Genomic DNA, 55,986 nt, shown 5'->3' with positions numbered 1-55,986 from the left:
GACGAAACCGGTCGATAGTGACTGGAAATCCTTCGGGAATGGGCCGATCGGCCGGTTCTGCAGGATGAGGTAGGTCAGTCCGCGGAAGACAAGCATGCCAGCCAGCGTCACGATGAAGGCCGGGATCTTCTGGTAGGCGACCCAATACCCCTGTGCCGCGCCGACGAGACCGCCGAGGATGAGGCAAACCGGCACCACGATGGAGTAATGAATACCCCACTTCACCAGCATGATCGCCGACAGGCCACCGGTAAAGGCAACAATCGATCCGACCGACAGATCAATGTGGCCGGCAACGATGATCAAAAGCATGCCCAGCGCCATGATGACGATGAAGGAGTTCTGCAGGATCAGGTTGGTGATGTTGACGGGACGGAACAAAACGCCGCCGGTCATGAACTGGAAGAACAGCATGATGACAACGAGGGCGATGAGCAGGCCGTATTCGCGGATATTGCTTTTGAAGTAATCGCCAAGGGATGGTGTGGTTTTCTGAGCGCTTTTGTCGGCGGCCATTAGTGTTTCTCCCCGGAGCGCATGATGGCGCGCATGATGGATTCTTGGCTTGCTTCCGCTTTCGAAAGCTCGGCGACGATGCGTCCATCGTTCATGACGTAGACGCGGTCGCAGGTTCCGAGCAGTTCCGGCATTTCCGACGAGATCATCAGAATGCCTTTCCCTTCGGCCGCAAGCTGGTTGATGATGGAGTAGATTTCATATTTCGCCCCGACGTCGATGCCGCGCGTCGGTTCGTCGAGGATCAGGACCTCCGGGTTGGTGAACAGCCATTTCGACAGGACGACCTTCTGCTGGTTGCCACCGGAAAGATTGACGGCCTCCTGATAGATCGAATGGGAACGGATGCGCAGCTTGGTCCGGTAATCGGTGGCGACCTTGGCTTCCCGGTGCCCATCGATGACGCCGCCGCTGGCCACCGCATTGAGGTTGGCGAGCGTCGTGTTGTGCATGATGTTGTTGTTGAGCACCAGGCCGAGATGTTTGCGGTCCTCGGTCACATAGGCAAGCCCGGCATCGATGGCGCGCGGAATGGTGCTGACGTCGACAGGCTTGCCGTGCATCAACACCTCGCCGGTGATCTTGTGACCCCAGGACTTGCCGAAGACGCTCATCGCCGTTTCCGTGCGGCCGGCGCCCATCAGGCCGGCAATGCCGACGACTTCGCCGGCTCGCACATTGAAATTGATATCGTGAAGGAACTGGCGGTCGCGATGGTGCTGGTGGAAGACGTTCCAGTTTTTCACTTCCAGCAGCGTCTCGCCGATCTTGGGCTCGCGCGCCGGGTAGCGGTCTTCCATATCGCGGCCGACCATGCCCTTGATGATCCGGTCTTCGCTGATATCTTCGTTATGACAGTCGAGCGTTTCGACCGTTCCGCCGTCGCGGATGATGGTAATCTTGTCGGCGACCTTCTTGATCTCGTTCAGCTTGTGCGAAATGATGATCGAGGTCATGCCCTGCTTGCGGAACTCCATCAGGAGCTTCAACAGCGCGTCGGAATCGGTTTCGTTGAGCGATGCGGTCGGCTCGTCGAGGATCAGCAGCCTAACCTTCTTGGACAGTGCCTTGGCGATTTCGACCAACTGCTGCTTGCCGATGCCGATATCGGTAATGCGTGCCGTCGGCGGCTCCCGCAAGCCCACCTTATCGAGCAGTTCCTGGGTGCGCGAAAACGTCTGCTTCCAGTCGATGACGCCTTTGGTGGCGAGTTCGTTGCCAAGGAAGATGTTTTCGGCAATCGACAGAAGCGGAACAAGTGCCAGCTCCTGGTGAATGATGATGATGCCGAGATGCTCGCTGTCGGAGATCGTCGAGAAGTTGCGAACTTCATTGTCGTAGTGGATCTCGCCGTCATAGGTTCCGGCGGGATAGACGCCGCTCAGCACCTTCATCAGGGTTGATTTTCCCGCGCCGTTTTCGCCGACAAGTGCGTGAATTTCACCTTCGCGGACCTTGAGGTTGACATTGTCCAGAGCCTTTACACCCGGAAACGTCTTGGTGATGCCCCGCATTTCGAGAATGATGTTGTCCATGTTCAGGTATTCCTGCGGCAGTCCGTGGATGATGAGGCCAGACACAGCGACAATACAAGTCTCTCATCAAGATAAAAGGGCCCGCAAGTGATCGCGGGCCCCGGATGAAAAAGACGGGATCAGTTGTTGATCTGGTCTTCCGTGTAGTAACCGGCGCCGACCAGGACTTCCTTGACGTTGGTCTTGTCAACAGCGACCGGCTTCAGGAGGTAGGACGGGATAACCTTGACGCCGTTGTCGTAGGTCTTGGTGTCGTTGATTTCCGGCTCCTTGCCGCCAATGATGGCGTCCGTCATCGAGACGGCAACCTTGGCAAGCTCGCGGGTATCCTTGAAGATCGAGGAATACTGTTCGCCAGCGAGGATCGACTTGACCGACGGCAGCTCAGCGTCCTGGCCGGTAACGATCGGCATCGGCATATCGCCGGAACCGTAGCCAACACCCTTCAGAGCCGAGATGATGCCGATGGAGAGACCATCGTAAGGCGACAGAACGCCGTCAACCTTGGCATCGGTGTAGGTCGAGGAGAGCAGGTTTTCCATGCGGGCCTGTGCAACAGCACCGTCCCAACGCAGCGTACCGACCTTTTCCATGCCTGTCTGGCCGGACTTGACGACGATCTTCTTGGCGTCGATCAAAGGCTGCAGAACCGACATTGCGCCATCGTAGAAGAAGAAGGCGTTGTTATCGTCCGGCGAACCACCGAACAGTTCAACATTCTTCGGCTCAGTCGCGGCGTCGAGCTTGAGGCCCTGGACGAGCGTCGTTGCCTGCAGAACGCCAACCTGGAAGTTGTCGAACGTTGCGTAATAGTCGACATTGCCGGAATCGCGGATCAGACGGTCGTAAGCGATGACCTTGACGCCAGCTTCGTGAGCCTTTGCCAGGATGTCGGAGAGCGTCGTGCCGTCGATGGCGCCGATGATCAGAACCTTGGCACCCTTGGTGACCATGTTCTCGATCTGGGCGAGCTGGTTCGGAATGTCGTCGTCAGCAAACTGCAGGTCCGCCGTGTAGCCGGCTTCCTTGAACAGCTTTTCCATGGTCTCGCCGTCGGAAATCCAACGGGTCGAGGTCTTGGTGGGCATCGAGATACCAACGGTGCCCTTGTCCTGGGCGATCGCCGGAACGACGAACGACGCCACGCTGAGCGCTGCGGCGGCGAGAAGCGAAGTAACTAATCTCATGTATCTCTCCCTGAGTGTTGATCCAGGCGGCGATCGGCCGGCCTCGATATGTGCAGCGCTTCGCGCGGCCGAGAGATCCAAATCTCTTGGCGGAGGTTTAAGGGGTGAAAGAAAGCCCTCCCAGGCCTTACACGCTCCCGAGCACACTGGCGCACATGGCTGCAAACTGGAATCAAACGTCATAACTGTCAAATACAATATAGGTGTATCCTTATAACAATATGGGTATACTAAGCTGTAACAGTGTGATTTTTCGCATGTGCGAAGGCATTTTTCTCGGAAGGTGGGTAAAATATGGACGATCCGGCGCCACTCTCGTCCACAGCTTTGGATTATTCGGAACGCGGAATTTTTCGCTTAGGCTTAAAAATGAGTCATTTGCAGCTGATTCTGGCCATCGAAGAGCATGGCCAGATCAGTGCGGCCGCCGATTCCCTCAATATTTCGCAGCCAGCCGCTTCACGCATGCTGGGCGAGATCGAGACCATTCTGAAGGCGCCGCTCTGTGCCCGGGTCGCCCGTGGCGTCGAGTTGACGCAATATGGCCGGGCACTGGCACGGCGCGCCCGCACCATTTTCCTGGAACTGCGGGAGACGACGCGCGAGATCAACGAACTGAAGACAGGAAGCGGCGGCTCGGTCTCGCTGGGTTCCGTCACAGGCCCGGCCCTCAATCTTGCCGTTCCTGCCATCCGGCAGGTTTCGACCGCCTATCCCGGCATCGAAATCAATATCCAGATCGAAAACAGCAATGTGTTGGTGCGAGAACTGTTGGCAGCCCGACACGACTTCGTCATTGGCCGGATACCAGACGACATGGACCCGCGACAGTTCAATCTGATTGAACTCGGAGAGGAAGACGTCTGCCTGATCGTCCGGGCGGGTCATCCGCTGCTCGACAAGGACATCGTTAGCTCAGCTGATCTGCCCGGGTACGACTGGGTCTTCCAGCCATCAGGAACGCTGCTGCGGCGTGCGGTCGAGGACAGCTTTCTGTCGGCCGGTACGCCCCTGCCCGCGACCATCATCAACACGTCGTCCACAATATTGACGGTTTCCATCGTCCGCCACACCAATGCCGTGGCTCCCGTTGCCCGCGACGTGGCCACGTTGATCGCCGGAAGTGGCAGCCAGGCCGCCGAAATCCGCGTTCTTCCGACAGACTTCGACATCAAGATCAGGCCCTACAGCCTGATCACTGCGCGCGGCCGGGCGCTACCGCCGAGCGCCAAGCTTCTCTACGACCTGATCCTGAAGCAGAGCTCCGCCTGATCAGGTCCGCAAAACCCTGGCATGCTCTAAAGCCGGCGAAACGGGGCGAAACGCATGTTTGGAATGTCGGTGTTCCAGTCGGTTCTGGAGCGGTTGAAGGCAGAGGAAGACGGGGAAGGCGCGTCTGAGGATGAGCGGGTGGCGCACGCCAATATCCGCGGGCTTAACGGCGGTTTCGTCGGCAATCTTGCTGCATCCCGCATTGCCGACAGCGGCGCGGTTCAGCGCGCTTATTTCGACACGGCCAGCGACGAGATGCTGGCACCGCCGAAACCCCAGCCAAAACCCGTCATGCCAAAGCACCTTGCCCGTATCCTCCCCGAGCAGATCGCCGCCGATCTGGCGCTGACGGAGATCGAAACCCTGAAGACACTGACAGACAAACGCCGCCGCTTTGCCGCCGAAAACCATCCTGACTTGCATCACCCGGAGTTTCGCAGCAACGCGACCATCCGTATGAAGATCGCCAACATGTTGATCGACGAGGCACAACGGCGGTTGCGCCTGATGCAGCGGCGATGATGATGATCAGGCCGGGTCGTCGGTCTTTGCCTCTTCGGCAACCTCGGTCTTCGGCTTGAAGAAGATGATCAAGACGCAGGCGGTATAGGCAGACACAGCAAGGAAGATCATCCCCCAGGTATTCGCTCCGTTCCAGAACTCGACGGCAGTCCACGCAGAACACAGAAGCACGATCAGAAGCCGAACCCAAAGCGGCCTGTAGAACGGATGATCCGGATCGATGAGCTTTATCATGCAAACTGTCCTTGGGGATTTGCCCGGCGATGCGGGCCTCGCAACAAAGACCACAGCTTTATGTCCAAAAGGACATTTGCCGCAAGGGGCTGAAGGCTTTAACAGCTTGACGGCACGGCTCGAAATAGAATAAATATTCTGAAAATTAATGTTGTTACGTTTTTATTCCGATTTTCACATGTGCCGGAGGAGATATACGGCACGCTTATCGGCATGAAAGCAAACAGGGAGAGAGATTGCGCCTGCCCGCAACGTGCGACCGGCAGACGCCTGAAACCAATCTTGATAGCATCAGCGCGGACCTGTCTTCCGCAACGCCTGTCCGGAGTGAGCGTCATCACCCCGTCCCTTCGCGGCGCTTTGCCGCTCGTCAAAAAGAGATGAACATGACCGTCAGATTTGGTCTTCTTGGTGCCGGCCGTATCGGCAAGGTTCACGCAAAAGCTGTCAGCGCCAACCCGGATGCCGTCTTGGTCGCCGTCGCAGACGCCTTTCCCGAGGCAGCCAACGCGATCGCCAAGCAATATGGCTGCGCTGTGCGCACGATCGAAGAGATCGAAAAATCAGCGGATATCGACGCCATCGTCATCTGCACCCCGACGGATACCCATGCCGACCTGATCGAGCGTTTTGCGCGCGCCGGCAAGGCCATCTTCTGCGAAAAGCCGATCGATCTCGACGTCGGCCGTGTGCGCGAATGCATGAAAGTTGTCGAAGAGACCAAGGGCAAGCTGATGGTCGGCTTCAACCGCCGTTTCGACCCGCATTTCATGGCTGTCCGCAAGGCGATCGACGACTGCAAGATCGGCGATGTCGAAATGGTGACGATCATTTCGCGCGACCCCGGCGCCCCGCCGGTGGACTATATCAAGCGTTCCGGCGGCATCTTCCGCGACATGACCATCCATGATTTCGACATGGCCCGCTTCCTGCTCGGCGAAGAGCCGGTTGTCGTCACGGCTCATGCCGCCGTTCTCGTCGATCCGGAAATCGGCAAGGCTGGCGACTATGACAGCGTCTCGGTCATTCTGGAGACCGCATCCGGCAAGCAGGCGATCATCTCCAACTCGCGCCGCGCCACCTATGGCTATGACCAGCGCATCGAAGTGCACGGCTCGAAGGGCGTGGTCTCGGCCGAAAACCAGCGCGCCGTCTCAATCGAGATCGCCAATGGCGATGGCTATACCCGTCCGCCGCTGCATGATTTCTTCATGACCCGCTACACCGAAGCCTATGCCAACGAAATCGCCGGCTTCATTTCCGCGATCGAAAAGGGCACGAAGATCACCCCTTCAGGCGCCGACGGTCTCGCAGCGCTGGCCCTGGCCGACGCGGCAGTCAAATCCGTCGCTGAAAAGCGCCAAATCCGCGTCTGATGCTTAACCGATAAGCACAACGAAGAAAGGCCGGGTTCGCCCGGCCTTCTCTTACATCAGGCTTGGTCTACCGACGGCGGCAGCGGCCGGAAGGCAGCGATGTCATGATCCATATCGGTCAAGGCCCGATCCAGATGACCATCAAAAACCAGTCTCTGTTCATCGAAGATCACCGAAATCTCCGGCCGCCCCTGCAGACGGACCTCATGCGATTGCTCCAGCCCTTCGTCGATACCGCGCTGCAAAAGATCGAAGTAACGCGTTCCCGGCCCGGTGATGGAGATGGGCATACGGTCGTAGAGGCTGAGCAGCCGGGAAAGGCCGTTGCCGAGCGCAATGCCGGCCTGACGGAAAGCATAACCCGCCATGCGGTTTCCCTGACGCGCACTTGCGGCGATCTTGTCCATTTCCGCCAGCGGCACGAACTTGGCCGGGATCGTATCGGGCGGCACTTCAAAGGCGGTGCGCAGAATTCCATAGAACCCCGCCGATGCCTCGATGCAGCCGAAGGAGCCGCACCGGCACAGGCAGCCATTGGCAGCATGCAGCATATGGCCGAAATTGGGAGCCGTCACCTCCAGCTCGCCGAACCTATCTTTGCGGGCAACGCCAAGCCCGATGCTGTGGCCAAGCGACAGAGCGGCAAGCGCGCGGAAAGAACCGGGATGGCTTGCATCCGCCTTCATGCCCAGCGCCTGCGCGACCAGCAAGGTCTCGTTGTTCAGCGTGACTTTAGCCCGCCAGTCCGGCTGCAGCAATGCGACGAAATCGATCTGCTCACCGCCAAAGACCGGCGACCACAACAGCCGCTTGCCATCGGCATCGACGGTGCCCTTGCTGGAGATCGAGACGGCAAGGATCTGCGCCTTGTCCAGCTGCGAGCGGTGAATGAGGCGGGCCAGCGCATCCAGGAACCCCTCGGCAAATGGCTGCGTTCCCACGACCTTGTGATGGCGCGGTTCCTCGAAACGGTCGATCAACCGTCCGGAATAATCAACCAGCGAATACTGTACGATATCCGACGAGATCCGCACGGCGATCAAAAAGCCGCTGTCGCGCCGCTGCGCAAACAGCACGCGCGGCCGTCCGCGTCCCGAAGGCGCCTGCTGTTCCGCCTTCTCGATGACCCCTGCCCGCTCCAGTTCGGCAGTGATCGCCGAAACCGTCGCAGACGCCAAACCGGTATGTTCGGATATGTCGGTATGAGAGAGCGGCCCAAGGCGCCGCAAGGTCGCAAGCACGAGCGCGCTGTTTTGCTGACGCACCAGCTCGGTGCTCGATTTGCTCAGCATTGCGCATCCCTGTGATTCACGAATTCCACAAACACATGCTCCTCCCAAAGCATCTGCCCGATGTCAAACGGCCTTGCCCAAAGCATTGTTGACAGCCCCGAAAAACTCTGACATCTATTTTCTCGACTGTCGAGAAAAAACTCTTTTGGGTTTGCGGCAGGCAAATTTGCTGGCCGGGGGCCGTGCGGGAGGTTCGCACGGACGGTCAGCGGTCACTTGGGAGGACTTCATGAAATCAGTTTTGAAACTGATGGCCGGTGTTGCCATCATCGCATCCTTGCATTCCGTCGCGCACGCCAAGGACCTCGTGGTCGGCGTTTCTTGGTCGAACAAACAGGAAGAGCGCTGGAAAACCGACGAAGCCGCCATCAAGGCTGCTCTCGAAGCATCCGGCGACAAGTACATCCAGGCTGACGCTCAGGCATCCGCCGCAAAGCAGCTGACCGACATCGAATCGCTCATCGCACAGGGCGCCAACGCCCTCATCGTTCTGGCACAGGATTCGGAGGCCATCGGCCCGGCGATCGAAAAGGCCGCCGCCGAAGGCATTCCGGTCGTCGGTTACGACCGCCTGATCGAAAATCCGGCCGCCTACTACATCACCTTCGACAACAAGGAAGTCGGCCGCATGCAGGCCGCCGAAGTGTTCAAGGTGAAGCCGGAAGGCAACTACGTGTTCATCAAGGGCGCCTCGACCGATCCGAACGCAGACTTCCTGTTTTCCGGGCAGATGGAAGTGCTGAAAGCCGCCATGGACGCCGGCAAGGTCAAGAATGTCGGCGAAGCCTATACCGATGGCTGGAAGCCGGAAAACGCTCAGAAGAACATGGAGCAGTTCCTGACCGCCAACGACAACAAGGTCGACGGCGTCGTTTCGTCGAACGACGGCATGGCCGGCGGTGTTGTCGCAGCTCTCGAAGCCCAGGGTCTCGCAGGCTCGGTCCCAGTTTCGGGCCAGGACGGCGACAAGGCCGCTCTGAACCGCGTCGCTCTCGGCACCCAGACCGTATCCGTCTGGAAGGATAGCCGCGAACTCGGCAAGAAGGCCGGCGAAATCGCCGTAGCGCTTGCCGGCGGTGCCTCCATGGATGCGATCCCCGGCACGGTCAAGTTTGCCGGCGGCCCGAAGGGCGTCGAAATGCAGTCGTTCTTCATCGCGCCGCAACCGATCACCAAGGACAACCTGAACGTCGTCATCGACGCCGGCTGGATTTCCAAGGAAGAAACCTGCCAGGGCGTGAAGGCCGGAACCGTTGCGGTCTGCAACTGATCCGATCCTGAACATGGGCAGATAAAGTCCCGTCACGAGCGCCGCAGCGACCACGTTGCGGCGCTTCTCCGATGCGCGGGACTTTGCTGCATAACTCCTTCAATCGGGATCGATTTGAGGAGTTATGCAGCAAGTTTAAAGCGTTACAGCGACCTTTGCGCGTCATGAATGACGCGCGGCGCTGTAAAGACAGAATAAAGGGGGAGTAATCCGGAAATGGCAAACACCACCATTGCCACGCCTTCCAGCAGCGTGCGCCAGACACAGGGAACAGCCTTGCAGCGGTTCCTGCAGGCGACCGAGATCGATACCCGGCTTCTCGGGATGATCGCAGCCCTGCTGTGTATCTGGCTCGGCTTTCAATATTTTACCGGCGGGCTTTTCCTGACACCGCGCAATCTGTGGAACCTTACGGTTCAGGCCGCCTCGGTTTCGGTCATGGCAACGGGCATGGTGCTGGTCATCGTCACCCGCAACATCGACCTCTCGGTCGGCTCGATCCTCGGCTTTGTTGGCATGATCATGGGGATCATACAGGCTCTGGTACTGCCGCCGCTGATCGGCTTCGATAACCCCTTCACCTGGATCATCGCACTCACGGTCGGCATCGCGCTCGGAACCGCTATCGGCGCGTTCCAAGGCATGATTATCGCTTTTCTCAATGTGCCGGCCTTCATCGTCACGCTGGGTGGCCTTCTGATTTGGCGCGCGGGAGCCTTCCTGCTCCTCAGCGGCGCAACGGTCGCCCCCATGGACTCGACGTTTCGCCTGATGGGCGGCGGCGCGGAGGGGTCGATCGGGGCGACTGCAAGCTGGGTCGTCGGGATTATCGCCTGCCTCGTCATAGTCGCGTCGATCATCAACTCTCGCAAGCAACGCAAGCGCTTCGGCTTTCCGCTACGCCCGATGTGGGCGGAATGTTTCCTCTCCACGGTCGGCTGCGTCATGGTGCTGGTCGCCGTCTGGGTGCTCAACAGCTATTACATGCCAGTTAACCTAGCCAAGAAATATGCCGAGGCCAACAACATTCCCTGGCCTGAAGGTGGCTTGCAGATCCCACTCGGCATCGCCATTCCGGTGCTGATGGCTGTCGGCATCGCCATCGCCATGAGCTTCCTCACCACACGCACCCGCTTTGGCCGCTACGTCTTTGCCATCGGCGGCAATCCGGAAGCAGCCGAACTCGCCGGCATCAAGACCCGCTGGGTGACGGTGCGCATCTTTGCGCTGATGGGCGCGCTCTGCGCCATCGCTGCCGCCATCTCGACGGCCCGTCTGAACGCGGCAACGAATGGGCAAGGTACGCTCGACGAGCTGTACACGATCGCCGCCGCCGTCATCGGTGGCACATCGCTTGCCGGCGGCATGGGCACGATCTCCGGGGCGGTTCTCGGCGCCATCGTCATGCAATCACTGCAGTCCGGCATGGTGCTGCTGCGCATCGACACACCGCTGCAAAACATCGTCATCGGCATCGTGCTGGTCATGGCCGTCTGGCTGGATACCGTTTATCGCGGCCGAGCCAAGTAAGAGGAGTTCGAACAATGACGGAACAACGCACTCCGCTGGTGGAAATGAAGAACATTTCCATCTCCTTCGGCGGCATCCACGCCGTCGACAATGCCTCGGTCGATCTGTACCCCGGCGAAGTCGTCGCATTGCTTGGCCATAACGGCGCCGGCAAGTCGACGCTGATCAAGATCCTGTCGGGCGCCTACAAGCGCGATGCCGGCGAAATCCTGATCAACGGCGAACCGGTGCAGATCAACAATCCGCGCGACGCCAAGGGTTACGGTATCGAGACGATCTACCAGACGCTCGCCGTCGCAGACAATGTCGATGCGGCAGCCAACCTCTATCTCGGCCGCGAACTGCGCACCCCCTGGGGCACGCTCGACGACGTGGCGATGGAAGCCAAGGCCCGTGAAGTCATGGGACGGCTAAACCCGAACTTCCGCCGTTTCAAGGAACCGGTGAAAGCGCTTTCGGGCGGCCAGCGCCAGTCGGTCGCCATCGCCCGCGCCATCCTGTTCGATGCCCGCATCCTGATCATGGACGAGCCGACGGCAGCGCTCGGCCCCCAGGAAACCGCACAGGTCGGCGAACTGATCAAGCAGCTGAAGCGCGAAGGCATCGGCATCTTCCTGATCAGCCACGACATCCACGATGTCTTCGACCTCGCCGACCGCGTCTCGGTGATGAAGAACGGCCAGGTGGTCGGCCATGCCCGCACCGAGGATGTCACCAAGGACGAAGTGCTGGGCATGATCATCCTCGGCAAGGTCCCGCCCAAGGCCATCCCCGGCCCAGGCGCCATGCAGACGGCTTGACCTGCCGGAGGCCTGAAATATCCGATGCCGCGCTCCCGGAGCGCGGCATTTTTTGTGTCCGCTCATCGCGCCGGGTGCCCACTCTTGGACCCTGCCAACAACGGTGTACCGGATGGCTGTCAAGGAACGGGAATTTCCTTCCACCGGGTCGCTTTCACCATTGATGCGCCGCCTGTCCTAGGCTATGAACCGGTCACAGCCTGCTTCGACGCCTTGCCGTCGCGGATGCACCCGTAGCTCAGCTGGATAGAGTACTGCCCTCCGAAGGCAGGGGTCACTGGTTCGAATCCAGTCGGGTGCACCAAAATTCCACCAAACCAGAATAAAGCTGGGCACCAAGGCCCGAAGCGGACGCTGAGCGAATCCTGCCGGGGATGACCCCTCATCGCCATGCCAGAGCCAGAAGGCGGCAGCGGTTCGGCGGGCGTAGCAGTGATGGTAATTCCGGTGCGCATCCGCCATACTCGCGCACTAAGCGCCCGACAATATTCCGGTGAGGGGTTCAACGTGTCTTTGATTGCCCCGGAAGAAGGGAACGGCACGCCCATGAACACAGAGGACTATATCCCCGAAGACATCGTCGTCTTCTGGTTCCCCGATGGCGATGCGCCGACGGCAGAAGAGCATATGCGTCTGTGGAACTGGCGTATGCGAGGCGGAGCCCATGAGGAGGTGATCATGCGGTTCTCCGATCTCACGACACGCGCCGCCGCGGGTGATCTGGATCATTGGGCAGCCACGCCCATGGGGCGACTGGCTCTGACTCTGGTCTTCGATCAGTTCACCCGGTCGGTCTGGGCAGGCACACCCCGCGCCTATGCATATGACGAGAGAGCTCGCGACCTTTGCCTTCAAGGGCTGGAGAACGGCCATTTCGACGCGCTGGAGAATGTCTGGCAAAAGGCCGCCTTCAAGATCCCGCTGGAACACTGCGAATGCGCCGATCCGGCCGACCATCTCGCCAACCTCGACATCGCCATCGCTATCGCCGACCGCCTCATCGACGAGGCGCCACCGCACCTGCGGCAGGCTTACGAGTTTGGTGCAGGACAGCCACGCATGCACCGCGCGGTGATCGCCCGCTTCGGCCGTCACCCCCACCGCAATGCTGTTCTCGGGCGCAACAGCACCAATGAGGAACTGGACTACATCGCCACGGGCGATTTTCCGCACACCACGAAGCTTGGAATTCCGTCCCAGGACGCGTGATAGCCATCGCCCTCGCCCGACCCATACTTTTTTGGCCGCCGAATGCCGACCGGTCTCGATTATCGACTCACTGGGACTGGCAACGACAGAATCGCCGCCCAGAAATTATAAAGCCCTTCAATGATGTAGCGGTACCCAGTTTCATCCTGCCCGGTGCACCGTATTCCAGAGCGACTCCTCGCAGGCCTTACCACCAGATTGCATGGCTGTTCTGTCGAGTTCGCCTACCGCGTTACATTAGCGTTTCCTATGACCGCCCGCTCTTTTAGCATGCTCGCATCGCATGGGGCTTCATGGCCAGTTTCAGGCGTTTCACTTTGACCATCCGGGTGCAGCAAACGCACGATTTTACGAGCCTGTTACATCAGAATTCCCGCCTTGTTACCGTAACGTACTTCCGTCCATGCGTTTTTCCGGCAAACTCGCGCCGTCAAAGCGACATCCACGTCAGGGCGGATTCCGGCCTGTCCGACCAGAAGGAGAGCGTAATGTGCAATGACTTTACCCGCCGCATGAGGAGAACGCCGACATGAGTACCACCCTTTCGCGCCGACTGCTTGGCGCTACCGCCGCGGTTGCGATGACGCTGACGGCCGTGCCATTTGCCAGCTCCCCAGCAGTGGCGCAGGACGCCACGGCGGCCAAACCGAACATTCTCGTCATCTTCGGCGACGACATCGGCCAGACCAATATCTCGGCCTACTCGATGGGCGTTATCGGTTACAAGACACCGAATATCGACCGCATCGCCACGGAAGGTATGATGTTCACGGACTATTATGCCGAGAACAGCTGCACGGCCGGACGCTCGACCTTTATTACGGGTCAGGTGTGCCTGCGCACGGGCCTCTGCAAGGTCGGAGCGCCGGGTGCGCCCGTGGGCCTGCAGGCCGGCGACATGACTATCGCCCAAGCGCTGAAGCCGCTGGGATATGCGACAGGACAGTTCGGCAAGAACCACCTCGGTGACAAGGACGAATATCTGCCGACCAAGCATGGCTTCGACGAGTTCTTCGGCAACCTTTACCATCTGAATGCGGAGGAAAAACCGGAAGCTGCTAACTGGCCGGCAGGTGACGAGGAATTCCTCAAAGCCTACTCTCCGCGCGGCGTAATTAAGGCATCAGCGGATGGCAAGGTCGAAGACACCGGTCCGCTGACGGTCAAGCGCATGGAGACCATCGACGACGAGACGACGGCCGCCGCGATCGACTTCATCGACCGACAGGCGAAAGCGAAGAAGCCCTTCTTCACGTGGATGAACACGACACGCATGCATTTGTTCACCCATGTCCGCCCGGAATACAGGGGCAAGAGCGGGATGACAGGCAACGAATATGGCGACGGGATGTGGGAGCACGACCAGGACGTCGGCAAACTCCTGAACAAGCTCGATGAACTCGGCATTGCCGACAACACCATCGTCGTCTACGCAACCGACAACGGCCCGAACCAGTTCTCCTGGCCGGATGCTGCAACAACCCCGTTCCGCTCCGAAAAGGACACCAACTGGGAAGGTGCGTTCCGCGTTCCGGCCCTGGTCCGCTGGCCCGGCCATGTGAAGCCGGGACAAGTTTCCACCGGCATGGTCTCCGGTCTTGACTGGTTCCCAACACTGGTTGCCGCTGCCGGCGATCCTGATGTGAAGAGCCGTCTTCTCAGCGGCTGGAAGCCCGAAGGAAGTGCAACAAGCTTCAAGAACCATCTCGATGGCTACAACCAGCTCGACTACATCACTGGTAAGACTGACAAGAGTGCGCGCAACCAGTTCTACTATTTCGATGATGACGGGAACCTCGTCGCAACCAGGTTTGATGACTGGAAAGTCGTCTTCCACGAACAACGCACACCTGGCGGGTTCGGCGTTTGGCAGGACCCCTTGGTCACCCTTCGTCTTCCCAAGCTGTTCAATCTGCGCATGGACCCTTATGAGCGGGCTGATACAGTCTCCGATCAGTACAACGACTGGCTGGTGCGCAACGATTTCCTACTCGTGAAGGGCCAGCTCCATGGTGCTGCCTTCCTCGAAACCTTCGTGAAGTACCCGCCGAGCCAGCGTGTCGCCAGTTTCAATATCGAGGGCGTACGCGAACAGGTGGACAAGGCGATCGACCAGTCCTTCAAGGACCGCGGTATAGAGAAGTAATTCCGGTCACCGCTCCTATGACAATGACATCCGGACGCACCTTCACCCGTGCGTCCGGTTCACATGAACGGAGTTCGGCATGACGGCACGCGACGATATTCTGGCGCTCGGTAAGAGGATCGGCCAATCCATCATCGGCCAAGAGGAAATGGTCGAGCGCCTCTTGCTCGGCCTGCTAGCCAATGGCCACCTGTTGGTCGAAGGCCTTCCGGGTCTGGCAAAGACCAGGGCAATCAAGAGCCTGGCAAAAAATCTGACTGCGGAACTGTCGCGCGTTCAGTTCACCCCTGATCTGCTTCCGGCCGATATCACCGGCTCGGAAATCTACTTCAGCGAAGGTGGCAAGGGTGAATTCAAGTTCCAGCAGGGGCCGATTTTCGCCAACCTGATCCTCGCCGATGAAATCAACCGCGCACCCGCCAAGGTGCAGTCGGCACTTCTCGAAGCCATGGAGGAGCGGCAGGTCACCGTCGGCGGCAAAAGCTATCCGCTGCCGGAACTGTTCATGGTGATGGCGACGCAGAACCCGATCGAGCAGGAAGGCACCTATCCGCTGCCGGAAGCACAGCTCGACCGTTTCCTGATGCATGTCGAGGTCGGCTATCCCGACGAAGCCTCCGAGGCCGCCATCATGCGGCTGGTGCGCAGCGAGGAAAACGCCGCCGAGCAAAAAGCCAAGTCCACCACCGCCGAAAGGCTGGATCCGCAGGCGGTCTTCGATGCCCGAAGCGAGATTGGCACTGTGACCGTGTCGGAGCCTGTCGAAAAATATATCGTCGCCCTGGTCTTCGCCACGCGCTATCCGGAACGCTACGACAAGGACCTTGCCAAGCTTCTTCAGGTCGGCGTCAGTCCGCGCGGTGTGATCGGGCTCGACAAAGTGTCGCGCTCCTATGCCTGGCTCAAAGGCCGCGACTACGTCACACCGGACGACATCGAGGCGATCGTCCACGACGTCTTCCGTCACAGGCTGATCCTGTCCTACGAGGCGCATGCGTCGAACACGACACCGGACAAGGTCATCGACCGGATCATCGAACTCGTGGCGGTTTCCTGAGGGCGTGAAATGGCCGCAGCCGAAAATCTTCAGGGCGTCTATATTTCGACCGACCAGCTCGTGGCCCTGGAGGCGCGCGCTCGCGACCTGAGCTTTGTGCAGAAATCGCCGAGCCACCAGCAGCTCGCCGGCCGCATGCAGTCGTCGATGCGCGGGCGGGGCCTGACCTTCGAAGAGCTCCGGGACTATCTGCCCGGCGACGACATCCGGTCGATCGACTGGCGGGTGACGGCGCGAACGAACAAGCCCGTCGTGCGCGTCTATAGTGAAGAGAAGGAGCGCCCTGCCCTCATCGTCGTCGATCAGCGTATCAACATGTTCTTCGGCAGCCGGCGCGCGATGAAGTCGGTGACCGCAGCGGAAGTGGCAATGCTGTGCGCATGGCGCATTCTCGGCTCCGGCGACCGGGTCGGAGGTTGCGTCTTCAATGATTCCGATATCGACGAATTGCGTCCACATCGCAGTCGCGAGGCCGTCATCACCTTTGCGGATACAATCGCTAGGCAAAACGGCAGCCTCAGTGCGGCATTTTCGGGCGCGCCGTCGCCCTCCTCTCTGGACGCGGTGGTCGAGCGGATCGCCGGCATTGCCCACCACGATCACCTCGTCGTGGTGATCAGCGACTTCGACGGCCACAGCGATAAGACCCGCAACACCCTGCTCAGGCTTTCGGACCGCAACGACGTCATCTGCATCCTCGTTTATGATCCTTTTCTTCTCGACCTGCCCACAACCAGCAGCATGGTCGTCAGCGCCGGCGGGCTGCAGGCCGAACTGCCGCTGGGAAGGGCCGATGTCCGGCACGCCATCGACAGCTTCGCGCGCGACCGGGGCCGTGAACTGCGCGCCTGGCAACGCGAACTGGGGTTGCCGATGCTTCCGGTGTCGGCTGCGGAAGAGACCGCACCGCAGCTGCGACTGCTCCTCGAGCAGGCCGCATGGCGGCAACGGAGACGCTGATGGCATCACAACAGGCCGCGCCCGATCCCCTGATGGAAGCCGCCCTTCGGTCGCTCAAGGACATCGCCGTTCCTGAGCCGGTCTCATGGATGCCGCAGACATGGGGCTGGGCGCTACTCGCGATCCTGCTGCTGACGGCAGCGGTGGCGGCATTCCTCCTTTGGCTCCGGCGCTACCGGGCCAACGCCTATCGGCGCGAGGCGCTTGAGCTGCTCGATGCCATCGAGCAGGATCTGCAGAGCCCTGCGACACGCGACCGGGCAATCCGTCAACTCACCGAAGTCCTCAAACGTGCGGCTCTTGCCGGTTGGGGCCGGACGGAGGTCGCTTCCCTTTCCGGCGCGGCGTGGGTCCGCTTTCTCGAAGACCACGGCGGCGGCGATGTGGGGCGCCCCCTGAGCACTCTCCTGGATGACGTGGAATATCAAGGCAGAGGTCACGTCGAAGCGTTGGCAGCAAACGGGCTCGTATCGTCCGCGCGAACATGGATCAGGCGTCATCATGTATCAGCTTGACCATCCGTGGCTGCTGCTCCTGGTACCAGCGCCCCTACTCATCTGGTGGCTGCTACCAGCCCATCACGAGACGGCTGCATCCGTCCGGCTTCCCTTCTTCGCGCAGGTGGCGGATGCGGCTGGCATACGCCCAACGGAAGGATCGGTCATCGCCCGCAGGACATGGCCGCAGTTCGTTTGTGAAACGCTGGCCTGGTGCCTCATCGTTCTCGCCCTCGCCCGGCCGCAATTCGTCGAGCCGCCGATCGAGAAGATAGAGCCGCAGCGCGACCTCATGCTGGCGATCGACCTGTCGCAATCGATGGATACCAAGGATTTCCGTTCATCCGGCGGGACTGTTGAGGCCCGTGTGGAGGCCGTTCGTAAAGTCGTCGCCGACTTTGTCGCGAAACGTCCGGGTGATCGCATCGGGCTGATCGCGTTCGGCGACGCGCCTTATCCGCTGGTGCCTTTCACCATGGATCACAAGACCGTCCAGGCCGTGATTGCCGACACGCTGCCGGGGATTGCCGGGCCGCGCACATCGCTCGGTGATGCCATCGGGCTTGCCATCAAAATGTTCGAAAAGACCACCGTGCCAGAACGGGTCCTGATCGTTCTGACCGATGGCAACGACACGGCCAGCAAAATGCCTCCCGCCAAGGCGGCGCAGATCTCAAAGCTGAAACGGGTCGTAATCCACACCGTCGGCATCGGCGATCCTACCGCGACGGGCGAGGACAAGCTGGATACAGCCGCCCTGCAGCAAATCGCGACGGAAACAGGAGGCCGGTATTTCTTCGGCGGCGACCAGACCCAGCTCGCAGCGATCTACGATACCCTGGACAAGATCACACCGCATGATCAGAAGAACCTCTCCTGGAGGCCGCGGATCGAATTGTTCCACTGGCCGCTTGGGGCGGCGATAGGGTTGCTCTCGGTCTTCTATGTCTTCAGCGGTTTGCTGGGCCTTCTCCGTAGGAGAGCTGCTGCATGATCGAACAGGTCCATTTCCTCCGGCCCTTCTGGTTGCTGGCGCTCTTTGTTCCGGCGGCGGTTATCTGGTTGTCGTCGCATTCAATGGATGTCCGCAAGCAGTGGAAGGGCATGATCGAACCACATCTGCTCGACAGGCTGCTCGTCGATGGTGCGGCCGGTGCCCGCCTTCGCCCGTCATGGGTGCTTGCTGCGGCGCTGTTTCTTTCAATACTTGCAGCATCCGGCCCAACCTGGCAGCGGGAATCGCCACCCTTCGTGGAAGATACCGCACCACTCGTGATCGCAGTGGATCTGTCGCCGACGATGGACGCGATAGATGTCAGTCCTTCGCGGCTCGAACGGGCAAAGCTCAAAATCAAGGATATCATAACGGATCGTACGGACGGGCGCACAGCCGTGATCGCCTATGCGGGCTCTGCCCACCTCGTGCTGCCATTGACCGAGGATGCGGCGCTGATCGAGACTTACGTGGACGCGCTCGCCACACGGATCATGCCGGTTGCGGGCAAGGACACGGCCAAGGCGCTGCAGCTTGCCGAACTTACACTGGCTGGAGAGGACATATCAGGGACGATCCTGTTTCTGACCGATGGCATCGAGCAGAGGGCGTTCGATGTTTTCAAGCGGAACACGAAACATGGCATCGTCGTGCTCGGGTTCGGCACGCCAGAGGGAGGGCCTGTAAAAACAGCGGACGGCGGCTTTCTGACCGACGCGGGTGGTAGCCGTGTCTTTGCTAAGCTGGACCTGGAAGGATTGAAGAACCTGCACGCGCTGACGGGCGCTGACGTCGCGACGGCGACCGACGATGACACCGATGCGCGATGGGTTGTGCAAAGGATCCGCACCAACTTCGCGCAGAAGCAAGCGAGCGAAGGCGAGCGCTGGCGGGATATGGGCTGGTGGGCAATCCTGCCTCTTGTCATCGTCTTTGCACTGTCGTTCAGGAAGGGCTGGGTTGTCCGGACCGGAATGGTTCTCCTGGCCTGCCAGCTGGTTTTGCCGACGGAGGCTCGGGCAGCCGACTTTGCGGATATGTGGCTCACACCCGATCAACAGGGCCGAATCGCCTATGAAATGGGTGACTACGACGGGGCTGCCGCACATTTCATCGATCCCATGTGGAAGGGAACCTCTCTCTACAGAGCCGGGAAATACCAGGAGGCCATCGACGCCTTCGCTGCCGTCGACACGCCGCAAAGCTGGTACGATCAGGGAAACGCCCTCCTCCACGCCGGGAAGCTGGACGAGGCGGTCGCGGCATACAGGAAGGCGCTTGAGAAGCGACCGAACTGGCCGGAAGCAACGGCAAACCAGGCAATCGCGGAAAACCTCGCCAAGCAGAAGAAGGACGACGAACAGGAACAACGGCAGGATCCGAACCAGCCGCCGGATCAAATCCAGTTCGACGACAAGGGCAAGCAGGGTAAGGCGGGCCAGATGAACATCGCCGAACAAACGTCGGAGCTGTGGATGAAGAATATCCAAGTCAGCCCGGCCGACCTGATGGCACGCAAGTTTGCCATCGAAGCCCAGGGGAAGAAGCCATGATGACGCTCCGCGCTGTCATCGCATTCTGGCTGATACTCGGTTCGATGGCCTATGCTGCGGAGCCGTTCACACGCACCGCCATCGAAGACAAAGGCAGGATCGTACCCGGCCAACAGGTCCAGATCACGGTCGATATCTTCGTGCCGGACTTTTTCACATCACCGCCGCAGTTTCCGCTGTTCGATTTGCCCGATGCAATCGTAACCCTGTCCGATGATCGCGCGCAGAACATGGTTGAGACGGTCGATGGTGTGCAATATGCCGGGATCCGGCGGATCTATGCGGTGATCCCCGAAGCCGCAGGTACGTTCACGCTTCCGCCTGCGGTGATCACGCTTGGCTATTCGCAGGACGGCAAGGCCGTCCCTGGCAAGGCAACTCTGCAGACGCTGAGCTTCACCGTGGCGGATCCTCCCGGCGGGCCAGCGTCCACCCCGACGTTCGCAGCGCGTGGTGTGACCATAACCCAGTCCTTCGATCGCGATCCATCGAAGATGAAGGTCGGAGAAGCCGTGGTCCGGACGATTACGGTTTATGCTGAAGACACGCAGTCGATGCTGATCCCGGCCATCCCGGCCGTAGCCGCCAAAGGCATGAAACAGTATTCGAAATCTCCGCAGATCGCTGATGGTGTGGAAGCCGAAGACCGGACGACGGGAAGCACCCGGACGGAAACGATCACCTATGTCGCCGAGACGGCGGGAACGGTCGATATCCCCGCCATTTCCTATCCCTGGTTCGACGTCGATGCGCAGGCCGATGCAACGGCCACGCTTCCAGCGACAACAGTCAAGGTGACACTGCCCGTTTCGGCTCACACCGGCCTGTCACCTCAGCTCGAGCAGGAAGTTCACAACGGTGCACCAGCCTGGCTGACGAGAAAAGTCGTTTTGGTGATGGCTGCCGCCACCATCGGTTTGGGGGCGGCAGGCTATCTTCTCGTCCGGCTGCTGCCGTGGATAACAGGGAAATTGCGAACGCGCAGGAATGCACGCCGCAATTCCGAGCGGCGCAAATTCGAGGATCTGGTCGCGTCCATCCGATCGGGGGATCCTGTCACCATCTACCGTGACCTTGCAATCTGGACACGCTCTACAGGTTACAAATCGATCGCGGACTGGGTTTCGCAATGCGGGGAGCACGATGTCGCCAGGCAGACGCGCAAGCTCGAGCGTGAACTGTTCGGTGCAGATCGCAATCGTCCCGACCTCGACAGGGCGGCGTTGAGACAGTCTATCAAGGCTTGGCGGAAGGCTCAGAAGCCGGTTCAAACCAGGCATGCCTCCACTTTGCCAGGACTGAACCCCATCGGTTGATCTCCGGCAGCCAACACTTCCGCAGTCCGCGCCCGGTGAGATGGTCTTGATCACGCCGCGAAACGGCAAGGACATTACGATAACAGACGCTGCTTCGGACGTGGCCCGTACGGACAGTGGCACTGTTACATTGCCTGTTACCGTAACGTACTCCCGTGCCTGCCATTTTCGTGCTCGGATACCTACCAGGGTTATGGAATGCGCGATGATGAAATCCGACCCCACCGCTCCATGCACAACCGGGCGCTTCACAAGCGCCTAGGAGAAATGAATGAGATTTGTAAATCTGACGATCGCCGCAGCTTTGTCTGTTCAATGCGCCCTATCATTTCCGATCGCAGGCTTCGCTCAGGATGCAAAGAAGCCCATCTCGAACGATGATCTGAATGATACCAACAACCCGCTTAACCCCGCCATCACCCTGAACCTGCACAACTTCTATATTCCGGATCTCGGCGGCCCCTTCGAGCGGGACGCCAACGCCTTCTTCCTCCGGGGGCTTTTCCCGTTTCTGATCGGTGACACGCCCAACCTCGTCCGTTTCTCCATCCCATTCATTACAGAGCCGACGCTTCTTGATCATGGACACACGACTGGCTGGGGCGACTTGGTCGTCTTCGACATCGCAGTGTTCGAGCAGGAAGGTTGGGCCTGGGGTCTCGGCCCGGTTCTGGGAGCCCCGACTGCAAGCGAAGACCGGTTCGGAAATGGCAAGTGGACTGCGGGTCTTGCCGGCGGGCTCGTCGTTCCGACTGACTGGGGATTGGCCGGGGGGCTGGCGACCTATCAGAAATCCTTCGCCGGCGATGACGACCGGAAAGATGTCGAGACGCTGGAATTCCAACCCATCATTTTTTACAATCTCGATCAGGGTTTCTATCTGCAATCGACGGCAAGCACGTTTGTCAATCTTGAGAACGACATCTGGTCAGTCCCCGTCGGCCTGGGCCTGGGCAAGATGTGGCACCTCAATGAAGACATAAAAATGAACGCATTCATCGAGCCGCAATATACGGTGGCGAGCAGCGGCTCAGGCCCGGACTGGCGCATCTTTGCAGGCGTCAACTTCTCCTACAGCCTGGAGAAGTTCATCAAGAACCGCGGCAAGTGAAGCCCTCAAGACGCCAGTCTGGCGGTCTTCACTCCGGAGAGCTTTTCTTCGGGTTGTTCAGCGGCAACGCAATGGTCAGGAATACGGAATCGCCTTCCGCCCGGTTTTCGACGCCGAATTCATGGAAATATTTGATGCGGGCTGAAACGGGCTGGTTCGCCACCTCGAAGTTCCAGCCGATTGTCGCACCAACCGCATAGGCCTTGCCCTTGAACGGCCTTGGCGCACCGTCGCCGCTGTCGCCCGTCGTTTGATGATAGGCGTAGCCGACCAGACCCAGGTCCCACGTCTGCCCGAAATGCTTCAACGCAGCCCACTCGAAATGCAGCTCATTGCCGGACTTGTAGTCCGTCGCCGGGTTTTCCGCGTTGAATGTCATGCCAAGCGCGCCGGACAATTCGTAGCCGCTCGCCGGGTCGAGCCAGGTCAGCGCGCCATTGACGTCCGCGCCCCAGTGATGAAAGGCGATGTTGGAAATCTCACCGTCCTGATAGTCGCCGATCGGCATGTTGATGATGGTGCCCACCTGCCAGTGCAGGTTTCCGGCATCCCAGCCAAGGCTGGCGCTGACCAGCGGATCACCAATCGTGAACACCGTGTCGGTGATCGCGCCGGTCGCCGTGCCCCCGAGTGGACCGGCGATCGTCACATCCGCATCCGTCTTCATCCAGCCATACGGAACGGTCAATCCCAGACCGAGACGGCCGTTCAGCAGTTCCTCCTCCGGCACCCAGAGCAAGGTTGGCGCGAACAGCACAGCTTGTCCCTCGACACCGACCGCAAGCTTGCCACCCGTTGGTAACTGTTTGCCTCCTCCGAGACTGCCGTCGTAGAGCCAGATATCATTTTGGAAATACAGGCCCGGCGGTGGTGCGATACCGGCGGCCGGACCTTTGCTGCCGAGCAGATAGAAGCCAGCACCGCGTTCCGCCGCCATGCCGGAATTCACCGAGGCCAACACAGCGGCAACCGCCAGGGCTCCCATCGATACTTTTCTACGCACAACGATATCCCCCTCATTAAAAGCAATCAGAATCGGTGACCGCAAGTCTAGTCGCCATATTGTCACGACCCCTGCAGACTGCGAATGACCCCAGCGTGAGTATGCGGCCACGGAGCGTCAGGAGATCGAGAAGTGTGTCCATTCTGCCGCACACCCAGGGCTTTGAGAGATCCGGTCTGGCCCCTGCTTGGGAAACGTGCTGGACTGCCCTCGGCAATAAATCACCGAGGGTGTACCGATGATATCCCGTATCACTGCAGCGAGCCTTGTCCTTGGAACCCTGGCAATGAATTCCGCGGCCGCCCAGGAAATTCACCATGATGCAGTCAATGAGGCCAACAACCCGCTGACGCCGAAGATCACAATCAATCTCCAGGATTATTATATTCCGAGCTTCAACGACATCCCCGGAAGCGATCCCCATGCCAATCAGTTCCTGCTGCGCGGCCTTATACCGTCGGACGCCTTCGGACTGCCGCAACTGATGCGCTTCACGTTGCCCATAGCCACGTCACCGGATCCGGCAGGAGGCTACATCACGGGTCTCGGCGATCTGACGCTGATGGACCTCTTCATCCTTCCGAAGGTGGGGGAAACCACTCTTGGCATCGGCCCGATACTCGTTGTGCCCACAGCGACCGACGAATCACTGGGTTCCGGAAAATGGCAGGTCGGTGCGGCTGGCGTCGTGGTTTCACCGCAGTCCTGGGGTCTGCTTGGAGGGCTGGTCACGTACCAGACATCCTTTGCCGGCCAGGACGACCGCGAGGATGTTTCCCTGCTGACCGCTCAGCCCATCCTCAACATCAATCTCGACGATGGCTTTTATCTTCGATCCTCGGCTACCTGGAATTTCGACCTCCACGATGGCGACTGGTACATTCCCGTGGGATTCGGCTTAGGCAAGGTGTTCGCCCTCGAAAATGGCGCTACGATGAATGCGTTCATCGAGCCCCAGTACACCGTGTTCAAGGACGGTCCCGGAAGTCCGAGATGGCAGATCTTCGCCGGTGTGAACTTCCAGTTTCCGATCGGGAAGTGAGGCGATTGGCTAGCCGCGTTTTTGAAGGCATGCCTTCCGCGCTCGCACAGGCCGATTATATGTCGGAAAGGCGCCCGGGCGACCACTCCGGAGCAGAGAGGCCGAGTTGACCGGTCGATGGTCGCGGCAGCTATCATCTTCAGTGCACCTTTCCTGTTTTACCAACGACATCCCTCAACTGACCTAACCAGCCTCCCCTCCCGGCTTCACATTCTGGTTCATGCGGAACAGATTGTCCGGATCGTATCGCCGTTTGATCTCGCCGAGCCGCTGATAGTTGCCGCCATAGGCGGCGGCGACGCGGTCGCCCTCGTCTTCCGGCATGAAATTGATATAGGCCGTTCCGACGGAATAAGGTTTCGCGGCCTCGAAAAGCTGGCGGGCCCAGCCGATGCAGGCCGCGTCCATCGCCGGTTCGCGCCAGCGGGCGTGCACATTCATGACAAAATGCGAACTCCGTTGCGGGAAGGCGGTGGCACCGGCTGCGATGCGGCCCGCAGCGCCGCCGACATGAGCGATGAAGATCTCGCATTCCGGACTTGGAAGGTTGCGGACAGCATCCAACAGGATTGCGATCGTCGCATCGGAAAGCTCCATGAAATCGTGGCTCTTCCAGTAATTGCGCGCGCCGGGCGTCAGCAGCGGATCGAATGCCTGCTGCCAGCCGGCAAAGGGACTAGGGCCGACGACATCGGCGATCGGCTTACCGATCGCGCGCAGCCGCGCCGTGGCTTTTTCAGCCGACGCTGCATCACCGCAATAGCACATGGCGAGAACCAGCACTTCCTTGCGGTGCCACTCCTGAGGCAGAAATGGCAACGGTGGCGCCTGTCTCATAATAGCCCAGCAGGTCAACTCGTCCGGTGCGGTTTCGAGCGCCTGCCGGTATTGTTCGAGAACGTTTTTCGCATCCGCGAATGGATGGACGACGAGACCGGCTGTCACCTGCGGACCGAGATCATGGAGCTTGAATTCGAACGCCGTGACGATACCGAAATTGCCGCCGCCACCCCGCAGCGCCCAGAACAGGTCGCTGTTTTCTGTCTCGCTTGCACGCACCAGATTACCGTCCGCCGTCACCACATCGGCAGACAGGAGACTATCGATCGTCAGGCCGAACTTACGCGTGATCCAGCCGAAACCACCACCCAGCGTCAATCCGGCAATGCCCGTCGTGGAATTGATACCGGTCGGCACCGCAAGTCCGAAGGATTGGGTTTCGCTATCGACATCAGCAAGCGTCGCCCCGGGCTCGACCCAGGCCCGTTTTGCCGCGGCATCGACACGCACAGACTGCATCGGCGATAGATCGATCATCAGACCGCCATCACAGACCGCGTTGCCGGCGATGTTGTGCCCACCGCCGCGCACGGCGACGAGAAGCCGGTTGTCGCGGGCAAAGCGCACGGCTCGAACAACGTCCGCAGCACCGGCGCATCGCACGATCAGCGCGGGCTTGCGGTCGATCATGCCATTCCAGATGGCGCGCACTTCGTCATAAGATGCGTCGCCGGCATCCAGCACATCTCCGCGCTGCTGCCAGGCGAAAGCCTCAATGGCCGCCGCGCTCACGGTCGTCTTTCCTGCTTGCAGGTTCATGAGGCTCATGTCGTTCATGATCCGCTCCTCCCAAGGTGAACCATGCCCCAGCAGGATGAATATTGCGCCTTTCTAATGTACGACACAAGGCGGGTTCGGCAGAGCGCATCAGGCGGTCGCTGTTGGTGCGGAGAAGCCGCGGGCGGACCGGCGCACCAGGCGCCGGATGCCGGCCTCAAGCCATGCTTGCGGCCCGCACGAACCCCTTGCTCGCCACCATCAGGTTCTTGGTATAATCCTCCTTGAGACGGCCTGCGACGAGATCGGCCGATGACAGCCGCTCGACGACCTTGCCGTTCTTCATCACCGCCAGCCGCTCGCACATATGGGTGACGACGCCGAGGTCGTGGCTGACCATGATATAGGTGAGCTTGCGGTCGCGGCGGACCTGTTCGAGCAGGTTGAGGACTTCTGCCTGGACGGAGGCATCGAGTGCCGAGGTCGGCTCATCGAGCAGCATGATCTGCGGCTCGATGATCAGCGCCCTTGCAATGGCGATGCGCTGGCGCTGGCCGCCCGACAGTTGGTGCGAGTAGCGGAAGCGGAAGGATGAGCCGAGACCGACTTCGTCCAGCGCCCGCAGGATGCGCCGTTCGGCGTCGGCAACACCGTGAATGGCAAGAGGTTCCTGCAGCAGCCGGTCGACGGTCTGGCGCGGATGCAGCGAGCCATAGGGGTCCTGGAACACCATCTGCACCTGGCGATAGAATGCCTTGTCCCGGTATTTAACATCAAGAGGCTTGCCGTCGAGCACGATCCTGCCACCGGTGACGGGCGAAAGACCAGCAATGGCGCGCAAAAGCGTCGATTTTCCGGACCCGGATTCGCCGACGAGACCGAAGGATTCACCCGGCGCGACATCGATGCTGACATTGTCCAGCGCCAGGAAGTCGTCATAGGCGACGGTCAGGTTTTCAGCAGAAACGATTGCAGTCATAGCGCCCACTCCGGCTGGCGGTCGAGCACGGGCAGCGGATGCCGGTTGGTGCCGAGCGTCGGCATGCAGTTGAGCAGGCCTTGGGTATAGGGATGTTTGGCGTTGCCGAGATCCGACGCTGCCAGTTCCTCGACGATCTTGCCCGCATACATGACGATGACGCGGTCGCAGAAGGACGAGACCAGCCGCAGGTCGTGCGAGATGAAGATCAGCCCCATGCCGCGGTCGGCAACCAGCTTGTCGAGAATGCCGAGCACTTCGAGCTGCACCGTGACGTCGAGCGCCGAAGTCGGCTCGTCGGCGACCAGCAGTTCCGGCCCGGCAATCAGCATCATGGCGATCATCGCCCGCTGGCCCATACCGCCGGAGACTTCGTGTGGATGAAGATCGAAGACCCGGCCGGCATCGCGGATCTGCACAGCTTCCAGCATGGCAATGGCGCGGTCGCGCGCTTCCCGCTTGCTGACATTTTCATGCGTGCGCAGCGTCTCGACGATCTGGCGGCCGATGCTCATTACCGGGTTGAGCGAATATTTCGGGTCCTGCAGGATCATGGCGATGCGGCTGCCGCGCAGGCTGCGCCTGACCTTGGCCGGCGCCGTCAAGAGGTCGATGCCATCGAAATTCAACGTCTTGGCCGAAATCTTCGCATGCGCCGGCGTCAGGCCCATGATCGCCCTGCCCGTCTGCGATTTTCCAGAACCGCTTTCACCGACAATCCCCAGCCGTTCGCGACCGAGCGTGAAGGAGACGCCGCGCACCGCCTCGATCAGGCCGGTGCGGGTCGGAAACGAGACCCGGAGATCATCGACCGTCAGCATCGTGCTCATTGGCCGCTCTCCCGTGGATCGAGCGCGTCGCGCAGGCCGTCGCCAAGCAGGTTGAAACCGAGGCTGACGATCAGGATGGCGATGCCTGGCATGGTGGCAACCCACCACTGGTCGAGAATAAAGCGGCGGCCGGACGCGATCATCGCACCCCATTCCGGCAGCGGCGGCTGGGCACCGAGACCAAGGAAGCCGAGACCGGCGGCCGTCAGAATAATCCCTGCCATATCCAGCGTCACTCGGACGATCAGCGACGACGTGCACATCGGCATCACATGCCGAAGCACGATGCGGAACGGCGAAGCGCCCATCAGCCGCACGGCAGCGATGTAATCGGAATTCCGCACGCTCAGCGTTTCGGCACGGGCGATACGCGCATAGGGCGGCCAGGAGGTGATGGCGATAGCGATAATCGCATTCTGGATGCCCGGCCCCATGGCGGCGACGAAGGCGAGCGCCAGCACAAGCTTCGGGAACGCGAGGAAGATGTCGGTAATTCGCATCAGCACAGCATCGACCCAGCCTCCGGCATAGCCGGAGATGGCGCCGACCAGAAGGCCGATCGGGGCTGCGATGATTGCCACGAGAACGATAACCAGCAGCGTCAGCCGCGATCCATGTAGCAGGCGCGAGAGAATGTCCCTGCCCTGATCGTCGGTGCCGAGCAGATAGCCCGGGCTTCCCGGCGGCAGCAAGCGCGCACCGCCGAGATTGCCGATGACCGGCGAATGCGGTGCGAGCACATCGGCAAAAATCGCGATCAGGATGAGCAGCAGGATGATGCAGAGACCGGCAACGGCAAGCTTGTTGGCGGAAAACCGCTGCCAGGTCATGTAGGCACGGCCGAGACGCGCCTGCAGGCGCGACTGCGGCCTGTCGGACATCAGCCATTGGCGGCGGGTCATGGGAGTGGTTTGAAGGGTGGACTGGCTCATCGCGCGCGCGTCCTCGGGTCAAGTGTCCGGTAGAGAAGATCGGACAGGATATTGATGGCGATGAAGACGGAACCGATGACGATGGTGCCGCCCAGAACCGCGTTCATGTCAGCATTCTGCAGCGAATTGGTGATGTAGAGCCCAAGCCCCGGCCACGCGAACACCGTCTCCGTCAGCACAGAGCCTTCGAGAAGCCCTGCATAGGAGAGTGCAATCACCGTCACCAGCGGCACCGCGGCATTGCGCAAGGCATGCCCCCATATGATGCGGGTTTCGGACAGACCCTTGGCGCGCGCCGCAACGATATATTCCTGGCCAAGCTCGTTGAGCATGAAGCTGCGGGTCATCCGGCTGATATAGGCGAGCGAGAAATAGCCGAGCAGGCCGGCAGGCAGGATGATGTGGCGGAAGACATCGCGGAACACATCCCACTGCCCCTGCCAGAGCGAATCCAGCAGATAAAGGCCGGTTATCGGGGTAAAACTGTATTCGTAGACGATATCGATGCGGCCAGGATAGGCGACCCAGCGAAGCTTGGCGTAGAAGAACAACAGCGACAGCAGAGCCAGCCAGAAAATCGGCACGGAATAGCCGACAAGCCCGACGACACGGACGATCTGGTCGGCGATCGAGCCGCGCTTGACGGCTGCGAGCACACCAAGCGGCACGCCGAAAAGGCTGCCGATAATGGTGCCAAGCGTCGCAAGTTCGAGCGTAGCGGGGAAGACGCGGCGGATATCGCTCATGACGGGATTGGTTGTTAGCACCGAGGTGCCGAAATTGCCCGTCAGCGCATCGCGCACATAGATGAAGAACTGCTCATAGAGCGGTTTGTTGAAGCCCATCAGCTCACGGGTTCGCTCGACGACGTGCGCCGGCGCCCGGTCACCGAGAACGGCAAGCACCGGATCGATCGGAATGACGCGGCCGATGAAGAAGGTCACGGCCAGAAGACCGAGATAGGTCGTGACGATGATGACCAGGAAGCGCAGGATGCTCTTTGCCCAGCCGTTGGCACGGGCGCGTGAGCGCCCGGCCGTTGGTACTGTTTCGGGAATGCTCACCGGCTATCTCCGGCTCAATCCTTGGAAACCGTGAAGACGTAGTTGGTATCGAAGCTCGGACCGAGCTTGAAACCCTTCACGTTGGCGCGGGTTCCGGCAACTTCAGTCTGCTGGAAGATGAGCACGAACGGGCTCTTCTCAAGCACCTTCTTCTGCAGGTCCTTGTACATGTCGGCGCGCTTGGTTGCATCCTTTTCAAGCAGGGCAGCCTTGCTCTGTTCGGTCCATTCCCTCGGAACGTCCCAGGTGTTGCGCCAGGCGAGCGTCTTGTTCTTGCCTTCGTCGGAATTGTCCGGGTTGACGGTAAAGGTTTCGGCATTCGAGTTCGGATCGAAGTAATCCTGGCCCCACTGGCCGATATAGATGTCATGCGTGCGGGCGCGGTACTTGGTCAGCGTCTGCTTGCCGTCGCCGGGGACGATTTCCATCTTGATGTTGGCCTGGGCCAGTGTCTGTTGGATGGATTCAGCAATACCGGTGATCGGCTGGGTGTTGCGCACGTCCATGGTCACCGTGAAACCATCGGCAAGACCTGCCTTGGCCAGCAATTCCTTGGCCTTGGCAACGTCGAGCTTGTAGGGGTTTTCCGGCAGTTCGCCCAGAACGCCCTTCGGCAGGAAGGTCTGATGGATCTCGCCGATGCCCTTGATCAGGGTCGAACCTATCGCATCGTAGTCGACCAGATACTTGAAGGCTTCTGCCACTTCGGGCTTCGCCAGGTTGGCGTTCTTCTGGTTGAGGCTGAAGTAATAGACCGTGCCCTTCGGCGCGTTGGTGGTGGCAAGCTCGGCATTCTTCGAAACGGCGTCGAAATCGCCCGGCTCGAGATTGCGCGCCACGTCGATGTCGCCGGCTTCCAGCGCCAGGCGCTGGCCGGAGCTTTCCTTCATGTGGCGATAGATCACACGGGCGAGCGGCGTCTTTTCGCCGTAATAGTTGTCATTGCGCTCCATGACGACGACTTCGTTGGCGCGCCATTCGCGCAACTTGAAGGCGCCAGAACCGGCGTAACCGGTCTTCAGCCATTCATTGCCGAAATCGTTGTCATACTTGTATTCGGCCGATGGCGTGACCGCAGCCACATGTTCGAGCACCAGCTTCTTGTCAACGACGGCACCGACCGTTGCTGTCAGGCAGTTCAGCACGAAGCTCGGCGCATAGGCCTTGTCGACGGTGAACGTGAACGTGCCGGCATCCGTCGCCTTCGCCTTTTCCGTGACGTTGTCGCCGGTCAGACCAAACTGCGTGAGAATGAAGGCTGGGCTCTTGTCGAGCTTGACGACGCGTTCGATGGAGTAAGCGACATCTTCGGCCGTCACAGGATTGCCGGAGGCAAATTTGGTGTCGGGCTTCAGCTTGAACGTGTAGGTCAGGCCATCATCGGAAACGGTCCAGCTTTCGGCGAGATCGCCGACGACCTTGGACGTGTCATTGATATCGAGCCGAACGAGATAGCTATAGGTATTGGCGGTGACTTCGGCAGTTGAAAGCTCGAAGGCTTCGCCCGGATCCATGGTGATGATGTCGTCGATCGCCCAGCCTTCGACCAGCGTGTCGGCCGGTGTTTCAGCGAATGCGGGCGCACCTGCCATCAAGATCAGCGACATGGCGGCGCCAGCCGTCAACATGCGGACATGCTTGTTCAGTGAATGCATCATCTCTCTGTTCCCTTTTTTAAGCCCGCAATGGGCCTTTTATTTTTGGTTCAAGCGGCTTCGTGCCATGCTTGAGCCAAAACCCTCAGCCAGTTTTCCCGGCATATTTTTGTCAGTTCAGCGTCACCATATCCGGCGTCCCGCAGGGCAGCAATCAGGTTCTGGTTGCCAGCCGCATCGGTTATGCCTTCCGGGATGGTTGCGCCATCGAAGTCGGATCCGAGCGCCACGCAATCGATGCCCATGCGCTCGACCATGTAATCGACATGACGGACCATGTCGGAGATCGGCGTATTGGCATTTTCCAGCCCGTCGGGCCGCAACATCGTAGTCGCGTAGTTCAGCCCGGCCAGCCCCTTGCTGTCGCGGATGGCGTCCAACTGACGATTGGTCAGGTTGCGGGCAACGGCAGTCAGGGCATGCGCATTGGAATGGCTGGCGATCAGTGGCTGGTCGGTGGTCTTCGCCACGTCCCAGAACCCTTTTTCGGTGATATGGGCGAGATCGATAAGAATGCCGAGGCGGTTGCAATCGCGCACCAGATCGAAGCCGGCGTCGGTCAGGCCCGGCCCGGTATCCGGCCCCATCGGAAAGGCAAAGGGCACGCCGTGGCCAAAGATATTGTTACGGCTCCAGACGGGCCCAAGCGAACGCAATCCGGCGGCGTGGAATGTTTCAAGCGCGGTGAGATCGGCACCGATCGCCTCACAGCCTTCCATGTGCAGCACTGCGGCAAAGATGTCGTTTTCCATCGCGGCGCAAATATCGGCGGTCGAACGGCAAAGCTTCCAGGCACCGGCGCGATCAAGCCGAAGGGCGATGGCGGTGAATTCCAGCGCGATATCGAGAGATGGCTGCCGCTCCAGCGGCTCGGACAATTGCGTCGCATAGTGGCCATTCTCGTCAGGCGTCTTCAAGACGAGATGATCCGAAGGGATGTAGATCGCCGACAGTCCGCCGATGAGACCGCCCTTCCTGGCACGGGGGCCATCGATATGGCCTTCCGTTGTTCCTTCAGAAAACTCAATAACCGGGTCAGCGCCATTTTTGGCATTGCTCCACAGTCTCAGCAACACATCATTGTGGCCGTCGAAAACCGCCTGCATTCAAAAAACCCCGTCCTGCCTGATCCGTCTATTGGCGTCGGCCAATTTTTGTCCGGTTGGTCAAGAACGCGATGCTAGTCAATCATATGACAAATAACAATGCGGCTTCTGCAAATTTCAACAACCGAAAAAACAATGGTGGTATAACGGCTTACCAGCTCGTCTGGCGTCAGGTTTGGACCTGAGGAGCGGGAAGAGCGTGAACACCTGTCTGTTTGAAAAATGCACGAAAACGAAAAATCAAATGTCCTCTGGCTGGAAAATCTGGCATTGCAGGCGGGTGAAACCAAGGAGGCCTTCATGGGCATGGAACCGCGCCAAGAGCTTGCAACGCAGGCTTCCATGATGGTCGCTGACCGATGAGCGAACCTGTTCAACGCCGCCGCTTTCACGTCCTCGGCATCATCATACGGGTGCTATCGGCGCTTGCCATTCTGGGCTTTGCAGTCTGGGGGGCGATGGCACTGTTCTATCAGGCGCCCGGTCCGGCCGCCGTCAAGATCTTGCTCGCAGCGCTCTGGGCCATCCTCTCGCTTGTCGCGCTCTATGCCTATGTGCGCTGGCACTCGCGCATTGCGGCTCTGCTCTATCCCTTGATGATTGCCGCATTGCTGTTCTGGTGGAACGCCATACCGGCGAGCAACAATCGCGATTGGGCCGACGAGGTCGCGCATATCGTCGCAGGCGTCGTCAATGGTCCCGAGGTCACGCTTGCCAATGTCCGCAATTTCGACTGGCTGTCACCGACGGATTATACGGTGCGCTGGGAAAATCGTACCTACGACCTCGATAAGCTCGCCTCGGTCGATCTTCTCCTGTCCTATTGGTCGAGCCCGGCGATTGCCCATACGCTCGTGTCCTTCGGTTTCGAGGATGGCCAGTTCGTCACCTTCTCGGTGGAAATCCGCAAGGAACGGACCGAGAGCTTTTCGGAGATCGGCGGGTTCTTCAAGGAATTCGAGATGAGCGTGATCGCCGCCGACGAGCGCGATATCGTAAGGGTGCGCACCAATATCCGCAAGGAAGACGTCTATCTCTACCGCCTCAACATTCCAAAGCCGGCGAGGCGATCGCTTTTCCTGTCCTATGTCGATACGGCGAACGGCCTCAACGAGACACCGCAATATTACAATACGATCACGGCCAACTGCACGACGATCGTTTTCGCCATGATCAACCATATCGTCTCCGGCGCATTGCCGCTGGATTACCGGTTGATCTTTTCAGGCTACCTGCCCTCCTACATCATCAGCGTGAATGGCTTCATACCTGGTTTTACGCTGGAGCAACTTCAAAGCGGCGGCGCCATCAGCGCGCGGGCGCAGGCCGCAGACAAAGCGCCGGACTTCTCCCGCCGAATTCGCGAGGGCGTGCCCGGCATAGCCCCTTTGCCACAGCCCTAAAGCCGCCTACACTGCGACGGTAGACAACAGGAAATTCCCCATGAACCTCAAGGAGTTCGCAAACCGGCTCGAACTGTCGCAGACGACGGTCAGCCGTGCCTTGAGCGGCTACCCAGAGGTCAAGCAGGCAACCCGCGAACGCGTGCTGAAGGCAGCGCTCGAATATGGCTACCGGCCAAACACCAGCGCATTGGGGCTTGCCACCGGCCGGGTCGGCGCCATCGGGATCGTGCTGAAGGGCGGCGGCGAGTTCGGGCCGCATACCAGCGAGTTCATGGGCGGGCTCGGCGGGCGGTTGCAGCAGGAGGAAATCGACATCCTCGTTTCGACCGTCGATTCGCCCGAGGCTGAACTCGCCACCTATCGCCGTCTTGCAGCCAGCAAGCGCGTCGACGCCGTCATCCTGCACTCACCGTTTCTTGACGACCCACGTATTGCGCTGCTCAATTCGCTGCGCTTACCCTTCATCGTTCATGGCCGCACCAATTCTGACGGCAATTTCGGCTGGCTGGACATCGACAATTTCGGCGCAGTGCGGCAATCGACCAGCCATCTGCTCGATCTCGGCCATCGCCGCATCGCCCTGCTCAACGGTTACCGTGGACGGATTTTTGCCGAACACCGGCAGGACGGCTACCAGACGGCGCTGAGCGACCGTGGCGTCACGATCGATCCGGCGCTCTGCGGACATGGCGAGTTCACCGACGAGATGGGCTTCCGGCTGATGCAGGGCTTCCTCAAGCTCGAGGACAGGCCAACAGCCGTCGTCGCCGGATCGATGATGTCGGCGCTGGGCGCCATGCGGGCGATCCGCATCGCCGGCCTGACCGTCGGCGAGCATATCTCGCTGATCGCCCATGACGACGTCTTTCCCTATATCAGCCCCGATCACCTCGTGCCGACACTCTCGACAACACGATCATCGATCCGCGCGGCGGGGGCGCGGATCGGCGAAATGGTACTGGAAATGCTGCAGGGAACACCGGCCGAAAACCTGCGCGAGGTCTGGCCGGTGGAACTGGTGATCCGCAACTCGACGGCTGCGGTGAAGAAGGTTTAAACCGAAAGTTCGCGGCGTTCCTTCTCGGTGACCATGGCCAGATCAAGCACCTTCTGCAGATCGGCGGCATGGCGGAAGCCCGGCTCGACTGTCTTGCCGGCCCGGACCGCGTCGATGAAGCGCTGGTAGTTGGTCAATACGGTTCCCGCATCGATGTCCTTCCAGATGCCCTTTTCGATATCGGCACCCAGGCAAGCCTTGAGTGTCGATCCGTCCGGGGTGTGGATCACCTCGATTGCCCCCTTGTCGCCATGCATGCGCAGGCGCAACTCGTTGAGATGGCCGACAGCCCAGCGGCTGGCGTGGACAACACCCATAGCGCCATTGGCAAATTCGGCCGTCATGGTGAAGCTGTCATTGGCATCGAGATCGTATTCGCCGATCCTGTTGCCGGGCGCCTTGTCGAACGTCTTCAGCCGCGCAAAGATATGCTCCACATCGGTCGCTGCGCCATAACCGGCGAAATCGAGGATATGAATACCGACATCGCCGAGCACCCCGTTCGAGCCGTGCTTGGTCGACAGCCGCCAAAGCCATTGCGATTCCGTCGCCCAGTCGCCCCAAGCCTTGGAAACCAGCCAGCTCTGCAGGTAGGACGCCTCGATATGGCGGACCTTGCCAATCTCGCCGGCTAGAACCATGTGCCGCGCCTTCTGCACCTCGGCGACATTGCGGTAGGTGAGGTTGACCATCGTCACCAGACCGGATTTTTCCGCAGCCGTCGCCATCTCGGCGGCCTTGGCATAGTCCTCGGCCAACGGCTTTTCGCAGAGCACGTGCTTGCCAGCGGCCAGCAGTTTGAGTGTTGTCGGATAGTGGATCTTGTCCGGCGTCACATTGGTGACGGCATCGAATTCGCCCCAGGCAATGGCTTCGTCGAGCGAAGTGAATGTCTTGGCGATCTCATGGCGCAACGCAAACGCCTGCACCCGGACCTGATCGACATCGACGGCGGCCACGAGTTCGACGCCACTCATCGTGGCAAAGTTCATTGCATGGGTATTGGCCATACCGCCCGTGCCGAGAACGAGAAGACGGATCGACTTCATCACTTGTACCCCTCTTCGCCGGCCTGATGCAGTTTTCGGCCACGCTCGACGATCGGCTCCAGTGCGTTTTCAACAGGTACGTTCGGCGCATCATGGATGGCGCTGTAGGTGCCTTGTCGGTTGTAGGCCCACTTGACCGAGTTGCGCAGAACCGTGTGGACATTGGCGTCGTGATAGGTCGGGTAAGTCTCATGGCCGGGACGGAAATAGAAGATATTTCCGGCGCCACGGCGCCAGGTGAGACCCGAGCGGAACACCTCGCCACCGGCGAACCAGGAGATAAACACGGTTTCGAGCGGCTCCGGCACAGAAAACTGCTCGCCGTACATTTCCTCGTTTTCCAGCACGAAATTCTCGTCCAGACCTTCGGCGATCGGGTGGCGCGGGTTGATCACCCACAGCCGCTCGCGCTCGCCCGCCTCGCGCCATTTCAGCGCGCAGGGCGTGCCCATCAGCCGCTTGAACGGTTTTGAGAAATGGCCGGAATGCAGAACGATCAGCCCCATGCCTTCCCAGACGCGCTTGGCAACACGCTCGACGATTTCGTCCGACACCGCGCCATGATCCTTGTGTCCCCACCAGAGCAAAACGTCGGTCTTGGCCAGACGCTCGACGCTCAAGCCATGCTCCGGCTCCTGCAATGTCGCCGTGGTCGCTTCGATGGAAGGGTCCGTGTTCAGCGCCGCGGCAATCGTGTTGTGCATGCCGTTCGGATAAATATTTCGCACGACCTCATTGGTCTGCTCATGGATATTCTCGCCCCAGACAACTGCCTTGATGGTCATGACCAATCCTTCTTTCGACGCCGCATTCATCAGCATTCGATAAAATTGAAACCGCTTTCAATTTCCAGCGATAGAATCCGCGAAGCGCTTTTGCAAGTGAAAATCTGGTTACAGGATGGGTTTAATGGAACGTGGATTTGGAGAAGACGTGGAGCACGACAACGCCAGCAATGATCAATCCGAGCCCGAGAATGGCGGCCAGATCAAGCTTCTGCCCAAATACGAAATAACCAACCAGCGAAATCAGCACGATGCCGAGGCCGCTCCAGATCGCATAGGCAATCCCGACAGGAATGACCCGCAATGTATAGGACAGGAAATAGAAGGCGATTGCATAGCAGACCACCATGATCAGCGTCGGCACCAGCTTGGTAAAATGCTGGGCGGCCTGCATGGCCGATGTGCCGAGCACCTCAAAGACGATGGCAATCACGAGCACGGCATAGAGCATTGCGGGATTCATGTGGGGCTCCGATAGCCGGTTGTTGCAAGGCCAGTTATTGTAAGGAAAGTGCGACGAGTTGCACCCGCATCGCCTGACGTGTCGGTTGGTCGACATCATGGCTCTTGAGGAGATCCGCCAGCCACAGGCCATCGGCAGCAAACCGCGCCAACAGGCATCCGGCCGAGGAATCGGTGCCGACGAATTCGTCCGCATGATCCGCCACCCATATCCGCCAGCGTTCGCGCAACTGCGGCTCGGACAGGAGCGCAACAGTCAGGACCTGCCAGCCTTGCACGTCCGCATCTTCCTCTAATGCAAAGACGACGGACAGATAGGCGCGGGTGAAGCGGCCATGCGCAACCGGGTCATTGCGCATTTCCTCCTCGATCGCCCGCTCGAGTTTCCCGGTCAGGTCTTCGAAGAGGCCGTTCAGCAGCGCCGTCTTGTTGGGAAAATGATGCAGCAGACCGCCCTTGCTGACACCTGCCGCCTGCGACACGGCGTCGAGCGTTACACCGGCACTGCCCTGCTCCAACGACAGGCGCGCAGCCACCTCCAGCAGTTGCTGGCGGACCAATTCCGGTTGCTTGCGGCGATGGTGAGCGATAGACATGACGCATTAAGATACCGTCTGGACGGTTTGTCAAGGCAATTCATGCTTTCATGCAGCGACGCGGTCAATCGACGCAACCCTGGCAGCCCTATGAAAAACGGTTGGAACGGCAAAGCGCGGCACGCTAGAACTACCATCAATCGGGGACACGATGATGACGGACGGCCAGACTGAAACACTTTACAACGCCATAGGCGGCGACAACGCTGTACGGGCGCTCACCCACCGTTTCTATGAGTTGATGGATACGCTGCCGCAAGCCGCACGCTGCCGTGCAGTCCATCCGGCCGATCTCTCCGGCAGTGAAGAGAAATTCTACGAATATCTGACCGGCTGGCTCGGCGGACCGCCGCTTTATACCGATAAACGCGGCCATCCGCGGCTCAGAAGCCGCCATTTCGGCGCAGCGATCGGGGCGCAGGAACGCGACGAGTGGCTGCTCTGTTTCACGCAGGCACTGGAAGAGACGGTGCAACATCCGCAACTACGGTCGATCATTCTGGAGCCGGTGACACGGCTTGCCCATCACATGCAGAACAAGGACGAATAGACATGCAGAACGGGCAGTTTCGGCCGGTTACCCTTTTCATTGCCGGTCTGATGGGTCTCTTTGGTGTCATCAGCGCCGCTGCCGCATCGCATGGAGCCGACCCGCGCCTGCTCGGTGGCGCTTCGGCGATGTGCCTGGCGCACGCCCCTGCCCTGATCGCGCTTTATGCCGCCTGGCCTGTCATGCGGACAGCGCCGATTGCAGCCTTGCTGCTTTCAGCAGGAACGGCCCTGTTCGCCGCCGACCTGACGGCACGCCACTTCCTCGGTCACGGACTATTCCCGATGTCGGCACCATCAGGCGGCGTGTTGATGATGCTCGGCTGGCTTTCCGTCGCTGCCGGAGCATTCTTCATGCGCAAGGAAGCTTAAGCGCCTTCGACGACCGAGAAGCCTTCGAATTTCGGCGGCCCGAGATACATTGCCCGATTATCGCCGGCATTTTTATGCGCCGCCCGAAAATTCTCCGACTTCGTCCAAGCGACAAAGGCGTCGCGGCTTTCCCAGCTAGAGCTCGACACGAACAATGTGTAGCCTTCGTCAGCAACGGTCTCGCCGCGCAAAAGCTTGAATTCCTTGAAACCGGGATTTTCCGCAAGGCTGGAATCACGGTTCTTCCAGATATCTTCGAACGCCGTTTCGTGGCCGATGGCGATCCTGAACCTGTTCATGGCAAAAAACATGCGGATATCCTCAAGCTTGATCTTTGGTCTGCACCGTGGCGGCAGCGCCGGGAACGAACGGCAGGATATTGTCTCTCGGCTCAGGCGCAAGCCCCAATGCTGAGCGAGCCGGCGGACGCGCCTGCCAGGCGGGAAATTCGGTAACGTTCGGATTGTCTTCAACCATGCGCGCGCGGCGCGACATCAGCTCGTGAAGTTCCGGAACCAGACCGTCGCCGGACTGCGCGGCCAGCTTGTGCAGTCCGATCATCATATAATGATCGGGACGCTCATTGCTCATGTCGTTATCTCCAGAAAAATCGCGCGCGGACATGCGCCCGCATCTCGGCGCCAACGATCAACTGGCGTTGCCGCGGCTCGCCTTCAGGTCCAGGAAAGCGCGCTCGAGGCTCGATTTGCTGCCATTGCGAAGCGGCACGAAAGCCTTGCCCCATTTCTTGCAGCCGGTCTTTACCCTCAGACACGCATCATGGCTGATACAGTCGATCGGGCAGAAGACGCAGTCGACGGACGGAAGGATATTGTCGATGCGGGATACCGCTTCGCGCAGACCGCCATCATGGTGGATCAGTTCAGCACCGTGGGAACTGGCAATCTGGCGCAGGTGCGCCACCTGGCAATCGCGGCCACCGACATAGAGGAAACTGCGCCCCTCAAGCCGTGTTCCTTGAGTCTTTGCGGAGACCAACGCATTGCGTGGCTCTGCCTCCCGGCTCTGCTTCTGCTTCGGTTTGAGCTGCTGCCGCTTATCACCCATGTCAGTCTCCGCGTGTTTCGGAATCGGCCGTTCGGCAGATCGTGCGGGAACCCTATTTAACCTGATAAAAATAGTAAAGTATAAACATGAGTTTTTTTATCATATTATCTATGGACGTTTCGCCACAGGAGACTTGATGCAAAACAAGCCCGTTCTGTAGCGAAAACGGGCTTTTGCAAATTTACCGGCCGAACTGAAGAGGTATTTGAAAAAGCCAGCTGCTGCGGTTGGCCGCTTCTGGAATCTTGGGAAAAGGCTCCGCTTTCTGTACCGCGCTTAAAGCAGCCTCATCGAGAACCGGCGATCCGGACCCCCTGACGATCCTCAAGCCCGAAACACCACCGTTGGCAGAAACGGTAAAGCTCACCGTCACCGTTCCGCCCAGACCTGCACGATCAGCTGATTTGGGAAAACGGAAATACCGCTGCACTCTCGAGCGGACCTTGCCCTTGTAATTGTTCTCGGCCGCGTTTCCGAAAGCCTGGGCGAATTTGCCGGTCTTACCGGTACTCGTACTTGCAACAGCACCTTCGACGCCGTCAGCTTGACCTTTTGTCACGGTCTCGAGCTGCTTGCCCTCGTCGCCCGCCTTTTTCTTGACCGGCTTCTTCTTCGGTTTTTCCTTTTCAGGCTTTTTCTTCGGCTCCGGCTTCTTTTCCGGTTCAGGCTTCACAATATCTTCCGGATCCGGCTTCTCCTCCGGGACGACCGTCTCGATGGGCGCTACAGATGCCGTGAACTCTGGCTGCTCGGCGGCAGCGGGAGAAATTTCTTCAGCCGGCAGGATCACGTCGGCTTCCGTCGGGACGATATCCGTCTGCTCCTCTGCCATAATCTCAGATTGAACCGGCGTCACTTCCGCCACTTCCTCGACCGGTTGCGGATCGACTTCCTCTGGCTCAACTTCCTCCGGCTCGATCGCTTCATCCGGGTTACCGGCCAGGATCGTTTCCTCGAACGCATTGCCAAGGACAGCAACTTCCATCGCCTCGCCCCCCGCAATCATCGCCGGTTCGGGCGGCTGTTCACCCGGCTGAGACAGCGCTAGTGCCATCCCGTGCGCGAGCAGCGAAAGGACGACAGCCCCGGTCCATTTGATCGTATTGTTCATCACAGACACCGATGGGAAACCCGCATCAGCCCTTCAATTCGACAGACGACTTGGAACCGGTCTTCAATGCTTTCATGCAGGCGTCCTTGGCAACACCCTCGCCTTCGCAGGCCGGCGCATCGTTGATCAACAGGCTTTTGATGGCCTCGCACTGCGTTCCGGCCAGCACAAACTGGCGGACTTTGGTCTTGCCGGCCGGCAGATCACGAAAATCGAATACCGGCATCCGCTCAACCAGCCCCTTTTGATCAAAAAGCACGAATTCGAACGAGGCTTTAGTCAGCGATTGCGGCAGGCCATTTCCGGCGACGAATGTAAGCTTGCAGCCCTTCTCCGATTGCGTGAGATCATTCATCTCGATCGACAGAGCCCCGGGTGTACCGGCCTCCTGAGCCACAGCGGCCGTTGACGAACAAAAGGAAGCCAGAAGAGCCAGAGGCAGCAAGCGATCGAATTTCATCATGGTCTATCCATTCTTAAAGACTGGGTGACGCCGCGGCTCAAACAGCCGCCCGGAACGCTGGACCGCCAACACTCGTTCGGCCCGGCAATTAAACTTGACAACTAAAATCCTGTATTGCGTCCATAATAAAAGATGAGTAATGAAGTCAAGATACTAATCGCAATGACCCGGCTTGAAAAGGGGTACAATCCCCGGATTTCGGCTGCCAAGACTAGGACCTTTTGCCTGTGCCACTGAACGAACACGATACGGTAACGGCTGTGAAGCCGATCAGCCAGACGCAGCGCATCCTTGAGAGCCGCGACCTGTTCCGTGGCCAGACCGAAATCCTGATCTCACATGAAGGCGCCATCTACCGCATGAAGATTACCCGCCAGGGCAAACTTATTCTGAACAAATAGGCAGACACATGACCCAAACAACCCGCCCCACTCCGTCCGAAATCCGCGCCCACCGGGTAGCCAACCCGAAGATGCGCGAACGCGATATCGCCGCTCAGCTGAACATTTCGGAAGCAGCCCTCGTTGCTGCGGAATGTGGGCTGACTGCCATTCGTATCGATGGCAGCGCAAATCGTTTTCTGGAACGGGCAGCTGAACTCGGCGAAGTGATGGCACTGACCCGCAACGAAAGCGCGGTTCACGAAAAGATTGGCGTGTTCGAGAAAATCACGCCCGGCAAACATGCGTCGATCGTGCTCGGCGAGAATATCGACCTGCGCATCTTCCCCGGCGCCTGGGCGCACGGTTTTGCCGTGACCAAGACAGATGGCGAAGACGTGCGCCGCAGCCTGCAGTTCTTCGACAAGCAGGGAACTGCTGTTCACAAGGTGCACCTGCGCCCGGCCTCGAACGTCGATGCCTATAACAGTATCGTAGAGGCCTTCCGACTGGATGACCAGTCGCAGGAATTTGCCGCCGAACCGAAGGTTGAAAGCATTGCCGATTGCGAGGCTGTTCCTGTAGACGTGGCTGCCCTGCGCGACGAGTGGAGCAGGATGACGGATACGCATCAGTTCCACGGATTGCTGCGCAAGCTGAAGGTCGGCCGCCGCGAAGCGCTGCAGTCGGTGGGCGAAGATTACGCCTGGAAACTGCAACCCGAAGCCGTCGAGCAAATGCTGCACGATTCGGTGAAATCCGGCCTCCCGATCATGTGCTTTGTCGGCAACCACGGCATCATCCAGATTCACTCCGGCCCGATTGCCAATATTCAGACGATGGGTCCTTGGCTCAATATCCTCGACCCGACCTTGCATCTCCACCTGCGCAGCGATCACCTCGCCGAGGTCTGGGCTGTGCGCAAACCGACTGCCGATGGCCACGTCACATCGCTTGAAGCGCTTGATGCCAAGGGTGAAATGGTCATCCAGTTCTTCGGCAAGCGCAAGGAAGGCGTTGCAGAACGCGAGGAATGGCGCGCCATCATGGAAAATCTTGCGCGGCTCGATATCACCGAAGCAGCCTGAAGGGTAAAGTCATGAAGACGTCCTATGATTTCCGCCGGCTGCGTTCGTGGGAACTGGCGCTGGCAATTTTCGCAGCTTCCACGCCGTTCGTCCTGCCGGCCGCATTGCCGGATGGGGCGTCTTTCATCCGCACGGCCGTCGCGCAGGAAATGCAGAAGGTCGATACGTCCCGGCTTGTCTCCGTGGGTGGTGACGTAACCGAGATCATCTATGCGCTTGGCGAAGAAGGCAAACTCATTGGCCGCGACTCAACCAGCCTTTATCCGGAAGCAGCGACCAAGCTTCCGGACGTCGGCTACATGCGGCAATTGTCGCCGGAAGGCGTGATCGGCATCAACCCGAGCGCCATCCTCGCCGTAGAAGGCAGCGGCCCGCCCGAAACGCTCGCCGTTCTCAAGAATGCCGGTATCCCCTTTCAGACGGTTCCGGAAAAATTCGATCGCGACGGAATCCTGTTGAAAATCCGCAATGTCGGCGACTTTCTCGGCGTACCGGAAAAAGCATCCGCCCTTGCCGATCAGGTCAAAGCCGATCTCGATGCGGCCGTTGCCGAAACCGCCAAACGTCCGGAAAGCGAGCGCAAACGCGTGATGTTTATCCTGAGCGCGCAGGGCGGAAAGGTCATGGCCTCCGGTAGCGGCACCGCGGCGGACGGCATCATCGCGCTCTCCGGCGCTGTGAATGCGACGGGCGGCTTTCAGGGTTACAAGCCGCTGACCGACGAGGCGATCATCGAAGCCAAGCCCGATGTGGTGTTGATGATGACGCGCCGCGGTAGCCATTCGGCCAGCGACGACGAGCTCTTTGCACACCCCGCACTGAGCCTGACGCCAGCTGCCAAAAATAAGACGGTCATTCGTATGGACGGCTTGCATCTGCTTGGCTTCGGGCCCCGCACCGCGAGCGCCGTGCGCGAGTTGACGAGCGCCATCTATGGAAAACCGAATGCATCCCAGTAACATGACGGCGGATGACGGCCGGTCGCGGTCCTATGCGGCACGCTTGATATCCGACTGGCATATGGGCGACCGGTCAAGGCTCGCACAGCTGTTGATCGTTGTCCTCATCGTGATCGCCGTGCTGATGTTTTCAGCCTCGATCATGACGGGTGCCGCCGATGCCTCGCTCGGTAACGTACTGCGCTGGCTCCTAGGCATGGAGGGCGCCGAGCAGGTCTTGAGCATCCGCGACCGCATCATCATCCTGGATATCCGGCTGCCGCGCGCTGTGCTTGGCATGCTGGTCGGTGCCTCGCTCGCCGTTTCCGGCGCAGTCATGCAAGGTTTGTTCCGCAATCCCCTGGCCGATCCGGGGCTGGTCGGCGTCTCCTCTGGCGCGAGCCTCGGCGCCGTGCTGCTGATCGTACTCGGCAGCACCTTCTTCGGTCCGCTCTTTGCGATCTTCGGATTCTATGCACTGCCGGTCGCGGCTTTTTCGGGCGGCCTCGTCACAACGTTGCTGCTCTACAAGATCGCCACCCGCAGTGGCCAGACATCCGTCGCCACCATGCTGCTTGCCGGCATCGCGCTTGGTGCGCTCGCAGGCGCTGTCACCGGCGTTCTCATCTTCATGGCAGATGACAAGCAGTTGCGCGACCTGACCTTTTGGGGCCTCGGCTCGCTGGCCGGTGCGAACTGGATGAAAATCCTGTCGGCGGGACCGATCATCCTTGTGTCGCTCGCCGTCGTTCCGTTTCTGGCCCGCGGGCTCAATGCGCTAACACTTGGAGAAGCGGCAGCGTTTCACATGGGCATCCCCGTACAGCGGCTGAAAAACATCGCCATTGTCAGCGTCGCTGCCTCGACTGGCGCCTCGGTCGCCGTCAGTGGCGGCATCGGTTTCGTCGGCATTGTCGTGCCGCATGTGCTTCGAATGCTGATCGGCCCGGACCATCGCTATCTGCTGCCGGCCTCTGCCCTTCTCGGTGGCACGCTGCTGATCTTTGCCGATATGATCGCCCGCACCATCGTCCCGCCGGCTGAGTTGCCCATTGGCATCATCACGGCCTTCGCGGGCGCACCGTTCTTCCTGTGGATCCTCCTGCGTGGGCGCTCCCACATGGGGCTTTGAGGACAGACCATGATCAAGGCCACAAATCTATCTGTCCGGCTTTCCGGCAAGCCGGTCCTGCACGGCGTCAGCATCGACGCCGAAGCGGGGCAATTGACGGCCATCGTCGGCCCCAACGGCTCGGGCAAGACCACAAGCCTCAAAGCGATTGCCGGCGAACTGCCCTATGAGGGCACCGTCAGTATCAACGGCCACAATATTGTGACGCTGAAGCCATGGGAACTGGCACTGAAGCGTGCGGTGCTGCCCCAGTCCACCGTCATCTCCTTTCCCTTCACCGTCCGCGAAATCGTCCGCATGGGCCTCTCGGTCGGAGCAAAGGCGGATGCCGGGGAAACGGACCGGATTGCCCGCGACGCATTGGAGGCGGTCGACCTGTCGGGTTTTGCCGGCCGCTTCTACCAGGAGCTTTCCGGCGGCGAGCAGCAGCGCGTGCAGCTTGCTCGCGCCCTGTGTCAGATCTGGGAGCCGGTGCAGCACGGCGAGCCTGCGTTCCTGCTGCTTGACGAGCCGGTGTCGAGCCTCGACATCCGCCACCAGCTGACAATCATGCGGCTCGCCCGCAATTTCTGCGAACGCGGCGGGGGCGTCATCGCCATCATGCACGACCTCAACCTCACTGCTATGTTTGCCGACCGGATGATCATGATGAAGGCCGGACGCGTCCATGCAACAGGGCATCCGAACGACGTCATGACCGATGCCGTGATGGAAGCGGTGTTCGGCTGTGCCATGCGGGTCAACACCACCCCCGTGAGCAACACACCGTTCGTCCTGCCGCATACGGCCGCTCATTAGGTTGTGCCATCTGCGATGGAACCAAACCCGTCCTTGAGCGTTGATGTGGCGAACCGCTGACACGGTGATGATTTCACGTGTCGGTACGACCGCACTCCGGGACGGGCATTGGCCCGCTTCCGCCGCATGAAGGAGCTTTCTCCATGGCTACAGGTCTATTTTCCGGCTCGAGCGCAAAGAAGCGCAATGGCAGCTTGCTCGATGCACCGATCGAAGATCAGATCAGCGACATCCGCGACGAGATCGCAGCGCTCGCAAAACTCCTTTCCCAGCGCGGCGCAGAAACATCGAAAGATTTGCGTGCAAGAGCCTCTGACGCATCCAGAGATGTCCGTGAGCGGGCTCACGATGCACGCGATCAGGCCGAAGCTGGATTGCAGGACCTTCTGGAAAATGGCGAAGCGCTTTTTGCCGAACTGCGCAGCCGCTACTCAGTGACTGAGAAGCAGGTTCGCCGCACCGTTCGTGATCATCCCGTTGCCACCCTTGGTGCCGCCGCAGCGCTTGGCCTTCTCGTCGCGGCCCTTATCCGCCGCTAAAAGCAGGATTGACGAGCCGGCAGCCGGTAGCGGTTGCCATCTCGATAAAAGGCTGGCGATGCAACATTGTTGACGGCCAGCCTTTCCCTTATCTGCTTCTGCCATCTGGAGAAAAAAATGGGTCCCTTGGCCGCAATGCTCTCGGCTCTCGTGGTGACGGACGTCGGTGTCACAGTATCACGCTACAAGCGAAACGGAGCAATGTGGCTCGTTGCATCGCTGTTTTTCCTGACAGCTTATATTTTCGCAGCGGTGGCCGGCGCCATCTATCTGAGTGCCGTTTATACGCCCGTTCTGGCGACGGTTATTCTTGGTGCCGTTTCCCTGGTGATCGGGCTCGTCATCGTTGGCATCATGTATGCTCTCAATGCACGCGACCAGCGCATTGCCGCCGACAAGCGCCGCCGATCGCAGGCGCAGACCACCTTTGCCATTGCCACGGCGCTCACCCTTTTCCGGAGAAAACCGCTACTGGCAGCGGGACTCGCAGTCGGTGTCGGCACCGTTCTAGGATTGATGCGTAAACCCGGCGACAAAGATCATGGTTGACCGGTAAACGGACAAAGACGTCAGAGGGGAAGACGGACAATCGCCGTCAACCCCGCGGGCAAATACTCGACCTTGACCGAGCTGCCCATCACCTTGTCCAGGCTTCGCTCGATCAGGATCGAACCAAACCCGCGGCGCGTTGGTTCTTGAACCGGCGGGCCACCGACCTCTGTCCATGTCAAATGCAGGATGCGGCGACCGTCTTCATCGACACTGCGCGCGGTGAGCACCACCTTGCCTCGCGCAACTGAGAGCGATCCGTATTTAGCGGCATTGGTTGCCAACTCATGCAAGACAAGCCCGAGCCCGACGGCTTGGTCCGGCCCAAGCAAAATCTCGTCCTTGTGAATTTCAATCTGCGTTTCATAGTCGCGTACATGCGGTGCCAATTGTTTGGCCAAGAGCGCCGAAAGACGGATTGCACCCCATTCATGATCCGACAACAACCCATGCGCCTCGGAAATCGCCTGCAGCCTTCCAGCAAATGCCGTCATGAATTCCTGCGGATCGCTGGTCTGGCGCAGCGTCTGGCGCGCCAGAGCCTGCAGCATAGCCAGCGTGTTCTTTACCCGATGATTGAGTTCGCGCAGCAAAAGCCGGGTTCGCTGTGTCGATCCCTGCTCTTCGGTGACATCTATATTGATGCCGAGAAAACGTGTTGGCTTGCCATTGGCGTCGCGTTCGTGGACACGGCCGCGTCCAAGCAGCCAGCGCCCACTTTGAGCAACCCGGAACGTTCCATCATATTCCTCATCCTGCGTCATCGCCGCGCGCAGCTTTGACAGCGTTGCAATGCGGTCTTCGGGATGAATGGCTCCAAAGATATCCCTTGCCTGGACAGTTTTGCCCGGCTTCATACCGAACATGCGCAACATCGGTTCATTGCAGGAAACATTGCCGGAGCGGATATCCCACAGCCAACTGCCGACATTGGCAGCATCAAGCGCCATCGCGTGCCGCTGCTCTTCGCGCGACAATGCCGCTTCCTTCAACGCCCGCTGATGCGCTTCGTGCTTCAGCTTGAACAGAGAAGACGCGACACGCGACAATCGTTGCAGTTGAACGATGAGTTGCGGCTCCATTTGGTGACGCGGCTTGACATCAAAAACGCAGATCGTTCCCACGGGCTGGTCGTCGATGAGCAGCGGGACACCTGCATAGAATCGCAAAAACGGCGCAGCAACCACACGCGGCTGGCTGGAAAAACGCAGATCGGTCGCCGCATCCGCAACGATCAACGCACCGTCGGCAGGTCCAGCGATCGTGTGCAGGCAAAACGAGTCGGCCGCAGGCGCATGTATCTCATCGGTACCCACTGCAGCCTTGAACCACTGATCGGTGGCGCCGATCAGACTTACCAATGCGACCGGCGCTTCGAAGAGGCCGGCTGCGATTTCCGCAATACCCCGAAAATCGGCATCCGGCTTGTCCATATTGGGAACAACGGTGTTCAGAACCTCAAGCCTCTGGGTGGAGGCCAAGATGGTCGTTACCGCAACCTGATCATCGTGTGGTTGGTTCATGAATTTCTACACCCAGCCGGAGGCGCCGTTTGTGCCGGTTTTACCAATCCTCCGCAGCGCCTTCGTCCAGTGTCTGCACGATTGTGGCACGTGACACAATCATGCCGTTCGTCACGATTGCGTCACGCAAAGATCGTCATCCGAATATTGAGAAAAGACATGCGGAAAGCGGCACATTTGCTATCAAGAAACGAATGCCCTCGACGTGATCGGTGCGGATGTAGCGTCAGGGCCGTATTCGTTTTCACCCGTCACCTGAAGAATGTCCTGAAGACGCTGGCGGGCGCGGTTGACACGGCTCTTGATCGTCCCGAGCGCGCAGCCGCAGATTTCCGCTGCTTCCTCATAGGAAAACCCGGAAGCGCCGACGAGAATGATTGCCTCACGCTGATCCGGTGGCAGCGTTTCGAGAGCACGCTTGAAATCCTGAAGATCCAGCGATCCATACTGCGCGGGGTGCTGGGCAAGGGATTCGGTGAAGTAACCGTCGCTGTCCTGAACTTCCCGGCCACGCTTGCGCATCTGGCTGTAGAGTTCGTTGCGAAGGATCGTGAAAAGCCACGCCTTCATATTAGTCCCCATCTCGAAGTGGTCCTGCTTGGCCCACGCCTTCATGATGGTATCCTGGACCAAATCGTCGGCGCGGTCGTGCCGGCCGATCAACGACATGGCAAAGGCGCGCAAGCTCGGGAGGGCTGCGAGCATTTCACGCTTGAAACTGGGCTTTTCGTCCGTCATTCCGCCACTCATTCTGCCACATCCGGCATCGATTGACGCTCGACTGCATCGAGTCTCTCAAGCAGATCGAGGAACCTGTCCGGAACAGCCTCTTCCTGAACGGAAAGATAAAGCGCGCGGAGCTTTGTGGCGATCTGCGCGTTCGGATTATCGGCACGCACAGACATCATAGTCTCGCGCCCTGCCCCAGTTTTGTAGGTCATAAAGTCAAAATACCTTCAGCAGTTCATCTGGCAATAGAATGCACCGCGAAAAAATTTGTTCCACCGGAAGGAACCTTTTTTTTCGGGTCGCGTTTCTAGTCTGTCATGGCCAAAACCACGGCCAGATTGAGGGAGTTATTATATGTCACTTTCCACCCGGATCGCTCCGTTTCTGCCCTATTTGCGCCGGTACTCCCGCGCATTGACTGGATCGCAGACTTCGGGCGACGCCTATGTCGCAGCCGTTCTGGAAGCGCTGATTGCAGATGTCACCATATTTCCTGAGGCAAGCAATGACAGGGTTGCACTCTTTCAGCTATATACCAAGTTGTTCGGCTCATCCTCTGTATTGATCCCGGAACCAGTTTCGCCGTTTGCCTGGGAAAAACGGGCATCGATCAATCTCGCATCCGTTTCGCCGCTCGCCCGGCAGGCATTTCTGCTCGTTTCGGTCGAAGGCTTCCGCACCAGCGAGGCAGCGGAAGTTTTGAGCATCACCGAGAGCGGCATGAACCAGCTGCTTGAACGAGCCTCCGAGGAAATTTCGCGTCAGGTCGCGACCGACATTATGATCATCGAGGACGAACCGCTGATTGCGATCGACATCGAACAGATGGTCGAGAGCCTCGGGCATAAGGTCACCGGCATTGCGCGCACCCGTGACGAGGCGGTGGCCCTGTTCAAGGCGACGCGGCCAAGCATGGTGCTTGCCGATATCCAGCTGGCCGACGGCAGCTCCGGTATTGACGCTGTCAACGACATCCTGAAGAACACGGCCATTCCGGTGATTTTCATTACCGCATTCCCAGAACGCCTTCTTACCGGTGAACGGCCGGAGCCTACGTTCCTCGTCACCAAGCCGTTTAACCCGGATATGGTCAAGGCGCTGATCAGCCAGGCGCTGTTCTTCAACGAATCCACCAAGGCGGCGGCCGCTTGAGATCGGTTTTGCCCGAAATGGCGATTGAACCGTTTCATTGAAAAAGGACACGGGGGTAAACCCGGCGCCCGTGTAAACATACAGGCACGAGAACCGGCCCCATTTCCGGTCAGAATGCCGATCGGATCTGCCCGTGTTTCCTGAGTACGGGAATAATGCGGAGAATCGATCAGAAAATGGAAGGCGCTTCGCGTGGGCAATGCAGGCAATTCAGCCCCGATCAAGACCGGCGCCACGGTAAGCAGGGTCCTGATGGAGCTGGTTTTGAAGAAATCGGGCTCAGGCTATGTCTACCAATCGGACAATCTCGACACGGTTCTATCCGGAAACCTGCCTGACGGACTGAAGCTTCTGGCAATGGCAACTCAGGCAGACGAAACCGTTTTTGGTGCAGATGATGGCGCTCGCCTGATTGCCCTGAAACGCAGCGTCGCTGGCAGTAACACGCCCGCTTCAACGGAAATTGATGTACCGGCCGCTACTGGAGTGCTGACATACCGGATCGATATCGAACGTGTCGACACGTCCGACATGACCGGAATTCTCTCGGTGATAACTGATATCTCGGAGAGCCGGCACCGAGAGCGCATCCTGAAAACCCTGCTGCGCGAACTCAGTCATCGCTCCAAGAACCTGCTCGCCATCATTCAGGGGATTGCAACACAGACGGCCCGCCAAGCCCTGTCGCTCGACTATTTCCTTACCAAATTTCGCGGCCGTATCCAGTCGCTGTCCTATTCGCAGGACCTCGTCACCGATTCCAGCTGGCGCGGCGCCTATCTGTTTTCATTGACCGAGCGGCAGTTTAGCGCCTACTGGCCGGATTCCCAAACACCGATCGCGATCACCGGCATCAATGCGCATCTCTCTCCCAACGCCACACTGCATATTGGCCTTGCACTGCACGAACTCATCGTCAATTCCGCATCCTACGGCGCGATCTCGGCGGGCGTAAACTCTCTGGCGATCGACTGTTTCGAAACGCTGCTTGACGGAAATACGGCCATTGAGCTGGCCTGGGTTGAGCATCTGCCGGCTGCGGCAACAGAGCGGGAAGCGGACGAACATACATTTGCACGCACGGTACTGGAGCGTGTCGTACCCGTGGCGATTGGTGGCAAAGCGATGTATCTGACAGCACCCGATCACATCGAGTATCGCCTGACCATTCCATCACGGGAATACGAAATCATCGACGAGATGTGATGCGGTAAAGCCGGGTATCGCCTGCAAGCTAAACGCACGCCAGAAAAATGATCAAAAAACAGCCAGCGCCGGGGGAGGCACTGGCTGATATTGACAACTCACCGAGGGGGCGTGTGAGCTGAATGCTGGACGTTTATATTGGGGTTCCCATTGGGGGCGATGCGAACCGCTATCCAGACATCACAGAAACGGGCCGGCAAACAAAAAGTTCCGCACCGCTTTCATTTTTTTGAGGCCTATAAATTTCGCCGGTTTTACAGCGCATCCAACTCGGCACGATGCCGGTAAAGGCTAAGGAACTTGCGGTAATCGCGATCGTAAACGTCGCGCAGGTCGGGGTTGGGATAACGCGCATGTCCACCGGGAGACATGGCCGGCCCTGCGGCTCCAAGGTCCGGATAGAGACCGCCTGCCACCGACGCGACCATTGCGGTTCCGAGCAGGACAGCGTCATTGGTTTCTGGCACAACGACCGTGCAGCCCGTTACATCGGAGTAAAGCTCCATCAGCAGCGCGTTGCGGACATGACCGCCGGTCACATGCAGCGTATCGAGGTCGTAACCCGCCTCTTTCATCATTTCGAGAATGTGACGGATTCCGAGCGCTATCGCGACGCAGGTTCGCCAATACAAACGGCAGAGCGCATCGAACGAGCTATCCAGCGTCAGGCCGCTGATGACACCAAGCGCATGCGGATCGGCAAGCGGCGAACGGTTCCCATGAAAATCCGGTAGAACGTGCAGGCGCGCTGCAAACTCGCTGCCGTAAGCTGCGCGCAGTTCCTGGATGCGAAGAACGATCCGCGCATGAACCTCGGCATCCGGCTCGCCACCGGCGCTGTGGCTACGCACCACATGATCAAGCAGCGCGCCGGTTGCCGATTGCCCACCCTCGATCAGCCAGGTATCTGGAAAAGCCGCCTCGAAATAAGGCCCCCACATGCCGAAGCCCGGCTTCATTTCCTTGGAAAAGGCGACGATGCAACTGGAGGTGCCAGCAATCAGGGCAAGCTGCCGCTCCAGCCTATCCGGCTCTCCCGCAAATTCCCCGAGCACACCAATCGCGCCGGCATAGGCGTCAATAAGTCCCGTTGCCACCCTGCAGCTTTCAAGCAGGCCGAGTTCAGCTGCAGCCGCAGCCGTCAAATGCCCAACCGATTGTCCGACCGGTACCGTCTTTGCCGGCAACCCGCCGCGCTCGCGCAGATCCTCAAGCCCGATCCTTTGCAGAAACTCATCCTGCCAGCCGTTTTCCTTATGAGACAGATAGTTCCACTTTGCCGTCAGTGTGCAACGCGAACGGGCCGCATTTCCGGCCGCCCGCCAGGACAGGAAATCAGCCAAATCGAAGAAATATCCTGCCTTTTCCCACTGTTGCGGAAGATTCTGCTTCAGCCACATGAGCTTCGGCATTTCCATTTCGGGCGACATGACCCGGCCGGAGTGATCCAGCACAGGATGCTTGGTGGCCGTGCAGAAATCCGCCTGTTTCAACGCCCGATGATCGAGCCAGACGATCGTGTCCCAGCGCGGATCGCCTTTGCGATTGACGGAGAGAGGCGCGCCATCCTTGTCCCGCACGACCAGCGAGCATGTCGCATCGAAGCCGATCGCGGCGATGGCTTCGGCAGGCACCCCCGCCTTGGCACGGGCCGTCTTGACGGCGATGCAGACGGCAGACCAGATATTCTCGGAATCGTGCTCAGCGTGATTTTCCTCAGGCCGGTTCATCGCGATCGGATAATCCGCGCGGGCCAGCTGCCTGCCATGCCGATCGAAAATACCAGCGCGAGCGCTGCCGGTTCCGACATCGACAGCAACAATCAAATCAGCCATCAGAGCCCTGCGTTCCCATCCCTTTGTTCTTTACGGACAAAATGGATCAATTCCCGCATGTCGTCAAACAGCACGTCAGGCGAAAGCCGCCGCAAGGAATCCAAATGCCGCTCGGACTTTGCATGAGAGGCACCGGCAAAGGCAAAAACCCGCATGCCCGCAGCCTTGGCCGCCTCGATCCCGGCCGGACTATCTTCAACCACAATGCAATTTTCCGGCGGCGTCGCCATTTCGGCTGCGGCATGCAGGAAGAGATCCGGTGCCGGTTTACCGTGCTTGACCATGCTGGAACTGAACAGATAGGGCTCAAGCTTGTCGATCAGTCCGGTGATGGTCAGCGAAAGCCGGATACGCTCCATCTGGCTTGACGAAGCGACGCATCTGGGAAGATCGAGCTGATCAAGCGCCGAGGCGATCCCGGCCACGGGCTGCAATTCCTGACGGAACCGCTGGTAGAGATCAAGGCGCATCTGCTCCAGAAAATGATCGTCCACCGCAAGACCGTAATCCTCATGCAGGATATCCGACATGGTCTGCAGGCTCTTGCCCAGGAACCGCTCGGTTGCCTCTTCGGCATCCATGTCGACACCGGCATTGCGCAACACACGAACCAGCACATCAAGCGACAACGGTTCGCTATCGACCAGAACCCCATCGCAATCGAAAATCACCAGCTTTGGCGGATGCGTATTCATATGCGTCAGACCACCGCTTGCCCGCCAGAGTGGCCGCATGCTGAGGCCACGACGTACCCCGGGGGCTGAAGCGTCATGAGGTCATTCTCCAAGTTTTCCGTCGAGATAGAGCTGCAGCGTTGCCCGCGTGCCCTTGTCCCAGAGTGTGCGCAGTGCATGTGCGAACCGTTTCTGGAACAGCGTTGATTGCGCAACATCGCCGAAGATGTCCGAAAGCGCAAGAAAGGCCTGTGGATCATCCTTTGCTTTTATCGCTGCCCCATGAAGCCGGTCGGCGCTGGCATCGTTGAAGGTGATCGGCTTGCCGCTATCGGTGGTTCCCGCAAAGTACCGGCACCAGAGCGCCGACACCAGCGCAAGGCCGACAACGTCCTCGCCACGCTGCAGCCGGTCAGCCGTCGTCGGCAGAATGAATTTCGGTTGCCGGTTGGAACCGTCCTGCGCCAGGCGCGGGATAGTGTCGGCGATCTTCGGATTGAAAAGCCGCGACTCGACCTTCTTGAAATAGGCAATCAGATCGGTGTTCGGCACCGGCGGGATGACCGGGATGATCTCGTCCTGTTCAAGCTTCGCCAGGAAGGCGCAGACCGTCTTGTCCTCCATCGCCTCATGGACGAAATGGATATCGAGAAGCGCTGCCGGATAGGCGATGGCCGCATGGCCACCGTTCAGGATGCGGATCTTCATATGTTCGTAGGGCGCGACATCCGGCACGAACTGGACACCGACCTTTTCAAGCGCCGGGCGCCCGGCCGGAAAATGATCCTCCAGCACCCACTGCTTGAACTCTTCGCAGAAAACCGGCCAGTTATCGTCAATATCGTAATCATCGGCGACGATGCCGACTTCACGCGAGCTGGTCGCCGGGGTGATGCGATCGACCATGCCGCTTGGAAACGCCACATTGGCCTCGATCCACTCGGCAAACACCGGATCGGACAGCCGTGCAAGACCGGAAACGGCCGCGTGGGTGACTTCGCCGTTGCCTGGAATATTATCGCAGGACATCACCGTGAACGGCACGATGCCTTTCTCCTTGCGGGCTTTCAACCCGGCAATGATCAGGCCGAAAACCGTTTTCGGATCGCCTGAGTTCTGGCTATCGGCGACGATGGCCGGATGTTTTGGGTTGAACAGGCCGGATGCCGGATCGATGAAATACCCGCCCTCGGTGATCGTCAACGACACGATGCGGATCGCCGGATCGGCGAGCACAGCAATCGTCGCTGCACCATTGCCCGGCCGCAGATAGTCGATCATTGGCGCGGTGACGCGCGCAGCACTCTTGTTGTTGTCCTGCTCGACCACCGTCGTCAGGAAATCCTGCTCTTCGAGCTTCGCCCGCATCGCCTCATCGGACGGCAGAACCCCTGCCCCGATAATCGCCCAGTCGTGGTCGCTACCGGTGTTGAACAGATCGTCGAGATAGATTGCCTGATGGGCGCGGTGGAAGTTGCCGACGCCAAAATGGACGATGCCCGCCTTGAGCGCCGAGCGTTCATAGGCCGGGATCGCGGCGGTCGCCTTGATGGCGGTAAGATTGGCGAGCGAGAGTTTGGTCGTCATGTTCATTCCTTTCGACGTGCTGTGAGCTCAGCTCATCCAGTTGCCGCCGTCGACATTGTAGGTCTGCGAAACGACATAGCTGCTGTCTGCGGAGGCAAGGAAGACCGCCATGCCCGTCAAATCGTCGGCCGTGCCCATGCGTCCGAACGGAACTTCGGCACCGACAAGCCTCTTTTTCTCTCCAAGCGGACGGTTTTCGTATTTGGCAAACATCGCATCGACCCCATCCCAATGCTCGCCATCGACGACGCCGGGCGCAATCGCATTGACGTTAATGCCGTGCTTGATGAGGTCCAGTCCTGCCGACTGGGTCAGGCTGATGACCGCCGCCTTGGTGGCGCAATAGACGCCGACAAGAGCTTCGCCCCGCCGCCCCGCCTGACTTGCCATATT

58 protein-coding genes and 1 tRNA gene (1 of these 59 only partly in view) are annotated in these 55,986 nt (G+C 59.4%); 30 read left to right on the top strand and 29 right to left on the bottom strand.

Annotation, left to right across the window (positions count from 1 at the left end; all coding sequences use genetic code 11):
* The 3 genes from mmsB to chvE form a co-directional block, all read right to left on the bottom strand.
* A protein-coding gene (gene mmsB / locus ACP7E0_RS00295) for a multiple monosaccharide ABC transporter permease (RefSeq protein WP_426122217.1) crosses the window boundary here: on the bottom strand, window positions 1-516 show its beginning. It extends 693 nt beyond the left edge of the window; the window shows 516 of its 1,209 coding nt (coding positions 1-516); it begins with the start codon at window positions 514-516; its stop codon lies beyond the left edge, outside the window.
* Window positions 516-2,051, bottom strand: a complete 1,536-nt coding sequence (mmsA, locus tag ACP7E0_RS00290; RefSeq protein WP_426122215.1) for a multiple monosaccharide ABC transporter ATP-binding protein — start codon at window positions 2,049-2,051, stop codon at window positions 516-518. Before mmsA ends, mmsB begins: the two co-directional genes overlap by 1 nt.
* A 119-nt stretch (window positions 2,052-2,170) precedes the next feature.
* The gene (chvE, locus tag ACP7E0_RS00285) at window positions 2,171-3,238 is read right to left on the bottom strand and encodes a multiple monosaccharide ABC transporter substrate-binding protein (protein ID WP_426122214.1); all 1,068 of its coding nucleotides are present in this window, start codon (window positions 3,236-3,238) and stop codon (window positions 2,171-2,173) included.
* Window positions 3,239-3,532: 294 nt separating this feature from the next.
* Between chvE and ACP7E0_RS00280 the strand changes: the two genes are divergently transcribed.
* Both ACP7E0_RS00280 and ACP7E0_RS00275 read left to right on the top strand, forming a co-directional pair.
* Window positions 3,533-4,510: a LysR family transcriptional regulator gene (locus ACP7E0_RS00280; RefSeq protein ID WP_426122213.1), complete on the top strand. Its 978-nt coding sequence runs from the start codon at window positions 3,533-3,535 to the stop codon at window positions 4,508-4,510.
* Window positions 4,511-4,564: 54 nt separating this feature from the next.
* The gene (locus ACP7E0_RS00275) at window positions 4,565-5,032 is read left to right on the top strand and encodes a hypothetical protein (protein WP_426122212.1); all 468 of its coding nucleotides are present in this window, start codon (window positions 4,565-4,567) and stop codon (window positions 5,030-5,032) included.
* Window positions 5,033-5,038: 6 nt separating this feature from the next.
* On the opposite strand, the gene ACP7E0_RS00270 is transcribed toward ACP7E0_RS00275, so the two are convergent.
* The gene (locus ACP7E0_RS00270; protein WP_426122211.1) at window positions 5,039-5,266 is read right to left on the bottom strand and encodes a hypothetical protein; all 228 of its coding nucleotides are present in this window, start codon (window positions 5,264-5,266) and stop codon (window positions 5,039-5,041) included.
* Window positions 5,267-5,652: 386 nt separating this feature from the next.
* On the opposite strand from ACP7E0_RS00270, the gene iolG reads away from it, so the two are divergent.
* Window positions 5,653-6,642, top strand: a complete 990-nt coding sequence (gene iolG / locus ACP7E0_RS00265) for an inositol 2-dehydrogenase (RefSeq protein WP_426122210.1) — start codon at window positions 5,653-5,655, stop codon at window positions 6,640-6,642.
* A gap of 56 nt (window positions 6,643-6,698) precedes the next feature.
* Here iolG and ACP7E0_RS00260 read toward each other — a convergent pair whose 3' ends face one another.
* A complete protein-coding gene (locus ACP7E0_RS00260) occupies window positions 6,699-7,934 on the bottom strand; it encodes an ROK family transcriptional regulator (protein WP_426122209.1) in 1,236 nt (411 codons plus the stop codon).
* A 229-nt stretch (window positions 7,935-8,163) separates the two neighbouring features.
* Between ACP7E0_RS00260 and xylF the strand changes: the two genes are divergently transcribed.
* The 13 genes from xylF to ACP7E0_RS00195 all read left to right on the top strand — a co-directional run bounded on the left by xylF (window position 8,164) and on the right by ACP7E0_RS00195 (window position 22,377).
* Window positions 8,164-9,204 carry a D-xylose ABC transporter substrate-binding protein gene (xylF, locus tag ACP7E0_RS00255; RefSeq protein ID WP_426122207.1) on the top strand — a complete coding sequence of 347 codons (1,041 nt, stop codon included), beginning with the start codon at window positions 8,164-8,166 and terminating at the stop codon, window positions 9,202-9,204.
* A 216-nt stretch (window positions 9,205-9,420) separates the two neighbouring features.
* Window positions 9,421-10,734, top strand: a complete 1,314-nt coding sequence (locus ACP7E0_RS00250; RefSeq protein WP_426122205.1) for a sugar ABC transporter permease — start codon at window positions 9,421-9,423, stop codon at window positions 10,732-10,734.
* Between the two features lie 14 nt (window positions 10,735-10,748).
* On the top strand, window positions 10,749-11,534 hold the full coding sequence (locus tag ACP7E0_RS00245; RefSeq protein WP_113247926.1) for a sugar ABC transporter ATP-binding protein: 786 nt from the start codon (window positions 10,749-10,751) through the stop codon (window positions 11,532-11,534).
* A 227-nt stretch (window positions 11,535-11,761) separates the two neighbouring features.
* Window positions 11,762-11,838 (top strand) — tRNA-Arg (locus ACP7E0_RS00240).
* Window positions 11,839-12,080: 242 nt separating this feature from the next.
* Window positions 12,081-12,743, top strand: a complete 663-nt coding sequence (locus tag ACP7E0_RS00235; protein WP_426122203.1) for a DUF924 family protein — start codon at window positions 12,081-12,083, stop codon at window positions 12,741-12,743.
* A gap of 529 nt (window positions 12,744-13,272) precedes the next feature.
* Window positions 13,273-14,889 (top strand): arylsulfatase, encoded by a 1,617-nt coding sequence (locus ACP7E0_RS00230; protein WP_426122202.1) that lies wholly within the window; start codon window positions 13,273-13,275, stop codon window positions 14,887-14,889.
* A 79-nt stretch (window positions 14,890-14,968) separates the two neighbouring features.
* Window positions 14,969-15,946 carry an AAA family ATPase gene (locus ACP7E0_RS00225; RefSeq protein WP_426122201.1) on the top strand — a complete coding sequence of 326 codons (978 nt, stop codon included), beginning with the start codon at window positions 14,969-14,971 and terminating at the stop codon, window positions 15,944-15,946.
* A 9-nt stretch (window positions 15,947-15,955) separates the two neighbouring features.
* Window positions 15,956-16,906, top strand: a complete 951-nt coding sequence (locus ACP7E0_RS00220) for a DUF58 domain-containing protein (RefSeq protein WP_426122200.1) — start codon at window positions 15,956-15,958, stop codon at window positions 16,904-16,906.
* Window positions 16,906-17,421, top strand: coding sequence for a DUF4381 domain-containing protein (locus tag ACP7E0_RS00215; RefSeq protein ID WP_426122198.1), 516 nt, complete (start codon window positions 16,906-16,908; stop codon window positions 17,419-17,421). The genes ACP7E0_RS00220 and ACP7E0_RS00215 overlap by 1 nt, the downstream gene beginning before the upstream one ends.
* Entirely contained in the window at window positions 17,408-18,397 is a 990-nt protein-coding gene (locus ACP7E0_RS00210; RefSeq protein WP_426122197.1) for a vWA domain-containing protein, read from the top strand. Before ACP7E0_RS00215 ends, ACP7E0_RS00210 begins: the two co-directional genes overlap by 14 nt.
* Entirely contained in the window at window positions 18,394-19,950 is a 1,557-nt protein-coding gene (locus ACP7E0_RS00205) for a vWA domain-containing protein (protein WP_426122195.1), read from the top strand. Before ACP7E0_RS00210 ends, ACP7E0_RS00205 begins: the two co-directional genes overlap by 4 nt.
* The gene (locus tag ACP7E0_RS00200) at window positions 19,947-21,266 is read left to right on the top strand and encodes a BatD family protein (protein WP_426122193.1); all 1,320 of its coding nucleotides are present in this window, start codon (window positions 19,947-19,949) and stop codon (window positions 21,264-21,266) included. Before ACP7E0_RS00205 ends, ACP7E0_RS00200 begins: the two co-directional genes overlap by 4 nt.
* 271 nt (window positions 21,267-21,537) lie before the next feature.
* Window positions 21,538-22,377: a hypothetical protein gene (locus ACP7E0_RS00195; RefSeq protein ID WP_426122192.1), complete on the top strand. Its 840-nt coding sequence runs from the start codon at window positions 21,538-21,540 to the stop codon at window positions 22,375-22,377.
* A gap of 28 nt (window positions 22,378-22,405) precedes the next feature.
* Here ACP7E0_RS00195 and ACP7E0_RS00190 read toward each other — a convergent pair whose 3' ends face one another.
* A complete protein-coding gene (locus tag ACP7E0_RS00190) occupies window positions 22,406-23,380 on the bottom strand; it encodes a SphA family protein (RefSeq protein WP_426122190.1) in 975 nt (324 codons plus the stop codon).
* Between the two features lie 286 nt (window positions 23,381-23,666).
* On the opposite strand from ACP7E0_RS00190, the gene ACP7E0_RS00185 reads away from it, so the two are divergent.
* Entirely contained in the window at window positions 23,667-24,422 is a 756-nt protein-coding gene (locus ACP7E0_RS00185; RefSeq protein WP_426122188.1) for a hypothetical protein, read from the top strand.
* Between the two features lie 183 nt (window positions 24,423-24,605).
* Here ACP7E0_RS00185 and ACP7E0_RS00180 read toward each other — a convergent pair whose 3' ends face one another.
* The 7 genes from ACP7E0_RS00180 to ACP7E0_RS00150 form a co-directional block, all read right to left on the bottom strand.
* Window positions 24,606-26,039: an FAD-binding oxidoreductase gene (locus tag ACP7E0_RS00180; protein ID WP_426122187.1), complete on the bottom strand. Its 1,434-nt coding sequence runs from the start codon at window positions 26,037-26,039 to the stop codon at window positions 24,606-24,608.
* Window positions 26,040-26,196: 157 nt separating this feature from the next.
* Window positions 26,197-26,958, bottom strand: a complete 762-nt coding sequence (locus ACP7E0_RS00175) for an ABC transporter ATP-binding protein (RefSeq protein ID WP_426122186.1) — start codon at window positions 26,956-26,958, stop codon at window positions 26,197-26,199.
* Window positions 26,955-27,788 carry an ABC transporter ATP-binding protein gene (locus ACP7E0_RS00170; protein WP_426122184.1) on the bottom strand — a complete coding sequence of 278 codons (834 nt, stop codon included), beginning with the start codon at window positions 27,786-27,788 and terminating at the stop codon, window positions 26,955-26,957. Before ACP7E0_RS00170 ends, ACP7E0_RS00175 begins: the two co-directional genes overlap by 4 nt.
* On the bottom strand, window positions 27,785-28,720 hold the full coding sequence (locus tag ACP7E0_RS00165) for an ABC transporter permease (protein WP_426122183.1): 936 nt from the start codon (window positions 28,718-28,720) through the stop codon (window positions 27,785-27,787). Before ACP7E0_RS00165 ends, ACP7E0_RS00170 begins: the two co-directional genes overlap by 4 nt.
* Window positions 28,717-29,784 (bottom strand): ABC transporter permease, encoded by a 1,068-nt coding sequence (locus tag ACP7E0_RS00160; protein ID WP_426122181.1) that lies wholly within the window; start codon window positions 29,782-29,784, stop codon window positions 28,717-28,719. Before ACP7E0_RS00160 ends, ACP7E0_RS00165 begins: the two co-directional genes overlap by 4 nt.
* Before the next feature lie 14 nt (window positions 29,785-29,798).
* Complete coding sequence (locus ACP7E0_RS00155) at window positions 29,799-31,442, bottom strand: ABC transporter substrate-binding protein (RefSeq protein WP_426122180.1); 1,644 nt, start codon at window positions 31,440-31,442, stop codon at window positions 29,799-29,801.
* A 47-nt stretch (window positions 31,443-31,489) separates the two neighbouring features.
* Window positions 31,490-32,545, bottom strand: coding sequence for a dipeptidase (locus tag ACP7E0_RS00150; protein ID WP_426122178.1), 1,056 nt, complete (start codon window positions 32,543-32,545; stop codon window positions 31,490-31,492).
* Window positions 32,546-32,904: 359 nt separating this feature from the next.
* On the opposite strand from ACP7E0_RS00150, the gene ACP7E0_RS00145 reads away from it, so the two are divergent.
* Entirely contained in the window at window positions 32,905-33,948 is a 1,044-nt protein-coding gene (locus tag ACP7E0_RS00145) for a DUF4105 domain-containing protein (RefSeq protein WP_426122177.1), read from the top strand.
* A gap of 40 nt (window positions 33,949-33,988) precedes the next feature.
* Window positions 33,989-35,008, top strand: a complete 1,020-nt coding sequence (locus ACP7E0_RS00140; protein WP_426122176.1) for a substrate-binding domain-containing protein — start codon at window positions 33,989-33,991, stop codon at window positions 35,006-35,008.
* Here ACP7E0_RS00140 and ACP7E0_RS00135 read toward each other — a convergent pair.
* The 4 genes from ACP7E0_RS00135 to ACP7E0_RS00120 form a co-directional block, all read right to left on the bottom strand.
* The gene (locus ACP7E0_RS00135; RefSeq protein WP_426122999.1) at window positions 35,005-36,048 is read right to left on the bottom strand and encodes a Gfo/Idh/MocA family protein; all 1,044 of its coding nucleotides are present in this window, start codon (window positions 36,046-36,048) and stop codon (window positions 35,005-35,007) included. The two genes, ACP7E0_RS00140 and ACP7E0_RS00135, sit on opposite strands and share 4 nt — an antisense overlap.
* Before the next feature lie 8 nt (window positions 36,049-36,056).
* A complete protein-coding gene (locus tag ACP7E0_RS00130; protein WP_426122174.1) occupies window positions 36,057-36,842 on the bottom strand; it encodes a ThuA domain-containing protein in 786 nt (261 codons plus the stop codon).
* Between the two features lie 121 nt (window positions 36,843-36,963).
* Window positions 36,964-37,305 (bottom strand): DMT family transporter, encoded by a 342-nt coding sequence (locus tag ACP7E0_RS00125; protein ID WP_426122172.1) that lies wholly within the window; start codon window positions 37,303-37,305, stop codon window positions 36,964-36,966.
* Window positions 37,306-37,339: 34 nt separating this feature from the next.
* On the bottom strand, window positions 37,340-37,900 hold the full coding sequence (locus ACP7E0_RS00120) for a TetR/AcrR family transcriptional regulator (RefSeq protein WP_426122171.1): 561 nt from the start codon (window positions 37,898-37,900) through the stop codon (window positions 37,340-37,342).
* A 154-nt stretch (window positions 37,901-38,054) separates the two neighbouring features.
* Here ACP7E0_RS00120 and ACP7E0_RS00115 point away from each other — a divergent pair, with 154 nt between their 5' ends.
* On the top strand, window positions 38,055-38,450 hold the full coding sequence (locus ACP7E0_RS00115) for a group II truncated hemoglobin (RefSeq protein WP_426122998.1): 396 nt from the start codon (window positions 38,055-38,057) through the stop codon (window positions 38,448-38,450).
* A gap of 2 nt (window positions 38,451-38,452) precedes the next feature.
* Window positions 38,453-38,821 (top strand): DUF423 domain-containing protein, encoded by a 369-nt coding sequence (locus tag ACP7E0_RS00110; RefSeq protein WP_426122169.1) that lies wholly within the window; start codon window positions 38,453-38,455, stop codon window positions 38,819-38,821.
* Here ACP7E0_RS00110 and ACP7E0_RS00105 read toward each other — a convergent pair.
* From ACP7E0_RS00105 to ACP7E0_RS00085, 5 genes are all read right to left on the bottom strand, one after another.
* The gene (locus ACP7E0_RS00105; protein WP_426122167.1) at window positions 38,818-39,132 is read right to left on the bottom strand and encodes an antibiotic biosynthesis monooxygenase family protein; all 315 of its coding nucleotides are present in this window, start codon (window positions 39,130-39,132) and stop codon (window positions 38,818-38,820) included. The genes ACP7E0_RS00110 and ACP7E0_RS00105 overlap by 4 nt on opposite strands.
* A gap of 10 nt (window positions 39,133-39,142) precedes the next feature.
* Window positions 39,143-39,412 carry a hypothetical protein gene (locus ACP7E0_RS00100; RefSeq protein WP_426122166.1) on the bottom strand — a complete coding sequence of 90 codons (270 nt, stop codon included), beginning with the start codon at window positions 39,410-39,412 and terminating at the stop codon, window positions 39,143-39,145.
* Window positions 39,413-39,469: 57 nt separating this feature from the next.
* Window positions 39,470-39,889 carry a DUF2325 domain-containing protein gene (locus ACP7E0_RS00095; RefSeq protein ID WP_426122164.1) on the bottom strand — a complete coding sequence of 140 codons (420 nt, stop codon included), beginning with the start codon at window positions 39,887-39,889 and terminating at the stop codon, window positions 39,470-39,472.
* A gap of 181 nt (window positions 39,890-40,070) precedes the next feature.
* On the bottom strand, window positions 40,071-41,000 hold the full coding sequence (locus ACP7E0_RS00090; protein ID WP_426122161.1) for a cell envelope integrity protein TolA: 930 nt from the start codon (window positions 40,998-41,000) through the stop codon (window positions 40,071-40,073).
* A gap of 25 nt (window positions 41,001-41,025) precedes the next feature.
* Window positions 41,026-41,460 carry a hypothetical protein gene (locus ACP7E0_RS00085; protein ID WP_426122997.1) on the bottom strand — a complete coding sequence of 145 codons (435 nt, stop codon included), beginning with the start codon at window positions 41,458-41,460 and terminating at the stop codon, window positions 41,026-41,028.
* 263 nt (window positions 41,461-41,723) lie between these two features.
* On the opposite strand from ACP7E0_RS00085, the gene hemP reads away from it, so the two are divergent.
* The 7 genes from hemP (at window position 41,724) to ACP7E0_RS00050 (ending at window position 46,887) form a co-directional block, all read left to right on the top strand.
* Window positions 41,724-41,864 (top strand): hemin uptake protein HemP, encoded by a 141-nt coding sequence (gene hemP, locus ACP7E0_RS00080; protein ID WP_426122996.1) that lies wholly within the window; start codon window positions 41,724-41,726, stop codon window positions 41,862-41,864.
* A gap of 8 nt (window positions 41,865-41,872) precedes the next feature.
* A complete protein-coding gene (locus ACP7E0_RS00075; protein WP_426122160.1) occupies window positions 41,873-42,931 on the top strand; it encodes a hemin-degrading factor in 1,059 nt (352 codons plus the stop codon).
* An 11-nt stretch (window positions 42,932-42,942) separates the two neighbouring features.
* Entirely contained in the window at window positions 42,943-43,890 is a 948-nt protein-coding gene (locus ACP7E0_RS00070; RefSeq protein WP_426122159.1) for a heme/hemin ABC transporter substrate-binding protein, read from the top strand.
* Window position 43,891: 1 nt separating this feature from the next.
* Window positions 43,892-45,001 carry a FecCD family ABC transporter permease gene (locus ACP7E0_RS00065; RefSeq protein ID WP_426122995.1) on the top strand — a complete coding sequence of 370 codons (1,110 nt, stop codon included), beginning with the start codon at window positions 43,892-43,894 and terminating at the stop codon, window positions 44,999-45,001.
* Between the two features lie 9 nt (window positions 45,002-45,010).
* Window positions 45,011-45,799, top strand: coding sequence for a heme ABC transporter ATP-binding protein (locus ACP7E0_RS00060; protein ID WP_426122158.1), 789 nt, complete (start codon window positions 45,011-45,013; stop codon window positions 45,797-45,799).
* A gap of 143 nt (window positions 45,800-45,942) precedes the next feature.
* Window positions 45,943-46,338, top strand: coding sequence for a hypothetical protein (locus ACP7E0_RS00055; RefSeq protein ID WP_426122157.1), 396 nt, complete (start codon window positions 45,943-45,945; stop codon window positions 46,336-46,338).
* A 66-nt stretch (window positions 46,339-46,404) separates the two neighbouring features.
* A complete protein-coding gene (locus ACP7E0_RS00050; RefSeq protein WP_426122156.1) occupies window positions 46,405-46,887 on the top strand; it encodes a hypothetical protein in 483 nt (160 codons plus the stop codon).
* A gap of 20 nt (window positions 46,888-46,907) precedes the next feature.
* Here ACP7E0_RS00050 and ACP7E0_RS00045 read toward each other — a convergent pair whose 3' ends face one another.
* From ACP7E0_RS00045 to ACP7E0_RS00035, 3 genes are all read right to left on the bottom strand, one after another.
* A complete protein-coding gene (locus tag ACP7E0_RS00045) occupies window positions 46,908-48,410 on the bottom strand; it encodes a sensor histidine kinase (protein ID WP_426122154.1) in 1,503 nt (500 codons plus the stop codon).
* A 183-nt stretch (window positions 48,411-48,593) separates the two neighbouring features.
* Complete coding sequence (locus ACP7E0_RS00040) at window positions 48,594-49,148, bottom strand: RNA polymerase sigma factor (RefSeq protein WP_426122153.1); 555 nt, start codon at window positions 49,146-49,148, stop codon at window positions 48,594-48,596.
* Window positions 49,149-49,156: 8 nt separating this feature from the next.
* Window positions 49,157-49,351, bottom strand: coding sequence for a NepR family anti-sigma factor (locus ACP7E0_RS00035; protein WP_426122151.1), 195 nt, complete (start codon window positions 49,349-49,351; stop codon window positions 49,157-49,159).
* Between the two features lie 142 nt (window positions 49,352-49,493).
* Between ACP7E0_RS00035 and ACP7E0_RS00030 the strand changes: the two genes are divergently transcribed.
* Entirely contained in the window at window positions 49,494-50,291 is a 798-nt protein-coding gene (locus tag ACP7E0_RS00030; RefSeq protein WP_426122150.1) for a response regulator, read from the top strand.
* A 192-nt stretch (window positions 50,292-50,483) separates the two neighbouring features.
* On the top strand, window positions 50,484-51,497 hold the full coding sequence (locus tag ACP7E0_RS00025) for an HWE histidine kinase domain-containing protein (protein WP_426122148.1): 1,014 nt from the start codon (window positions 50,484-50,486) through the stop codon (window positions 51,495-51,497).
* A gap of 254 nt (window positions 51,498-51,751) precedes the next feature.
* Here the strand turns inward: ACP7E0_RS00025 and ACP7E0_RS00020 are convergent, their stop codons facing one another.
* The 4 genes from ACP7E0_RS00020 to ACP7E0_RS00005 all read right to left on the bottom strand — a co-directional run.
* Entirely contained in the window at window positions 51,752-53,332 is a 1,581-nt protein-coding gene (locus ACP7E0_RS00020) for an FGGY-family carbohydrate kinase (protein ID WP_426122147.1), read from the bottom strand.
* A complete protein-coding gene (locus ACP7E0_RS00015) occupies window positions 53,332-54,027 on the bottom strand; it encodes an HAD family hydrolase (RefSeq protein WP_426122146.1) in 696 nt (231 codons plus the stop codon). The genes ACP7E0_RS00020 and ACP7E0_RS00015 overlap by 1 nt, the downstream gene beginning before the upstream one ends.
* An 81-nt stretch (window positions 54,028-54,108) precedes the next feature.
* Window positions 54,109-55,593, bottom strand: coding sequence for a mannitol dehydrogenase family protein (locus ACP7E0_RS00010; protein WP_426122145.1), 1,485 nt, complete (start codon window positions 55,591-55,593; stop codon window positions 54,109-54,111).
* A 27-nt stretch (window positions 55,594-55,620) separates the two neighbouring features.
* Window positions 55,621-55,986 (bottom strand): SDR family oxidoreductase (locus ACP7E0_RS00005; protein WP_426122144.1); only part of this gene is annotated, 366 nt, incomplete at its 5' end.

Origin of the sequence: Pararhizobium sp. PWRC1-1, assembly GCF_049897905.1 — a bacterium.
In the GTDB taxonomy this organism is placed as follows: Bacteria; Pseudomonadota; Alphaproteobacteria; order Rhizobiales; family Rhizobiaceae; genus Pararhizobium.
This window is presented reverse-complemented; position numbering and strand designations above follow the sequence as displayed.

Excerpts from the sequence above, each read along its gene's own strand:
- mmsA (WP_426122215.1), bottom strand. The coding sequence starts at position 2,051 with ATGGACAACATCATTCTCGAAATGCGGGGCATCACCAAGACGTTTCCG.
- chvE (WP_426122214.1), bottom strand. The coding sequence starts at position 3,238 with ATGAGATTAGTTACTTCGCTTCTCGCCGCCGCAGCGCTCAGCGTGGCG.
- ACP7E0_RS00280 (WP_426122213.1), top strand. The coding sequence starts at position 3,533 with ATGGACGATCCGGCGCCACTCTCGTCCACAGCTTTGGATTATTCGGAA.
- ACP7E0_RS00275 (WP_426122212.1), top strand. The coding sequence starts at position 4,565 with ATGTTTGGAATGTCGGTGTTCCAGTCGGTTCTGGAGCGGTTGAAGGCA.
- ACP7E0_RS00270 (WP_426122211.1), bottom strand. The coding sequence starts at position 5,266 with ATGATAAAGCTCATCGATCCGGATCATCCGTTCTACAGGCCGCTTTGG.
- iolG (WP_426122210.1), top strand. The coding sequence starts at position 5,653 with ATGACCGTCAGATTTGGTCTTCTTGGTGCCGGCCGTATCGGCAAGGTT.
- ACP7E0_RS00260 (WP_426122209.1), bottom strand. The coding sequence starts at position 7,934 with ATGCTGAGCAAATCGAGCACCGAGCTGGTGCGTCAGCAAAACAGCGCG.
- xylF (WP_426122207.1), top strand. The coding sequence starts at position 8,164 with ATGAAATCAGTTTTGAAACTGATGGCCGGTGTTGCCATCATCGCATCC.
- ACP7E0_RS00250 (WP_426122205.1), top strand. The coding sequence starts at position 9,421 with ATGGCAAACACCACCATTGCCACGCCTTCCAGCAGCGTGCGCCAGACA.
- ACP7E0_RS00245 (WP_113247926.1), top strand. The coding sequence starts at position 10,749 with ATGACGGAACAACGCACTCCGCTGGTGGAAATGAAGAACATTTCCATC.
- ACP7E0_RS00235 (WP_426122203.1), top strand. The coding sequence starts at position 12,081 with ATGAACACAGAGGACTATATCCCCGAAGACATCGTCGTCTTCTGGTTC.
- ACP7E0_RS00230 (WP_426122202.1), top strand. The coding sequence starts at position 13,273 with ATGAGTACCACCCTTTCGCGCCGACTGCTTGGCGCTACCGCCGCGGTT.
- ACP7E0_RS00225 (WP_426122201.1), top strand. The coding sequence starts at position 14,969 with ATGACGGCACGCGACGATATTCTGGCGCTCGGTAAGAGGATCGGCCAA.
- ACP7E0_RS00220 (WP_426122200.1), top strand. The coding sequence starts at position 15,956 with ATGGCCGCAGCCGAAAATCTTCAGGGCGTCTATATTTCGACCGACCAG.
- ACP7E0_RS00215 (WP_426122198.1), top strand. The coding sequence starts at position 16,906 with ATGGCATCACAACAGGCCGCGCCCGATCCCCTGATGGAAGCCGCCCTT.
- ACP7E0_RS00210 (WP_426122197.1), top strand. The coding sequence starts at position 17,408 with ATGTATCAGCTTGACCATCCGTGGCTGCTGCTCCTGGTACCAGCGCCC.
- ACP7E0_RS00205 (WP_426122195.1), top strand. The coding sequence starts at position 18,394 with ATGATCGAACAGGTCCATTTCCTCCGGCCCTTCTGGTTGCTGGCGCTC.
- ACP7E0_RS00200 (WP_426122193.1), top strand. The coding sequence starts at position 19,947 with ATGATGACGCTCCGCGCTGTCATCGCATTCTGGCTGATACTCGGTTCG.
- ACP7E0_RS00195 (WP_426122192.1), top strand. The coding sequence starts at position 21,538 with ATGAGATTTGTAAATCTGACGATCGCCGCAGCTTTGTCTGTTCAATGC.
- ACP7E0_RS00185 (WP_426122188.1), top strand. The coding sequence starts at position 23,667 with ATGAATTCCGCGGCCGCCCAGGAAATTCACCATGATGCAGTCAATGAG.
- ACP7E0_RS00180 (WP_426122187.1), bottom strand. The coding sequence starts at position 26,039 with ATGAACGACATGAGCCTCATGAACCTGCAAGCAGGAAAGACGACCGTG.
- ACP7E0_RS00175 (WP_426122186.1), bottom strand. The coding sequence starts at position 26,958 with ATGACTGCAATCGTTTCTGCTGAAAACCTGACCGTCGCCTATGACGAC.
- ACP7E0_RS00170 (WP_426122184.1), bottom strand. The coding sequence starts at position 27,788 with ATGAGCACGATGCTGACGGTCGATGATCTCCGGGTCTCGTTTCCGACC.
- ACP7E0_RS00165 (WP_426122183.1), bottom strand. The coding sequence starts at position 28,720 with ATGAGCCAGTCCACCCTTCAAACCACTCCCATGACCCGCCGCCAATGG.
- ACP7E0_RS00155 (WP_426122180.1), bottom strand. The coding sequence starts at position 31,442 with ATGATGCATTCACTGAACAAGCATGTCCGCATGTTGACGGCTGGCGCC.
- ACP7E0_RS00150 (WP_426122178.1), bottom strand. The coding sequence starts at position 32,545 with ATGCAGGCGGTTTTCGACGGCCACAATGATGTGTTGCTGAGACTGTGG.
- ACP7E0_RS00145 (WP_426122177.1), top strand. The coding sequence starts at position 32,905 with ATGAGCGAACCTGTTCAACGCCGCCGCTTTCACGTCCTCGGCATCATC.
- ACP7E0_RS00140 (WP_426122176.1), top strand. The coding sequence starts at position 33,989 with ATGAACCTCAAGGAGTTCGCAAACCGGCTCGAACTGTCGCAGACGACG.
- ACP7E0_RS00130 (WP_426122174.1), bottom strand. The coding sequence starts at position 36,842 with ATGACCATCAAGGCAGTTGTCTGGGGCGAGAATATCCATGAGCAGACC.
- ACP7E0_RS00125 (WP_426122172.1), bottom strand. The coding sequence starts at position 37,305 with ATGAATCCCGCAATGCTCTATGCCGTGCTCGTGATTGCCATCGTCTTT.
- ACP7E0_RS00120 (WP_426122171.1), bottom strand. The coding sequence starts at position 37,900 with ATGTCTATCGCTCACCATCGCCGCAAGCAACCGGAATTGGTCCGCCAG.
- ACP7E0_RS00115 (WP_426122998.1), top strand. The coding sequence starts at position 38,055 with ATGACGGACGGCCAGACTGAAACACTTTACAACGCCATAGGCGGCGAC.
- ACP7E0_RS00110 (WP_426122169.1), top strand. The coding sequence starts at position 38,453 with ATGCAGAACGGGCAGTTTCGGCCGGTTACCCTTTTCATTGCCGGTCTG.
- ACP7E0_RS00105 (WP_426122167.1), bottom strand. The coding sequence starts at position 39,132 with ATGTTTTTTGCCATGAACAGGTTCAGGATCGCCATCGGCCACGAAACG.
- ACP7E0_RS00100 (WP_426122166.1), bottom strand. The coding sequence starts at position 39,412 with ATGAGCAATGAGCGTCCCGATCATTATATGATGATCGGACTGCACAAG.
- ACP7E0_RS00095 (WP_426122164.1), bottom strand. The coding sequence starts at position 39,889 with ATGGGTGATAAGCGGCAGCAGCTCAAACCGAAGCAGAAGCAGAGCCGG.
- ACP7E0_RS00090 (WP_426122161.1), bottom strand. The coding sequence starts at position 41,000 with ATGAACAATACGATCAAATGGACCGGGGCTGTCGTCCTTTCGCTGCTC.
- ACP7E0_RS00085 (WP_426122997.1), bottom strand. The coding sequence starts at position 41,460 with ATGAAATTCGATCGCTTGCTGCCTCTGGCTCTTCTGGCTTCCTTTTGT.
- ACP7E0_RS00075 (WP_426122160.1), top strand. The coding sequence starts at position 41,873 with ATGACCCAAACAACCCGCCCCACTCCGTCCGAAATCCGCGCCCACCGG.
- ACP7E0_RS00070 (WP_426122159.1), top strand. The coding sequence starts at position 42,943 with ATGAAGACGTCCTATGATTTCCGCCGGCTGCGTTCGTGGGAACTGGCG.
- ACP7E0_RS00065 (WP_426122995.1), top strand. The coding sequence starts at position 43,892 with ATGACGGCGGATGACGGCCGGTCGCGGTCCTATGCGGCACGCTTGATA.
- ACP7E0_RS00060 (WP_426122158.1), top strand. The coding sequence starts at position 45,011 with ATGATCAAGGCCACAAATCTATCTGTCCGGCTTTCCGGCAAGCCGGTC.
- ACP7E0_RS00055 (WP_426122157.1), top strand. The coding sequence starts at position 45,943 with ATGGCTACAGGTCTATTTTCCGGCTCGAGCGCAAAGAAGCGCAATGGC.
- ACP7E0_RS00045 (WP_426122154.1), bottom strand. The coding sequence starts at position 48,410 with ATGAACCAACCACACGATGATCAGGTTGCGGTAACGACCATCTTGGCC.
- ACP7E0_RS00040 (WP_426122153.1), bottom strand. The coding sequence starts at position 49,148 with ATGACGGACGAAAAGCCCAGTTTCAAGCGTGAAATGCTCGCAGCCCTC.
- ACP7E0_RS00035 (WP_426122151.1), bottom strand. The coding sequence starts at position 49,351 with ATGACCTACAAAACTGGGGCAGGGCGCGAGACTATGATGTCTGTGCGT.
- ACP7E0_RS00030 (WP_426122150.1), top strand. The coding sequence starts at position 49,494 with ATGTCACTTTCCACCCGGATCGCTCCGTTTCTGCCCTATTTGCGCCGG.
- ACP7E0_RS00020 (WP_426122147.1), bottom strand. The coding sequence starts at position 53,332 with ATGGCTGATTTGATTGTTGCTGTCGATGTCGGAACCGGCAGCGCTCGC.
- ACP7E0_RS00015 (WP_426122146.1), bottom strand. The coding sequence starts at position 54,027 with ATGAATACGCATCCGCCAAAGCTGGTGATTTTCGATTGCGATGGGGTT.
- ACP7E0_RS00010 (WP_426122145.1), bottom strand. The coding sequence starts at position 55,593 with ATGACGACCAAACTCTCGCTCGCCAATCTTACCGCCATCAAGGCGACC.